The organism is Paracoccus sp. M683 (assembly GCF_007096355.1).
GTDB lineage: Bacteria > Pseudomonadota > Alphaproteobacteria > Rhodobacterales > Rhodobacteraceae > Paracoccus.
The window spans coordinates 1-57,230 of record NZ_VKDF01000017.1 but is presented as its reverse complement, the minus strand read 5'-3'; the positions used below and the strand labels follow the sequence as shown (position 1 = coordinate 57,230).

Sequence of the window (57,230 nt, the reverse complement as noted above, 5' to 3'; positions counted from 1 at the left end):
ATTCAGCGAATGGCTTCCCGGCAGGTCGAATCGCTCGACCTTGCCTTCGCAGACATGGGAGAAATAGTCTTTTACCACCTCTTCGCTGAGAGCCGACCGGATAAAAGGCAGGTAGTCTGGCTTGCGCGCCAGGATACCGATATTGGCGACATCCCCCTTGTCGCCCGACCGTCCCCAGGCCAGATCGACGAGGCGCACCTTGACCGCGTCCGGACCGGGCTCGCGGCTATCTGCAGGCGGTGCGGCAGGCGGATCAAGATGGACTGGCTTGGTGGCCACGGTGAAGGGCACATCGCTGCCGTCGACCTCGACTGCGACGGGGGTGTCGGCCTTGTCCTGCAGGAACGAGAACAGCCGCACCACCGGCTGCACCTTGGGCCGCCCGGCAAAGAACCCGGTCAGCCCCTGCGCGGTCGAGATGGCCATCGGTGCGATCTCGCCAGCGAAGATGTTGAGCGCGGCGCGGTCGTCATGGATCGCGCCGATCTTGAGCACAACTTCGCGCGTCTGGGCGCGGGCGTTCGCGCCATAGGCGGCCTCGGCGCCCAACACTTCGACGTTGACCTGCCGGAAATCGCCCAGGTTGCGGTTGCGGAGAATCCGGCGGCAGCGGGTCAGGATCGCCTCGGCCACGCGTTCGGCCTTGGCGGGTGCGTCAATCGCGGCTAGTGTCAGGGTGGAAACAGCGCGCCAGCCATCGGCATGGGTCGCCGACACCTTGTAGCTTCCGGTACGCCCGAGACCCTTGCCGCCTTTGACCAACACCCGATCCGTCCCGACCTGGTCCAGCGTGACCTGCGACCAGTCGCAGATCACGTCGGGCAGAAGGTAAGCGCGCGGATCGCCGATTTCATAGAGCATCTGCTCTCCGACCGACCCGGGCACGACCAGCCCGCCCGTGTCTGGTGTTTTGGTCATGACAAAACTGCCGTCTTCGGAGACCTCGACAATGGGCATCCCCATGTCGTCCCAGCCCGAAACGTCCTGCCAGTCCGTGAAATTGCCGCCGGTCCCTTGGGGGCCGCACTCGATCAAATGGCCCGCCAACGATCCCTGGCTGAGCTTGTCCCAATCATCGTCGCCCCAGCCGAATTCATGCATCAGGGGCCCAAGCGCCACCGCGCTGTCGGCGCAGCGCCCGGTGATCACGATGTCGGCCCCGGCATCCAGCGCCGCCGCGATTGGGCGGGCGCCCAGATAGGCGTTCATGCTCCAGATATCGTCGGGAAACGCGACGCCCGAGAACATCTCCGTCTGACCACCGGCGCGGATATCGTCGGCCCGCGCCGACAAATCATCGCCCAGCACAACACCGATGGACACATCTATCCCGGCCTCGGCGGCGACTTTAGCCAGCGTATCGCGGCAGCCACGCGGGTTCACACCCCCGGCGTTGGCAACGACCTTGATCCCCTTGGCCTTGATTTCCGGCAACCAGGGCGCCAGCGCCGTAACGAAATCCGGCGCATAACCCGCATCGGGCGACTTGGCGCGGGCTCGCGCCATCAGCGACATCGTCACTTCGGCCAGATAGTCGAACACCAGATAGTCGATCTCGCCTTTGGAGACCAGTTGACCGATCGCTTCAGGCGTATCGCCCCAGAATCCCGATGCGCATCCGATGCGCAGTTTTCGATCCGACATGTGCGTTTTCCTCCCACTTGATCAGCGGCCTTGAAATATTTTCTAACATATGTTTGATTTTGGTCAACACTGCAGATAGCTACTTTTGGGAGGATGAAGAAATGACAACTCAGAGTGAGGCTATCGCGGCTGATCTGGCGGCCATCAGGGCAAATTATTCGCTGACCGATGAGCAGCGCCAGATCGTCGATCACGTGGCGCGGGTGTCCCGCGAGGTTCTTCACCCGCTACAGGCACGCATGGACCAAGAAGATTGGTGGCCTGACGATCTTTTCAAGCAGATGGGCGAACTTGGCCTTCTGGGAATCACGGCCCCGGAGGCTTTGGGCGGATCGGGCCAGAACGAGTTTACCCAGGCGCTGGTGTCGGAGGTGATTTCGAAGTGGAACCCCGCCGTCGGCCTGTCGCATGGCGCGCATGACAACCTGTGTCTGAACAACCTGCTGCGCAACGGCTCCGAAGCGCAGGTGAAAAAATATGTGCCGGGGTTGTGTTCGGGTGACCTGGTCGGGGGGCTAGGGCTGACCGAGCCCGGCGCGGGATCCGATGCGCTTGGCTCCATGGCCACCACCGCTCGTCGTGATGGCGACGACTATGTCATCAACGGCTCGAAAATCTACATCACCAACGGACCGATTGCCGATGTGATCCTGCTCTATGCCAAGACCGACAAATCCAAAGGCGCCAAGGGCATTTCCGCCTTCATCATCGAAACCGACAATCCCGGCTTCAAAGTGGCGCAGAAACTGGACAAGATGGGCTTTCGCGGCTCGCCTACAGGCGAGCTGGTATTCGAGGACTGTCGCGTTCCGGCCTCGGCCATGCTGGGGGTCGAAAACTCCGGCGTTGCAGTGGTGATGAGCGGGCTTGATCTAGAACGAGCGATGGTCGCTTCGGTCTGCGTCGGCATGGCCGAACGCGCGCTTGAACTGGGTCTGGAATACGCGAAGATGCGCGAACAGTTCGGCAAGCCGATCGCCAGTTTCCAGATGATGCAGTCGAAACTGGCAGAGATCTACACCGAGGTCGAAACCGCTCGGGCCTTCAGTTATCGGGCCTTGGCGGCCTGTGTCGGCTTGCCGAAGGGTGCAGGGGGTCGCGGTGAGATCCACAAGCTGACCGCGGCCGCCTGCCTTTACGCGGGAGAGGCCTTCAACAAGGCCGTCACCGAAGCCTGCCACATCCACGGCGGCTCGGGCTACATGCAGGACACCGAGATCAACCGGCTGTTCCGCGCCAACAAGCTGCTGGAGATCGGCGCGGGCACCAGCGAAGTGCGCAAGATCATCATCGCCGAAGAACTTTTGCGCGCCTGAGGGGGGACGAGACCATGAATAAGCAACTGCGCAACGACATCAATCTTCCGACACATTTCATGACAGACGAACAGCAGGCATTGGCCGATCAGGCCGGAAAGTTCTTCTTTTCCGAGTTCCACCACCTGAACGCGGAGATGGACGACACCGACGACCTGCCGCCTTCGGTCTTTCCCAAGCTGGGCGAAATGGGCTATCTCGGCCTCAACGTTCCGCCGGAATTCGGCGGCGCGGGGCTCGACTTCACCTCGGCCTGCATCATCACCGAACAGCTGTCGCGCGCCTCGGCGGCCATCGGGTTGACCCATGTCGCGCATGACAACCTGTGCGTCAACAACATCTACCGAAACGCCAATGACGATCTGCGCCGCAAGTATCTGCCCGGCCTGTGCAACGGCACCCTGGTGGGTGCGCTGGGCCTGACCGAACCGGGCGCCGGGTCGGACGCGCTCGGCTCGATGAGGACCACGGCGAAGAAGGATGGCGATGACTATATCCTGAACGGCACCAAGATATACATCACCAACGGACCGATTGCCGACTTGGTGCTGGTCTATGCCAAGACCTCGCCCGAAAAGGGCGCCAAGGGCATTTCCGCCTTCATCGTCGAAACCGACACGCCCGGCTTCAAGGTGGCGCAGAAGCTCAACAAGATGGGTTTTCGCGGCTCGCCCACTGGCGAGCTGGTGTTCGAGGATTGCCGGGTGCCTGCGAAGAACATGGTTGGCAAGCTGGACGGCGGCGTTGCGGTGACAATGTCGGGGCTGGACCTGGAGCGCGCCATCGTCTGCTTCAATGCCCTGGGGATTGCGCAGCGGGCGCTGGATATTTCCATCGATTACGCCAAGACGCGGCAGCAGTTCGGCAAGCCGATCGCCAGTTTCCAGATGGTGCAGGCGATGCTGGCCGACATGTATACCCAGATCGAGGCGGCGCGCAGCCTGTCGCTGAAGACGGTCGCCATGTGCGAGGGGCTGGAAGAGGGCGAAGGCGGACGCGGCGAGATCCACAAGCTGACCGCTGCGGCGATCTTCAAGACCGCCGCGGCGACGTCCTTCGTGCTGGACAAGGCGGTGCAGATCCACGGGGGTTCGGGCTACATGCGTGATACCGAAGTGAACCGCCTCTACCGCACCGGACGTGTGCTGGAGGTCGGCGCGGGCACCCAGGAGGTGCGCAAGCTGATCATCGCCGGCGAACTGCTGAAAAACTGAGGGGGCAGAACATGAGCGAAGAAGAAGCACGGCGTTACGCGCCGGATCTCATGGCGGGCCAGGTGGCTCTGGTCACCGGATCCGGCTCGGGGATGGGCCGGGCCACGGCCCTGGAAATGGCTTCCTGCGGGGCCAGGCTGGCACTGTTCGCGCGCCGCGAAGAGCCGCTGCAGGAGACCGCCGAGATGATCCGCGCGGCGGGTGGCGAGGCCCTTGTCGTGCCCGGCGACACCCGTGACGCGAATAGTATCGAAATAGCGATGGAGCGCATCAAGGACCATTACGGGCGGCTTGATGTTCTGGTGAACAACGCGGGCGGCCAGTATATAGCTGCCGCGCGCGACATCACCAACAAGGGCTTCGAGGCCGTGATCCGCAACAACCTGATCGGATCGTGGCAGATGACACGCGCCGTGGCCGATCATTTCATGTACGAGAACGGCGGCTCCATCGTCTTTGTCACCGCCATTTCAGCGCGCACCGCGCTCACCGGTTTCACCCATACCGTCGCCGCCCGCGCGGGCGTGACGGGCATGATGAAAACGTTGGCCGCCGAATGGGGCGAATACGGGATCCGGCTGAACTGCGTCGCGCCGGGAACGATCAAGACAGAGGCGCTTGGCCGCTATCCTATTCCGCCGGAACGCTGGAAGGAGCTTAACCGCTCGGTCCTGAACCGGATGGGCGCGGCGGAGGACATCGCCGGGACGATCATTTTCCTCGCATCCAGATTGGGGAATTTCATGACCGGCGAAGACATCTATGTAGACGGCGGGGAAACCTTGCACATGGGTCACGATGCCCGTGACATGATAAACCCTGATATGTTCGAGAAACGCGCACGAGGAGATGGAAGAAATGAGTAACCCTCCCGTCCTTCTGAATATCTCCGATAGGATCGCCACGGTTACGTTGAACGATCCAGAACGTCGTAATCCGATCACCGGCAACGAGATGATCGCGTCCCTTCTTGAGATATTCGCGAAAGTTCAGGCGGACCCGCAAGTTAGCGTCATGATCCTGACCGGCGCGGATCCGGCCTTTTGCGCCGGCGGCGACATCAAGGAAATGAATGACCCCGACAGTATCTTTCGCAAGGAACCGCTTGCGGCAGCGCAGAGCTATGTCGATGGGGTGCAGCGGTTGCCTTTGGCGCTGTACAACCTCGATGTTCCGACCATAGCAGCGGTCAACGGCGCGGCGGTCGGCGCGGGATGCGACCTGACGATGATGTGCGATATGCGCATCGCCTCGGACAAGGCGCGGTTCGGCGAAGTCTTTTTGAACCTCGGAATCATCCCGGGCGATGCGGGCAGCTGGTTCATGCTGCGCCGTCTGGGCCATCAGAAAGCTGCCGATCTGACCTTCTCGGGCCGCATGATCGATGCCGCCGAGGCCCTGGAAATGGGAATGGTGCTGGAGGTCGTGCCGCATGACCAGTTGATGGACCGCGCCCTCGATCGCGCCGCCGTCATCGCATCGAAGCCGCCGCGCGCGGTGCGGATCGCAAAGCGTCTGATGCGCAATGCCGAACGAATGGATCTACCAGATTTCCTGAATTCCGCGGCGGCCTATCAGGCGCTCATGCATCAGACTGAAGACCACCACGAGGCGGTTGCTGCCTATATCGAAAAAAGAAAACCGAGCTTCACGGGTCGCTAAAGGAAGATCGCATGTCCGGTATAGCTCAGAAAAAAATCGAGCAGATCGCCCAGATGTGGAATGAGCGCGGCAACGGTTTGATTACCCATATGGCGCTCGAGATTGAGGAGGTTTCGACCCAAGGCGTGCAAGTTCGAATGCCGTTCAACCCCGAGTTCTGCGTGGATAGGGAACAAACACTACTTCATGGTGGTATCCTGACCGCTCTTCTGGACAGTGTGTTCGGTCTTGCGAACTTTGTGGCCATCGAGGGTGTCAGCACGATGGCAACGCTTGACCTCAGGGTTGATTACCTGCGGCCTGCTCGATCGCGCGCGGACGTTATCGTTCGCGCGCATTGTTTTCGAAAAACCCGCCATATTGCCTTCGATTCGGGCAGTATCTGGTTTGATGGCCATGAGAATGCGGAAATTGCACGTGGAGTCGCATCATTCGCATTGACCCGTGGAGACTCCAGCCTGTTTGACGCGTTGGAAAAAGGAGATCCATCGTGATCAACTTGCAAGCCGTCAATGCAAATGTATCCCGCGTGCCGTTCTTCCGTTTTCTCAACTTTGAGGTTCAGAGCGTGGACAGCTGCCACGCCGAAACCGAGATGACCTTTGTAGAACGCCACATCGGAAACCCAGTCATGGACTACTACCATGGCGGGATCATCGCGAGCTTCATGGAAGCGACCGCCGCTATCGCAGTTCATCCCGATTTCGCGGACGTTCCGGCAAAGCCGATCAATCTGACCGTCGATTACCTCCGACCTGGCGTGAAGGGATCGCTTTATGCCCGTGCTAATGTTACCCGCAAGGGCAAGCGGATGGCGAGCGTCAGCGTTACCACATGGCAGACGGACCGGGAAAAGACGGTTGCGGAAGGGCTGTACCACTTCCTTCTGGTTTGATCGCAATGGCTGCGCTCATCAGGCTCGCGCGACGTTCTCCCTGTCGCAGATCCCTTCAAGAAGCAGCGTGATGAGCATGCCAGAGAACTCAGACAATGAAAGATACCCCGAGCTTCCCTCCTTGTTGGGATCAAACCATTCCACCGTCCAGTTCAAGGCGCCCAACATCACCTGGCGCAGAGGGACAATCTTGATGTCAGGTCTTATGGCATCGGCCTCTTGCGCTTCGCGAAGAACCCTGTCCCAGAGATGCCCATACTCATGACGAATACCCTTGTGTCTCTTCCTTAAATGATTGGGCAGCATCCCATAGCTTCTGATGTTCGCAGACGTGAATTCGCTTGCCTTGAAGAGAAAATGTAAATGCGTCCAAATCGCAGTTGCGATCCTAGCATGATGGTCGATTGGCGCATGAAATTCTTGGACTGCTGCGGTGACCCCAGATAGCAAATCGCTCAAGCCGGCGTTCAGAACCTCGTCCACTATCGCGTCTTTGGATTTGAAATGGTAATAGACGCTGCCCGCCTTCATATCCGCTTCATCCGCGATCTGTCTTAGCGTGGTCGCCTTGTACCCTTTGTCTCTAAGAACGCGCGCCGCGGCCCTCAGGATTTCGGCGCGGGTTTTTGCGGCCTTGCCGATGGTGTCTTGCTCTTCAACAGAAGCGGCTACGTCGCCCGCCTTCTGGCCGTCTACGTCAGCCCGGTGACTGGGACACATACCGTCAAGTATCAGTTTGCTCATACGTTCTGCGAGGATATGAACCGGATACTGATCCACTTTATACCATTCGACGGTCCAGTTCATGGCGCTCAATATGAACTGCCGGATCGCCGTAACGGAAATGTCGTTTCTCAAGATGCCATAGTCTTTGGCATCCTGCAGAAAGCTGTTCCATACCCCGGCATAGGAGGCACGCAACTCACGGTGTGGGGCGCGCGCTTCATCCGACAGCATCGGATAGTTCCGGATATTGGCGGAAGTGAAGTCGCTGTCGGTCAGAAGATAGGTCAGGTGGGTTTCGATAAGCAAAGCGAAGGTCTTGCGAAATTCTTCGGGGCGCTGCTTCGTCGCGCGGACGATTTCGCAGACCTTCTCGTAAAGCTGCCGCACACCAAGTTCGAGAACCTCGCTCAAAATCTGGTCCTTGGATTGGAAATGATAGTAGATGCTTCCGGCTTCTATCCCTGATCCATGGGCAATGTCGCGCATCGTCGTCGCGTAAAAGCCATCGTGCCGAAAAAGTCGGGCAGCCGTAGCGAGGACGTCCCCCCGCGTCCTTTCGGACTTGCTCAGGTCATCTTCGATTTTATCGACCACATCGAGTCCTCGCATCATCCGCGATCGATACTTGTCGCCCATAAGGATGTCCATTGCAATAAATCTAACAGGCGTTAGAATGTATGAAAGGACACCTCGAATCAAGTTCTTTGCGAAGGTGTTAGCGGCAGAGGAGGACATCCATATGCGAGGATTAAATGGAAAACGTGTCATCGTGACGGGTGGCGGCAGCGGAATCGGGCGCGCGGTGTGCGAACGTTTCGGCGAAGAAGGTGCCGAGGTTGCGATCTTCGATATGAATGAAGGCGGCGCGCAGGAAACGGCCCGTCTGATCCAGAGCGGCGGAGGAAAAGCCCAAGCTTACAAGGTGGACATCACCGACCGGGCTGAGGTGGACAAGGCTGTGGCCGCGTTCGAGGCTGGTGGTCCGATCGACGTGCTGGTGAACAACGCCGGCTGGGATGTGATAAAACCGTTCCTCGACAGCGATGCGGATCTGTGGAAAAAGGTCATCGACATCAACCTTTATGGTCCGCTGAACATGCACCACGCGGTGTTGCCCGGCATGGTCAATAACGGCGGGGGCCGCGTGGTCAACATCGCCTCCGACGCCGGCCGTGTCGGGTCTTCGGGCGAAGCCGTTTATTCGGCTTGCAAGGGCGGCATCATCTCGTTCACCAAAACCGTGGCGCGGGAACTGGCGCGCAAGGGCATTCAGTTGAACGCTGTCGCCCCCGGCCCGACCGATACGCCGCTGTTTGCTCAGGTTGCCGAGGGCGAGGCCGGTCAAAAGATCGCCGAGGGTCTCAAGCGGGCGATTCCGATGAAGCGTCTGGCGCAGCCGACGGATTATCCTGGCATCATCTGCTTCCTGTCGTCCGACGACGCCGGTTTCATCACCGGCCAGGTGATCTCGGTTTCCGGCGGCTTGTCGATGCACGGTTGACCGTGGGCGGGAGTGCCTGTCACAAGGTATTGCCGTCACGCCGTGTCCAGGGTTACCTCCCCGACTGGCCGCGCCAAATGCGCGGCCCTTTTTCCTTGTAGAAAGGTGGCGGATGTTTCAGCCAGACACTGACATTCAGCGATTGAGCACGCTGACCGCTTTTCTGAAAGACTGCGGCATTGACAGTTACGAGGATCTTGTCCGCCGCGCCATTGAGGAGCCGGATTGGTTCTGGGGCCGGATCATTGACCATGCCGGTATACGGTTCGGCAAGCCGCACACGGTGCTGCGGGATATTTCCGATGGGCCTGAATCGATCAGATGGGCCGTCGGAGCCACTCTGAATCTGACAGAAACCTGTCTCGACGCACGAATTCACGAAGGTCTTGGCGAAAAAACTGCGATCGACTGGGTCGGCGAAGACGGAAGCCGCCGCCGATGGACCTATTCCGAACTTGTCGCCGAAGCCGCCCGCGTCGCCTCGGCCCTTGACGCGCGCGGGGTGCAGCCTGGTCAGGCGGTGGGCATCTACATGCCGATGATCCCCGAAATCGAGGCTGCGCTGCTGGGTATTGCCCGGCTGGGCGCGGTCGCGGTGCCGCTGTTTTCCGGCTTTGCGCCTCATGCGATCATATCGCGCCTGAAGGATGCGGGTGCCGTGGCGGTGCTGACGGCGGATGCCTCACCCAGACGCGGCAAGCCGGTCTGGATGGAGGCGGTGCTGGCCGAAGCCCTGACCGAGGTGCCTTCCGTTCATACCGTGTTCAGCCTGCGGCGGTTCGGCGGCGCGGTGGCCGATCCGGCCCGCGATCTCGACTGGACCGAAGCTTTGGGCGCCGCCGACCCGGATTTCGCAGCGGTTGCCGTCAAGGCCGAGGACCCTTTCCTCATCGCCTATACCTCGGGCACGACAGGCCGGCCCAAGGGCGTTGTGCATACCCATCTCGGGGTGCAGGCCAAGGCAACGGCGGATATCCTGCTGTGCCTCGACATGAAACGCGATGACCGCCACCTGTGGATGACCGACATGGGCTGGGTGATGGGGCCGCTCACCCTGCTATCGGTGCTGCTGTCCGGCGCCACGCTGGTGCTGGCCGAGGGCGCGCCCTCTATCCCCGGCGATCCCTTCAGGCTGTTGCGCATTGCGTCCGAGATGCAGGTGACCCACATCGGCGTTGCCCCCACGCTGGTGCGGCAATTCATGACGCAAAGCCCCGAGCCACTTTTGGCCTATGACTTGGCACGCCTGCGCATCGTCGCCTCGACCGGCGAGCCCTGGACGGAAGAGGCCTGGCTCTGGCAACTCGACCATATCTGCCGACGCCGCGCTGTGCCGCTGAACATTTCCGGTGGAACCGAACTGTTCGGCGCGATCCTGACCTCAACTGTGCTGCACGAAATCAAGCAGGGCGGTTTTTCGGCCCAGGCCCTGGGTGTGGGCGCGCGCGTACTGCGCGAGGATGGCCACGAGGCCGCGCCGGGCGAGGTGGGCGAACTGGTCGTGACCCAGCCGCCTCTGGGGCTGACCCCGGCGATCTGGGACGACCGCGAGCGGTATCTCGAAACCTACTGGTCCACCTATCCCGGCATCTGGCGGCACGGCGACTGGGTGCGCCGCGACCCTGACGGCACCTGGTATATCCTCGGCCGCTCGGACGACACGCTGAACATCGCCGGTAAACGCATCGGCCCGCCCGAGATCGAGGCGGCGCTGACCGGGACCGGCGAGGTGGTGGACGCCGCCGCCATCGCCGCGCCCGACGATATCAAGGGGGTGGCCGTGGTCTGTATCTGCGTCGCGGCGCCGGGGGTGTCGCCCAATGCGACGCTTGTCGAACGGCTCAAGGACCGGGTGGGCGAGGTCGTGTCGAAACCCTTCCGCCCGCGCGAGATCCATTTCGTCGAGGCATTGCCCAAGACCCGCACCATGAAGACGATGCGCCGGATCGTGCGCGCGGCCTTCCTTGGCGAGAATCCGGGCGATCTGTCGTCGATCAGCAACCCGAAAACGATCCAGCCCATTGCAGACCTGCGAAAGGATAAGACATGATCACCGTTTTCGGAGCCACCGGCACCACCGGCGCCCCCCTTGTCGACACGCTTCTGACCAAGGGCGCGACCGTGCGCGCTGTCACCAGCAACCCCGCAAGTCTGGACGCTCTGAAGGCCAAGGGATGCGAGGCCGTCGTCGCGAGTTTCACCGATCCCGCCGCGCTGGCGCGGGCCTGTAACGGGGCAGAAAAGATATACCTGGTCACGCCTGCCCATCTGGACATGCGCCAGTGGAAGGCGAACGTGATCGAGGCCGCCAAGGCCTCGGGCGTGCGCCATGTCGTTCTGGCCACCGGGCTGGGTGCGTCGCCCAAGGCGGGGCTGACTTTTGGAAAGTGGCACTCCGAAACCCAGGAGCTGCTGAAGCAGGGCGGGCTTGACTGGACGTTCGTCCAGCCGACCTATTTCATGCAGAACCTGTTCTGGCAGACCAGCAACATTGCCAAGAACGGGGTGTACCACGATGATCTGGGTGGCCCTGTAGCCTGGATCGACGCCCGCGACATCGCGGATGTCGCCGCCGAGACATTGACCGCCCCGGGATTTGAGGGCAAGTGTCTTGGGCTGACCGGCCCCGAAGCGCTAACCGGCGATGACATCGCGGCCCTTTTGTCCGAAGTGACAGGGCGAAATGTCACCTGTGCCCCCCTGTCGGCCGAGGATGCGAAAGCGGCCATGGTGGCTGGCGGGATGCAGGATGAGGTCGCCGGAGCCATGGTCGAACTGGCCTCCATAGCGCCTAAGGGCTACCTTGCCGGCATCGAGACAACGGTCAGCGACGTGTTGGGCCGCCCGGCCCGTCGATTTACCGACTTCATCGCTGAGAACCGGGATGCGTTCGTCCAGTGACCTGGCGGCGGCGCCGCTTTATCTTGAAATGGCGCCGCCCCTGAACGCAGCGTCCCAGATCAACCATCTTTTTGTGTTCCGCGATATGGGTGTACTGAGCGGACGTGGAAGCGGGCGGTTCGCGACCGACCTCTTTACCCTTTCGATAACGTGCGACGACAGCGGCGGGGCGCGCGGATCGATGGCACCACCGCGCCCGGGTTTCACGCCCCGCCTAATGCCATTCCATGGTGTCGTGGCCGGGCTACGGCTGTCGTCAAGACCGGAGCGTTTGCCCGAGGCCGAGGAAATGAAACCGTTGGCTTCAGCTCTGGCGCGCGTTCAGCAGAGCGACGAGGCGCTGCCGTTGTTGGTCACTATGCTCGACGAACTTGCAAAGTGTCTGCGTTTTGCCGCGTCACCCGGGCTGTGCAGTGCCCGGACGGAACGACGTAAGGTCCGAGAGGAAACCAGCGTGTCACGACGGCGACTCGCTGCCTCACGGCGCTTTCGGAGGTTGCTTGGACAACTCGCGACGCAGACCGTGTCCCTGACAGATCTGGCGCTGGATGCCGGATATTACGATCAACCTCATATGTCCGCCGCCTGCCGTGCCTTTGCAGGAAAACCACCCCGCGCACTTCGCTTACAGGCGGCACAGTGCGGTTTTGGCCGTTCGCTACAAGATGCGCGCCTCAAGGATCGGCTAATCTTGGTCATCAATGAATGAAATTCAGGAGGGCAGCACGCCATGACGCCATTCGAACCGAAAAATCCTGCCTATGACGCACGCGTACGCGACAGTTTCAATCGACAGAATGTGATGCGCACGCTTGGGATCAGGATTGCCGATCTTACCCCCGGACATATCGTCCTAGAGATGGCCCACAGTGCTGATTTCACCCAACAGCATGGGTTTCTGCATGCCGGAGTCGTTTCGACCGCGCTCGACAGTGCGTGCGGCTATGCCGGTTTTTCGCTGATGCCCGCCGATGCCGCGGTGTTGACGGTGGAATTCAAGATCAACCTGCTCAACCCGGCGGACGGCGAACGGTTTCGCTTCGTTGCCGACGTGGTGAAACCGGGAAGGAACCTGACCATCTGCGAGGCACGCGCCTATGCCACCAAGGGAGGACAGGAAAAGCTGGTCGCGACGATGACCGCGACGCTGATGGCGCTGGTGGGGCGGACGGGCGTGGCGGGGTGAGGGCCGGGCACCGGGCGAGGGTCAGGCCTTCAACCGGGCTTCGAGGGCATGCCGCTGGACCTTTCCGCTGGTCGATCTGGGGAAATCGTCGAATGCGATGAAAAGCAGCTCGCGCGGGCGTTTGTAGCCTGCCAGACTTTCGCGGCACAAATTCATCAGCGCATCCGCATCCGGTCGGTCATTGCCGCAGGCGACAAAGGCCACCGGGGCTTCGCCCCGTTTCGCGTCGAACGCCCGCACCACCGCCGCTTCGACAACAGACGGATGCGCCAGAAGCACGCGCTCGATTTCCGCCGGATAGACGTTCTCGCCGCCGGTCTTGATCAGGTATTTCACCCTGTCCACAAAGTCGATCGTGCCATCGGGATTGCGCCGGAACAGATCGCCCATGTGGAAGAACCCGTTGCGAAAGTCTCGGGCATTGGTGGCGTTGGCGTTCCAGTAGCCAGAGAACAGCGTCGGGCCGCGCATCGCCATTTCACCGGGCGTTCCGTCGGGAACGTCGCGGTCTTCAGGGTCAACCAGCCGGACCTCGCAGAATGCGCTGATCCGTTTGGACAGTTTTTCGGGTATGACACCGGGCGCGATCAGACCCGCGGTGCCAGGCGGCAAGCCGGTTTCGGTCGCCCCGAAGGAATTCAGGAAGGGCGTATCCAGAAGGCTGGTCAACTCCGCGATCTGATGTGGAGGCACCAGATCAGCCATCGCGCCGCAGACCTTGATCCCTTTCACCGGCAGCGGGTTGGCGCGCCGCTCGGCGATGAAGGCATCCAACGCGCCCGGCATCATCACGAACCAGCCGATACTGTGGCGTGACAGCGCCTCATTGATGACGGCAGGTTGCAACCCGTCCACCATCACCACCGTGCCGCCGCGCAAGATCGTCGCCAGCGCATGATCGGTGGACGCCATGTGAAACATGGGCGCCCAGGCGATGAAGCCCTCGCCGGGATCGAGCGCCAGTTGCGCCGCGAGGACCATGGATCTAGCGATATGGGCGCGGTGGCTGATCAGCGCCCCCTTGGGTCGGCCTGTCGTCCCCGATGTGTAAAGGATCGTCAGCCCGGCCTCGGGATCCTCCACCAGGGTTCCGGTGCGCGGATCTGGTTTGGCCCCAGCGATGGCCGCGTCCAGATCCGGCCCGATCTCCATGCATCGGGTAGCGGAGACCGCATGATACGCGCCGCGCAGGCCGGGTTCGACCAGCGCCAGAACCGGCTCGACCAGGTCGATGCAATGCCGCAGTTCATTCGGCGCAAGCCGCCAGTTCAGGCAGGCGACGATTGCGCCGATCCCCGCAGCGGCCAGTTCGGTTTCAAGATATTCCGCCCGGTTGTGGGACAGGATCGCGATCCTGTCTCCGGGCGTGACGCCTCTCGCCAGAAAGACGGCGGCCAGACGATCAACCCGCTCCAGCAACTCGGCGTAGGTCTGCCGTTTGCGACCGTCCTCGACGGCAAGAACCCTGGCACTGTCCTGCGCGCGGCTTCGAAAGATCGAATACAGATCGGTGCGTCCTGCGCGAAAAACCTCTGGCTGCATCGCATCCTCCCCTCATGCCAATTCAAAGACCCTGCGCCAAACGCACCCCTTCATCAATGGCGCGCAGCGCGTCAAGCTCCGCCGCCTCTTTTGCCCCGCCGATCATCGTGACGGTGACTCCGCGCCCGGCGAGGGCCTCGGCCAGCGCCCGCTCTGGCTCCTGCCCGGTGCACAGCACGATTGTATCGGCGGCGATGACCTTTGGCTTTCCGTCCATGAGGATATGCAGCCCCGCGTCGTCGATACGGTCATAGACCACGCCGCCCATGGCCTCGACCCCGTGTTTGCGCAGCGCGTTGCGCAGGATCCAGCCCGTGGAGACGCCAAGCCCTGCCCCCGGTTTCGAGGTTTTTCGCTGAAGCATGACCACCTTGCGACGCGAAGGTTTCGGTGCCAGCGGATCGCCCGCAAGACCGCCCGACGCGGCGAATGTCGGGTCTACGCCCCATGTCTCGCAGAATGCGTTGGTGCTGTGGACCTCTGCCGATCCGGTCACGAGGAATTCGGCCACGTCATGGCCGATGCCGCCTGCCCCCATCACCACGACGTTGTCACCCGCAGCACGTTCGCCGGACAGGATCTCGGCATAGGTGGCAACGCTCGGATGGTCCACGCCCGGCAGATCGGGAATGCGCGGCGTGACCCCTGTGGCGATCACTACATGGTCGAAACCGGTCAGATCATCCAGACCGGCCCGCTGCCCCAGGCGCAGCGTGACGCCGTGTTTGTGCATCTGGCCGGAATAATAGCGCAGGGTTTCGTCGAACTCGTCCTTGCCCGGCGCCGCACGCGCCAGGTTCAATTGACCGCCCAGCCTGTCATGGGCTTCGAACAAGGTGACGACATGGCCCAGCCGTGCCGCCTCGGCCGCCGTGGCCATGCCCGCGGCGCCGCCGCCGACAACCGCCACCTTCCGGGGTGAATCTGTCGGCGTGTCCCGGAATTCGGTTTCGCGGCCTGCCCGAGGGTTGACCAGACAGCTCACCGGCCGGTCGGAAAAGATAAAATCCAGACAGGCTTGGTTGCAGGCGATGCAGGTGTTAATCTCGTCCGCGCGGCCCTCGCGCACCTTCTTGACGAAATGCGGGTCGGCCAGAAAGGGCCGGGCCATCGAGATCATGTCTGCCTCGCCAGAGGCAAGGATGTCCTCGGCCATTGCGGGCGTGTTGATCCGGTTCGAGGCGACCACAGGAATGGACACTGCGGCCTTCACATTGGCCGCCGCCTGCCGCCAGGCACCTCGCGGAACCGGATAAGCAATCGTCGGCACGCGCGCTTCGTGCCAACCGATGCCGGTGTTCAGAATATCCGCCCCCGCCGCCTCGATCTTGCGCGCCAGTGCCGCAATTTCATCGGCAGGCGCGCCGCCCTCGACCAGATCAGCCGCCGAAATTCGGTAGATGACAAGGAAATCCGGCCCGCATTGGTCTCGCACGGCGCGCACGATCTCGACCGGAAAGCGATGTCGGTTCTCGGCGCTGCCGCCCCAGTCGTCTTCACGCTTGTTGGTATGCGTGACAGTGAATTCGTTGATGAGGTATCCTTCGGAACCCATGATCTCGACGCCATCGAACCCCGCGGCCTGGGCGTTGGCTGCGGCTTTGGCGAAATCTGCAATGGTGCGGCGAATATCGGCGTCGGTCATCTCACGCGGGATGAAACGGTTGATCGGCGCGCGAATCGGTGATGGCGCCACGCAGCCCTCGATTTTTGCGTAGCGTCCGGCATGAAGCAACTGCGCGCAGAACAGGCTGCCTTCGGCTTGGACCGCCTCGCAGATCGGACGCAGGTGCATGGCCTCGTCCGGGTCGTCGATTCGCGGACCTTCCGGATCGAACAGCCCCTCGGCATTGGGAGAAAACCCTCCGGTGACCAGAATCGCCGCCTCCCCCCGGGCCCGTTCAGCGTAGAACGCGATCTGTTTGGAAATGCCATCGGGCTCGGTTTCCAGCCGTGTGTGCATCGACCCCATGATGATCCGGTTTCGCACCATGTGTGTGCCTGCGCGGATGGGCGAAAGCAGGTTTCCGAAGCTTTCCCTTTGCGTGTTTCCCATTGTGAACATCCTCCTCAAATCTTTGCTTGAACTATATTCTAACATTCGTTAGATTTTTGGGAAGAGTATATTTCGGTCACGGGGAGGAGCGCCGATGCAATTCCAGCCAACAGAGGATCAAAAGGCGTTTCGCGAAACCGCCAAGCGATTCGCCACTGAAAAACTGGCGCCCAGCTATCAGGAGCGCGCAAGCGGCCACACGTTTGACCGAGCGCTGATCCGCGACATGGGCGCGCTTGGACTAATTGGTGCCGATCTGCCGGAGGAATTCGGCGGACTTGGCGAAAGTTCGGTTACTTCCGGGCTGATCGTCGAGGAAATCGCCTATGCCGATTTCAACGCAAGCTATGTTCAGCTCCTCGGCTCTCTCATGGGGGGGATGGTGGCCAAGCATGCTTCCCAGGAGATCGCTTCGGAATGGGTGCCCAAGGTAGTCTCGGGGGAGGCCGTCATTGGCTTGGGCCTGACCGAACCGCGCGGCGGTTCGGACGCGGCGAACCTGATCCTCAAGGCCACGAAGTCCGGCAACGGCTGGCGGCTGAACGGCGAGAAGACCTCGATGAGCTTTGCATCCCAAGCCGATGCGGCGGTAGTCTTTGCGCGTACCGGCGATCCGGACGGAGGCTCACGCGGGGTCAGCGCGTTTTTTGTCGATCTGAACCAGGAGGGCATCAAGCGTACCCATTTCGACGACATCGGCACCAAGCCGGTCGGACGCGGATCAGTGTTTTTCGACGATGTGTTTGTGCCGGCCGAAAGCATGATGGCCGAACAGGACCGCGCTTTCGGCACGATCATGGCGGGGTTCGACTATTCCCGCGCGCTGATAGGACTGGAATGCCTGGGCGCGGCACAGGCATCGGTGGACGAAACCTGGGCCTATGTCCGGGAACGCGAGGCGTTCGGCGCCCCCATCGTGCAATATCAGGGCGTCAGCTTCCCGCTGGCAGAGGCCGAGACGCAACTTACCATGATGCGGCAGCTTTGTTATTATACGCTGGATCTGCGCGACCGCGGCCTGCCCCATACCTCCGAGGCGGCGATGTGCAAGTGGTATCTGCCCAAGACCGCCTGCGAGATCATTCACCAGTGTCTGATCCTGCACGGGCATTACGGATACACCACCGACCTGCCCCATCATCAGCGTTACAACGACGTGCTCGGTCTGCAGATTGGCGACGGCACCGCGCAGATCCAGAAGCTGGTGATTGCCCGCGAGAAGGTCGGGCGGCTGGCGCTGCAGTATGACAAGAAGGCGAAGGGAGTAGCGAAATGAGCGCTCCCGTCGCCGTAACCATCGAAGGTAGCGTCGGCATCATCGAGCTGGCTCGACCAGAGAAGTTCAATTGCTTGTCGCTCAAGGTGCATGAATGCATTTCGAACGCGCGCGCCAGGTTCGAGGCCGAACGGAATGTTCGGTCGATCCTGATCCGGGCACAGGGCAAACATTTTTGCACCGGAGCCGATCTGACTGAGGTGAAGGGCAAACTGAACGATCCCGCCGCGCTGGACCATTTCATCGCCTTTGGCATGAACAACCTGCGCGCACTCGAATCCTCCTCCCTCCCTGTCGTAGTGGCAGTGCAGGGCTTGTGTTTGGCCGGCGGGGTCGAACTAATGCTAGCATGTGACGTGTGTTTCGGAGCCGAGACGGCGCAGTTCGGCGATCAACATGCGCAATTTGGTCTGATACCCGGCTGGGGCGGTTCGCAGCGTCTGACGCGGCTGATGGGACAACGCCGGGCGCTTGACTTGATGTTTTCGGCTCGCTGGCTGAAGGCCGAGGAGGCCAAAGAGGCGGGTTTGGTCAATTACATCGTGCCGGATGCGGATCTGCACAAGTCCGCGCTGGAATACTGCCAAAAGATCGCGACCCGGTCGCGTCCCGGTATCGCCGAGATGAAGCGGCTGGCACGGGAAGGTGCGGACTTGGGCATCGACCAGCAAATGCGGCTGGAGCGTGACGCCGCCGTGCGCGCGTTGCCCAGTGATGACGTGGCCGAGGGGCTCGACGCATTCGAGAACCGGCGCGCCCCCGAATTCAAGACTTGAGGAAAACATGGAATTCACTTTGAACGACGAACAACGCCAGATCTACGAATACGGCGGTCAGTTGGCGCAAGAATTCGACAACGATTATTGGCTGCGGCATGCCCGGAAACATGAATTTCCCAGGGACATGTTCCAAAAGATTGCCGATGACGGCTTTCTGGGCATCATGGTTCCCGAAGAATACGGCGGTGCCGGGCTTGGCATGACCGAGATGGCCCTGTTCATGGAAGGCACGGCCAATCACGGCATTCCGCTGCTGATGATGGTGGTCGGCCCGACCATGTCGCTGGCCCATATCGCCAGCCACGGCACCGAGTTCCACAAGAAAGAGCTGCTTCCAGCCGCCTGCCGGGGCGAAATCCAGTTCTGTTTCGCGATCACCGAACCGGGGGCCGGGTCGAACACGATGAAGTCCACCACGCTGGCCAAGCGCCGGGGCAACCGGTTCAGCCTGACGGGGGAAAAGACCTTCATCACCGGGGCCGATGTGTCCGACTATTGCCTGGTTGTGGCGCGGACCAAGCCGCACACCGAGGTCAGCCGCAAGACCGACGGGTTCACCCTTTTTGCCGTGGACCTGAAAAAGAAGGGCGTCGCGCAACAACGGGTGAAGATCTCCATCCCCTTGCCCGAAGAACAGTGGACCCTGTTTTTCGACGAGGTGGATCTGGGTCCCGAGGACGTGGTCGGCGAAGTGGACGAAGGGTTTTCCATCCTGTTCGACAGCCTCAACCCCGAGCGCATCATCCTGGCCGCACTATGCTGCGGCATCGGCCGCTTCGCCCTGAACAAAGGTGTGGCCTATGCGTCCGAACGCAATGTCTTCGGTCAACCCATCGGGGCGCACCAGGGTGTGCAGCACCCGATGGCCAAGGCCTACACCGCCATTGAAATGGCCAGCCTGATGACCCGTCGCGCCGCGTGGGAGTTCGACAACAAGCTGCCCGCGGGGGCCTCGTCGAACATGGCCAAATACTTCGCCGCCGAAGCCGGGATCGAAGCGGTGGACGCCGCACTGCAGGCGCATGGCGGATCGGGTTTCACCGAGGATACCGGACTCTACGAGATGTATCCGCTGGTGCGCCTGTTGCGTACGGCACCCGTGAACCGCGAGCTGTGCCTGAGCTTCATCGGCGAAAAGGTCATGGGTCTGCCGCGGTCCTATTGATCGCCCGGCCGGGAATGGAGGATAATATGCAATTTAGAATGCGCTTCCGGCGGGAGGATGCCGCCGACAAGGTAAACGATCACTTCTGGCACCCAGTCGAGGGCACGCCGCTCGAGGAGGTGCGCCGCATTCAGGAAGAGCGGCTGCGCGATCAAATGGCCTATCTCAAGGTGAACTCGACCTTCTATCAGGAGAAGTTCGCCGAGGCCGGTGTGGAATTCGGCGATATCCGCACCATCGAAGATCTGCAAAAGCTGCCCTACACATACAAGACCGAGATTCGCGAAAGCCTCGCGGCAGAGCCGCCCTTCGGCAAGCACCGCGCCGCGCCGATGGCCGACATCATCCAGATGCAGGCCTCGTCGGGGACAACCGGCAGCCCCGCATATGTGGCCCTGACCGAATCCGACGCCGAGATGTGGCACGAGATGACGGCGCGCTGTTTCTTTGCCAACGGCGTGCGGCCCGGCGACATGGTGCTGCATGCGTTTTCGCTGGCCAAGGGCTTTGTCGGCGGCATCCCGGTGATGCAGGGACTGCAATACATGGGTGCGATCGACGTGCCGGTGGGGGCGGATGGCGGCGCGGAAAGGCTGCTGCGCGCTTGTGCGGACACGCGCCCGCGCTGTATCGTCGGCGCACCTAACTTCGTTCTGCAACTGGCTGAAAAGGCTCCGGAAGTGCTTGGCTGCAAGGCCAGCGAGCTGGGCGTCGAGCGGGTGATCGTGGGCGGCGAACCGGGCGGCGGCATCCCGGCGATCCGCGCCAAGATCGAAGCGGCCTGGGGTGCCAAATGCACCGAGATGCTGGGGGGCACCGATCTGGGCGTGACCTATTGGGCCGAATGCGACGCGCAATCGGGCATGCATATGGTCAACATGGACTACATCATCACCGAACTGCTCAATCCCGAAAGTGGCGAGATCATTCCTTGGAAAAAAGGCGCCGAGGGCGAGATGATCTATACCGCGATCGGCCGGCGGGCAAGCCCGCTGGTGCGGTTCCGGTCGGGCGATTATATTGAGGTCATCGACACCGAGTGCTCCTGCGGCCGCACCGGCCCCAAGATCCGTTGCACCGGTCGGACCGACGACATGCTGATTGTGCGCGGGGCCAATGTGTTTCCTTCGGCGATCAACAGCGTGATCACAGAAATGGTGCCCGAAACCAATGGTGTCATGCGGATCGTGGCAGATTTCGAAGGCCACACTACTCAGGGCGCGCTGAAAGTGATCGTCGAACGCGGTCCCGGTCGCGATCCATCTGATGACAACGCCCTCAAGAATAAGATTGAGCAGCGCTTGCGCGATGCCCTCGTTTTCAGGGCCGACATTCGCCTGGTCGCGCCGGATACGTTTGAAAAACCCGGCGCAGCTAAGGTCGCCTTTGTCCTCAGAAAGTACCCGGACCTGCCATGACGAAAATGAAATCCCTTCTCGACACCGGGTCCGACGACTTCCGGAAAAACGATGCGCTTTACCGGGAAAAGGTCGGCGAACTGCATGCGCTTCGGCTGCTACAACGCGTCGGCGGCCCGGAAAATGCGCGGGAACGGCATGTCAGCAAAGGCAAGATCTTGCCGCGCGAACGGGTCGAGCGGCTGATCGATCCGGGAACGCCCTTTCTTGAAATCGGAGAACTCGCCGGGCTGAACAAATATGAAGGCGTGCCACCCGGTGCAGGGATCATCACCGGCATCGGCGTGATCGAGGGACGTCAGTGCATGATAATCGCCAATGACGCTACCGTGAAGGGCGGCACCTATTTCGGCATGACCTGCCGCAAACACGTCCGGGCGCAGAAAATCGCCTGGAAAAACCGTCTTCCGGTGATCACCCTGGTCGATTCCGGCGGGGCGTTTCTGCCGGAGCAGGCGAGTATCTTTCCCGATGAGGGGCAGTTCGGCTCAATCTTCCATCAACAGATCGGCATGTCGGGCGATGGCGTACCGCAGATCGCCGTGGTCATGGGGCCCTGCACCGCGGGCGGCGCCTATATCCCGGCGCTTTGCGACGAGGTGGTGATCGTGCGCGGTCAGGGCTTCATGTATCTGGGCGGGCCAGAATTGACCTTTGCTGCGACCGGCGAAAAGGTCGATGCCGAAACGTTGGGCGGCGGTAAGATGCATTCGTCCGTTTCCGGCGTGACAGACCATCTTGCCGAGGATGACGCGCACGCGATGGCCATCACCCGCGAAATCGTCAGCCACCTGGGCGAAAAACCGCAGCCGCGCAAGACGCCGACGTCGCCGCGCCCCCCTGCCTATCCGGTCGAGGAGATCTATGGCGTCGTCAGCCGAGACCCAAGGGTGCCGACCGACAACCGCGAGATTGTTGCGCGCCTTGTCGATGACAGCGATTTTCACGAGTTCAAGCCGCTTTTCGGCGACACCCTCATGACCGGCTGGGGCCGAATCCATGGCCACGAGGTCGGCATCCTGGCCAACACCGGCGTGCTCTTTGTCGAGGCCGCGCTGAAGGCTACGCATTTCATCAATCTCTGCGTCCAGCGCGATATCCCGCTGCTGTTCCTCGCGGATGTGAACGGCTTCATGGTAGGCCGCGACGTCGAGCAGATGGGCATTGCCAAGGCGGGCGCCAAGATGATCACCGCCATGTCTTCGGCGCGGGTGCCGAAGTTCACCATCATCACCGGCGGCTCTTACGGGGCGGGTTACCTGGCCATGCTTGGCCGCCCGTTCCAGCCGGACGCGATGTTCGCCTGGCCCACGGGCCGGTCCGCGATCATGGGGCCGGAACAGGCCGCCAGCGTGCTAGCGCAGGTGCGCGCCCAGATCAACGAACGCGAAGGCAAGAAATGGACACCCGAGGAGGAGGAAACCTTCAAGGCACCAATCCGCAAGGAATACGAGGATTTCCAGGGGGCCTACAATTTCGCCTCCAACCTCTGGATCGACAGCGTGATCGAGCCTGCCGAGACCCGGGACGTCATGGCGCTGATGCTGGACATCGCTTCGCGCAGGCCCAAGGTCGAAACGCATTTCGGCGTGTTCAGGATGTGAGGCGCAAACCATGAAAATCAAAACGCTTCTTATCGCCAATCGCGGCGAAATCGCCTGCCGAATCGCACGCACCGCGCGGGCCAGCGGCATCACCCCTGTTGGCGTGCATTCGCAGGCCGACGCCAACGCCCTTCACGTCCGTGAGATCGGCAAATCTGTCTGCATCGGTGCCGGTCCCGCATCCGAGAGCTATCTGAAGATCGACGCAGTCATCGCCGCCGCCAGATCCGTCGGCGCCGATGCGATCCATCCCGGTTACGGCTTTCTGGCAGAGAACGCAGATTTCGCCCGCGCGGTCGAAGCCGCAGGCATGATCTTCATGGGGCCGACACCGGACACGCTGGAACGCTTCGGCGACAAGGCCAGCGCCAAGGATGCGGCGGTTGCTGCCGGCATTCCGGTTGTCTCGGGCGCCCAGGGCGCGCGCTCCAACCCGCAGGAAATCGCACAGGAAGTGCGCAAGATGGGCCTACCGGTGCTGCTCAAGGCGGTCGGCGGCGGCGGCGGGCGCGGGCAGCGGCTCGTGACGGTTGAAGCCACGCTTGTGGAGGACATCGAGGGCGCGCTGCGCGAAGCAAAGTCCACCTTTGGCTCCGAGGGCCTTCTGCTGGAACGCTTCCTGCCCGAGGCACGCCATGTCGAGGTGCAGATCGCGGGCGACGGCAAGGGCCATGTGCTGCACCTGTTCGAGCGCGACTGCACGCTTCAGCGCCGCCACCAGAAGGTCATCGAAGAGGCCCCGGCTTGGGGCTTGCCTCGCGCGCTTCTTGACGAGATCGCGCATGACGCGGTGCGCCTGGGCGAAACGCTCAATTATCGCGGCCTGGGCACGGTCGAATTTCTGGTCGCGGGGGACGAGTATTTCTTTCTGGAGGTGAACCCGCGCATCCAGGTGGAACACCCCGTCACAGAGGCGATCACCGGGCTGGACCTGGTCGCGTTGCACCTGCGCATTGCCGAGGGCGCGGGCTTGGGGCTTGTTCAGGAGGATCTGCGGATCAACGGCCACGCCGTCGAGGCGCGGCTTTATGCCGAAGACCCGGCCATGCAATTCGCCCCCTCGACGGGCACGCTGACCACGCTCAGCCTGCCCGGCGGCCTGCGGATCGACAGCGGTGTCGAAGAAGGCGACGCGGTGACGCCCTATTACGACCCGATGATCGCTAAGCTGATCGTTCACGCGCCCGACCGGGAAACCGCCTTGGCGCGGCTGGCGACGGCGCTGGACCATATCGCGGTGGAGGGCGTGGAAACTAACCGTGCCTTTCTGACGGCGCTAGCGCGAAACCCCGAATTCGGGCAGATGCAGGTTCATACGCGCTGGATCGACGGCCAGCTTGACGCGCTGACACAGCCGCCCCCCCTTACCCGCCCCGAGCGGTGGAAGGCGGCAGCCGCGATTCTGTTCGTGGCAACGTCGCGCCGCGATGCGGACGTGGATCCCTGGAGCAACCGCGATACCTTCACCGGCTGGCGGCTTGGCCTGGGTGGAGATGCGGTTGAGGCGGGACAGCGCGTGACGCTCACCGATTCCGCCGGTGCATCGGAGGAATTGCGCGTCGGCCCTGTCAAACCGGGTGACAAATACACCGTTATTTTGGAAAACGGCGATGCTACCATGTTGACCGCGCGTGAAATCACGCCGGGTCGATGGCGCCTGAGCGAGGGCGATACCGTCCTTTTGATCGACGCGCGGCTCCACGCCGGGGTGATTGAGATGGACACGCCCGAAGGTCGGCTGATCTTTCGCCCGGCCACGCCGCTGGCCTTTGCCGGCGGCGATGCGGCAGCGGATCGCGCCGTGGTCTCGCCGCTAACCGGCATGATCGTCGAGATCAAGGTGACCGACGGTCAACCCGTCGCCGCAGGCGACGTGATCGCGGTCATGGAATCAATGAAACTTGAAATCTCGATCCGCGCTGCCGCAGCCGGTACCGCCAGCAAGATATCCGTCTCGAATGGTGACATGGTCAATCGCGGCCAGGTCATCGCCGAGATACTGCCATCCGAGGAGCAATGAGATGAGCGACTTTCCCAAATTCGTCGAATTTCGTGAGGAAGGCCCGCGCGAGGGCTTTCAGATCGAAAAGAAGATCTATCCGATCGAACAGCGGATCGAACTGATCGATATGCTCAGCGACACCGGTCTGAAGCGCATTCAGGTCGGCAGCTTTGTCAGCCCGAAATACGTGCCGCAGATGGCGGACACCGGGGAGTTGTTCCAGCGTATCAAGCGCAAGCCGGGTGTGAATTACACGTCACTATGGCTGAACGACAAAGGGTTTCGCAAGGCCCTGACGGCGCATGAGGTCGATATCGACCCGCGCCTGCTGTTATATCCTTCCGAGGCGTTTGCCCAATCGAACAACAATTGTTCCTCCGCGGAAATGCGGGAAAAACAACGCGACTGGGTTCGTCTTTACAAGGAAGAGGGATATACGATCGACGCGGCCTATGTGATGACGGCCTTCGGCTGCAACCTCGAAGGCCCCATCCCGCAAGAGCGCATCTTGGACGATTTCCGCTTCGTTCTTCAGCTGTGCGAAGAAGAGGACATCCCCGTACCGATCCTTGTGATCGCCGATACAATGGGCTGGGGCAACCCCGAGGCTCTCAAACGAATGATCGGCGCGCTGCGGGAACTGGCACCCAGTGCCCGCATCGGGATGCATATTCATGACACGCGCGGGCTTGGCATCGCCAATCTCCATGCCGCCCTGTCGATGGGCGTGGACATGTTCGAAAGTTCGGTCGCCGGTCTTGGCGGCTGTCCTTTCGCGGGCCACGGCCACGCCCGCGCCGCAGGAAATGTCTGCACTGAGGATGCGGTGTTCCTGTGCCACGAGCTTGGCATCGAAACCGGCATTGATCTGGACAAGCTGATCGCAGCGGCGGTCAAGGCGGAAGAGATCATCGGCGTGCCTCTCATGGGCCGGGTCATGCATACCGGCGGGCTCGACAAGTACCGCAAGGCAAACTGAGGAGGGATGAAGATGGCGAAGGCGCTTGACGGAAAAGTGGTTCTGGTCACCGGCGCGGGTGGCGGTATCGGCCGCGATATCGCGCTGATGGCGGCGTCCGAAGGGGCGGCGGTGGTAGTCAATGATCTGGGGGCGTCCCTGAAAGGCACCGGCCAGACCGAAAGCGCCGCTCAGGCCGTCGTCGCAGAGATCAAAGCCGCCGGAGGTGATGCGATCGCCGATGGCGGTTCGGTCACCGACCCCGAGGCCGCGCGTGCGATGATCGAGGCCGGTGTCAAGGAATTCGGTCGCATTGACGCGGTGGTCAACAACGCAGGCATCCTGCGCGACGGGTTTTTCCACAAGATGACATACGAGGATTTCGATGCGGTGGTGAAGGTCCATCTTTATGGTGCCTTCAATACCAGCCGCGCTGCCGCCGATTATTTCCGCGAACAGGAAGGCGGCGCTCTGGTTCACATGACCTCGACCTCGGGTCTGATCGGCAATCTGGCGCAGGCCAATTATGCGTCTGCCAAATTGGGCATCGCCGCCTTGTCGAAATCGATTGCGCTCGACCTGAAGCGGTGGAACGTGCGGTCGAACTGCATCGCGCCCTTCGCCTGGAGCCGGATGATCTCGTCTATCAAGACAGACACCCCGGAACAGGTGGCGCGGGTCGAGAAAATCAAGCAGATGACCCCTGCAAAAGTTGCGCCGATGGCCTGTTTCCTGATGAGCGACCGCGCGGCTGACGTGTCCGGACAAGTCTTTGCGGTTCGCAAGAACGAGATCTTCCTGTTCAACCAGCCCCGCCCGGTGCGGTCGGTTCATTCCGGCGAGGGCTGGACAGCGGACGAAATCGCCGAGCGCGCCATGCCCACGCTCAGATCGCAGTTCACACCGCTCGAAGTGTCGGCGGACGTCTTTTCGTGGGATCCGGTCTGATGGGAAAACGTAAGGAAAAGATTAGCTCGAACATCGCCTGGAGCACGCCGGAAAAGATCTGCGTGCGGGGCCTTGATCTGCCGAACGAGATCCTGGGCCACATGAACCTGGGCGATCTCGCCTTTCTGCAACTGACGGGCCGCAAGGCCACGCCAGAGGAAAGCCGGGTCTTCAACGCCATCATCATCACCCTGGTAGAACATGGCATCACGCCCTCGGCGCTGGCCGCGCGCATGACATATATGGGCGCACCGGAATCGCTTCAGGCGGCGGTGGCGGCGGGACTGTGCGGGCTGGGCACGGTCTTTGTTGGCTCGATGGAGGGCGCCTCAAAAATGCTCTACGAGGCGCTGCCGCAGGACAGGCGCGGCACCGGCGCCGACCTGGATGCCATAGCGCTGGAAACGGTTGAGAAGTTCCACGCCCGCAAGGCCATCGTGCCGGGGCTGGGCCACCCGGTTCACAAGCCGGTCGATCCGCGCACACCGCGCCTGTTCCAGATCGCAGCCGAGAACGGCAGATCCGGTCAATACATCAAGTTGATCCAGAAAATTCAGGGCGTGGCCGAGGCGAAATCGGGCAAGATGCTGCCGATCAACGCTACCGGTGCCATAGGCGCGATCTGCTGCGAATTCGGCTTTCCGTGGAAGATCGTGCGCGGCTTTGGCGTGATGGCGCGGGCCATCGGGCTGGTCGGCCATATCCTTGAGGAAAGCGAAAACCCAATTTCTTATGAGCTGTGGCAGCGTGCCGAGCAGGAAATCCTTGAAACCTCGGGACCGGGAGCGAAATAAGCGATGCAGACATCAGCCCCCGACACCCATGGCGACCTGCGCGATGCCCTGCGCGCGCTTTGTGCACAGTTCCCGCCGCAATATCATCGAAAGTTCGGCGAGAACGAAACCTACCCCGAGGAATTTGTCGATGCGCTGACCCGCGAGGGCTGGCTCGCCGCGATGATCCCCGAGGAATACGGCGGATCGGGCCTGGGTCTGACCGAAGCCTCGATCATCATGGAAGAGGTGAACCGCTGCGGCGGCAACGCGGGCCACTGCCATGGGCAGATGTATAACATGGGCACGCTTCTGCGGCACGGCTCGGACGAGCAGAAGCAGAAATACCTGCCCGCCATCGCCAGCGGCGCGCTCCGCCTGCAGTCCATGGCCGTGACCGAGCCGACGACCGGGACCGACACCACCAAGCTCAAGACTACAGCGGTCAGGAAGGGCGACCGCTATGTGATCAACGGCCAGAAGGTCTGGATCAGCCGCATTCAACATTCGGACCTGATGATCCTGCTGGCCCGCACCACACCGTTGAAAGATGTCAAGAAGAAGTCCCAGGGCCTGTCGATCTTCATGGTTGATCTGAAAGAGGCCATTGGCAATGGCATGGAGGTGCGCCCCATCGCCAACATGCCGGGCCACGAAACCAATGAAGTGTTCTTCGACAACCTGGAGATTCCCGCCGAGAACCTGATCGGAACCGAAGGCCGCGGATTTTACCACATTCTTGACGGGCTCAACGCCGAGCGCACGCTGATCGCCGGGGAATGTATCGGGGACGGATACTGGTTTGTGGACAAGGCCCGCGCCTATGCCGGCGAGCGTATTGTCTTCGATCGCCCGATCGGTCAGAATCAGGGCGTGCAGTTTCCTATCGCCAAGGCCTATGTGAACGTCGAGGCCGCCAACCTGATGCGCTTCGAGGCCGCAAGACGCTTTGACGCCGGGCAGGATTGCGGGGCACAGGCGAACATGGCAAAACTACTGGCCGCCGATGCCAGCTGGGAAGCGGCAAATGCCTGCATCCAGACTCATGGCGGCTTCGGCTTTGCGCGCGAATACGATGTCGAGCGCAAGTTCCGCGAGGCCCGACTGTATCAGGTGGCCCCGATCTCGACCAACCTCATCCTGTCCTATGTCGGCGAGCATATCCTGGGTATGCCGCGGTCGTTCTGAGGCCAGGGACCATGAATGAGATCGACCTTGACGCGCTGGCACCCTGGCTAGGACGCACTGAAACCAAAGAAGACGTCCTGACGCACGGTCTGATCGACAAATTCCGTGCCACGTTCGGTCCGCATCTTTGGGGCGGAGCAGGTGATGCCCCAGCTTGCCAATTTCCCGGCCCCAAAAATGGGCACCCCCACAGGCTTCCATCGCCACGACGCAAGAGGGCAGCTGGCTGAAAAACTCTAGCACTTGAGCCCGCCGCAACTTCTTGCGCAGAACGGCTCGTCCTACGCCGTCGGCTCCATGCACCTGGAACACATTCTTCGCCAGATCGAGCCCGACCGTGATAATCTCCGACATGACCGCTCCCCTTTGTGGATCGTTGCAGACCCACCCTGGCACATCTGATGCCGTCGGGGGGCGGTCACATCATCAGAGTCGATCTGCCCGGAAAATCAGCGCGGTCCGGGTCCGCGCCTCATCCGTCCTTGTCGTTGACGATCAGATCGGCATTCTCCGGCAACTCCGGCACCACGCTCACCGCGTCGGCGCGGATCCTGGAATGCGACTTGAAGGCCTCGGCAGCGGCGATGATTGCGGCCGAGGCATCGGCACCGTCTTCCAGCACAAGCGAGATGCGGATCATGTCGCGTTCGTTCTCGCGCGTTACCACGGCCTGCGCGGCCTTCACGCCGGGCGAGCCGATGACGACCTCCTCGATCACGCGCGGATAAACGAAAATCTCGCGCACTTTGACCGCTGCGCCGACTCGGCCCTGCAGTGCGGAAATCCGGCTGACGGTGCCATCAGCGTTGCTCCCTAGCGCAAAAGCGCTGTCTCCGGTGCCAAACCGAATCATCGGCCAGGTGGCATCGCGCGCGGTCACAACAACCTCACCCGGTTCCCCGTGAGCGACCTGTTCTCCACTGACCGGATCGCAGATCTGCACAACGCGGTCGGGATGAACCACATAGCCATCGCCGCCATCCTCATAGCCGACAAGGCCCAGATCCGCAGTGGCATAGGCAGCCCAGGTCGTCACGCCATAGTCTGCCTCGATCCGGCGGCGCTTGGCCATCCAGTCGCCCATCTCACCACCGAGGAAGGCCGTTTTCACCTTCCAGGCGTCGCGGCCATAGGTTTCGATCACCTTGTCCGCCAGCGTCAGGAAAAACGCGGTGGATGCGCAGATCGAAGTGACGCCGGTTTCGACGATGATCTGCGCCTGAAGCTCGGTATTGCCGACGCCGCCGGGAATTACGGTGGCCCCGGCGGCCTGTGCCGCTTCGTCGAACAAAAGCCCCGCCGGCACGAGGTGATACATCCAGGTGTTCAGAATGATGTCGCCCGCACCCACGCTGGCCGATCTGAATAGAAGGTCCAAGCCGTGGCCACCGCCGCCCGAAAGCGACGGCTCGAAGATCGGGCCGGGCGACACGTAGATCCGGCCGACATCCTTTAGATCGGCAGCGAGAAACCCGCCGAAGGGCGGATTGGCGCGCTGGAGCTTGAGAAGCTCTTCCTTCTTCATCACCGGCAGCCGTGACAGATCTGCCAAGGACCTGACGGCCGCCGGATCGAATCCGGCAGCCGCAAATCGTGATTTCAGCCCAGATGCCCTTTCGGCTGCGGCGGCATAGGCTTGAGCTATGTCCTTGTAGATGTCTTCAGACATGATCATGCCTCCCTCTTCAGTCGTGGCTTAAAGCGGGCAGTCCTTGCGGAAGTTCGGCGCGCGCTTCTCGCGATGCGACAGTACCCCTTCCTTGACGTCTTCGCCCATGAACCCGAGCATTTCAAGCGCAGTCGAGGCATCGAAGATCGGGCCAGCCTGGCGCAGCCAGTTGTTCAGCGAATATTTGGTCCAGCGGATCGCGCTTTGCGAGCCGTTGGCGAGCTCGACGGCCGTATCCAAAGCGATTTGCTGCAACTCGTCATCTTCGACGCACATTGACACTAGGCCGATGCGCTCGGCCTCTTCGCCCGAAACCGGCTTACAAGTCATCAAATAGTATTTCGCCTTGGCCATCGAGGTCAGCAATGGCCAGATGATTGCCGCGACATCGCCAGCGGCAACGCCCAGACGCGGGTGACCATCGACGATCTTGGCCTTCTTACCGGCGATCGAGATGTCGGCTAGGATAGCCACCACAAGGCCGGCACCGGCGGCAGGGCCGTTGATGGCGGAAATAATCGGCTTGTTACAGTTGATGATGTTGTAGACGAGGTCTTTGGCCTCTTTCCACGTCTTCATGATCTCGTACGAATTGCCGATCATGTTTTCGATCAGGCTGAAATCGCCGCCGGCCGAGAATGCCTTGCCCGCGCCGGTGACTATGACCGCATTGATGTCGGGGTCACGATCGATATCGATCCACATATCTGTCATCTGAGTGTGGGTTTCCGCATCTACGGAATTGAAAGTCTCAGGGCGGTCGAACGTGATGCGCAGGACGCGATCAGCCGGGTAGTCGAATCTCATCTTGTGATATTTTGCGTAACGATCGGACATGGTTCTTTTCCTCCTCAGGGTATTAGGTTCAGTCAGGCAATCCGAGAACGGCCTTGGACAGGATGTTTCGCTGGATCTCGTTCGACCCTCCATAGATCGTCGTCGGTCTGGCCTTGTAGAAACTCGCAAGGACATCGACGCTTACATTGCCGACCTGAAGCGGGCCGACGGTGCCGCCATCGGGTCCGGCTGCCTCGATCATCAGCTCGGTGATGCGCTGAAAGCACTCGGTCACCCAGATCTTGAGCATCGAGACATCGGCGCCCAGCGTTTCGCCGCGCTTCAGTTGGTCGGCGAAACGGGAGTAAAGCGCCGCGTGATCCTCGACATCAAGCGCGGCTTGCGCAAAGCGGTCGCGGAACACTGGATCGTCAAAAGCGCCACGGCCCCGTGCGAAGCTCTCAAGCTGCCCCAACGCGTTCTGGGCCAGGCTGGGCGAGCCGATGAAGATGCGCTCGAAGCTCAGGAGCGCCTTGGCCATGGTCCAGCCCTTGTTCAACTCGCCCACGAGGTTTTCGCGGGGTGTACGGGCATTGTCGAAGAAAACCTCGCAAAATTCCGTTTCCCCCGAAAGCGTGGTGATCGTGCGCACCTCGACACCGGGTTGATCCATCGACGCAAGGACAAAGCTGATTCCCTGTTGTTTTTTGGGCGCGTCCGGATCGGTGCGGACCAGCATGAAGATGTGCGTGGCGTCATGCGCCATCGTGGTCCAGATCTTCTGTCCGTTTATGACAAAGTCGTCGCCGTCAATCTCTGCGCGTGTGCGCAGGTTGGCCAGATCGGACCCGGCACCGGGTTCCGAATACCCCTGGCACCAGATGTCTTCGCAACTGAGGATTCGCGGCAGCCAATAGTTTTTTTGTTTCTGAGTGCCGAACTTGATGATCAGGGGGCCGACCATCTGCACACCCATGTCTCGACCACGATTGACACCCCAGCGCTGCTGCTCTTCGTAGAAGATCAGCAGCTTGGCGGCATTCAGCCCCATACCGCCGTATTCCGCGGGCCAGGCCGGCGCAACCCATCCCTTGGTGTGCAGCTTGCGATGCCAATGTTCAATCTCGGCGAACTTGGGGCGGTGCGGCAGATGGCGCAGCTCTTCGGGGTACTCGGCCTCGAGGAACCCGCGCACCTCTTTGCGGAATTCCGCATCGCTCATTGCGTTCCAGTCGGTCATTGTGCGGCCCCCTCTTCTTCGCGCGCGTCAAACCAGATCCGACGGTGATAGGCGTCGTCGCCCAGCCAGGCCGACAGCACCAGCGCCCGGTTCAGATAAAGCCCGATATCGAATTCATCGGTGTAGCCGACCGCGCCGTGCAGCTGGATGGCGTCGCGGGTGACTTTCCTGGCGGCCGTGACCGCCCGTGCCTTGGCCCGGCTGGCCAGACGTGCGCGGATACTTGCGTCCGTTTCGCCATCCATCCGCATCAGAACTTCGCGCACTGCGGCCTGCGCGACCTCGCACATCACGTTCAGGTCGACGGCGCGGTGCTGGATGACCTGGAAGGATCCGATCGGCTTGTTGAACTGCTCGCGCGTCTTGATGTAGTCGAGCGTAATCTCGAAGGCGCGCTGGCTCAGGCCGACAAGCTCGGCTGCGGCAAGCGCCGTTGCGTCGGCCACAGCCTCGGACAGCGCTCCCTGAACCGCGGCACCGCAGGCCAGCTCCGCAGCCGGCGTTCCTGAAAAGGAAAGCTCGCCCAAGGAACTGCCATCGGCCTGCGCCCGCCTGGTCGTAACAAGCCCATCCGCGCTGGCCTCGGCCAGAACTAGAACCGGGCCACCATCTGCTTCGGCTACAACAAGGAAATCCTGCGTTCCTCCCGCGCCAACCACCCAGGCCTTGCCGCCGGTCAGCTTTCCGTCCGCATACCGGCAAGTCGCATCAGCGGAAGCGCCGCCCGGACCACGTTCCTGCCAGGCAACCGCCAGCGATGCCTCGCCGCCGACAAGCTGTTCCAGCTTCGGATGCTCCGGGCAAAGGCGGCGCAGAAGGCCTAGGCCAAGACCAATCGTCGCCACGACCGGTTCCGGGGCGATCACGCGGCCGACCTCTTCGGCGATAACGCCACCGGCAGCCAGGCCCATGCCAAGCCCCCCCTGTTCTTCGGGCACGGCCACGCCAAAAACACCGGCTTCGCCCAATTCCCGGACCATATCCGGGTCAAATTCGCCCCCGGCATCGCGGAGCTTTCGCGACCGTCCACTTCCGCCCGCGCGGTCAAACAGCGTGCGCGCGCTTTCGCGCAGCAGGCGAAGGTCTTCTTCTTGTTCGCTGGATTGCATATCAACCTGTGTCATTTCGTTTTCGCTTCATCATCAATGGGACGTCAGCTGAAAGAACCACCTCGCCCTTGGGGTTCCTGACGCTGAGCGTATAGTGCAAGACACCTCGATCGGGCTTGCTTTTGGACGGCGTGACCGAGTTGATAGTCATTTCGATATCGAGGGGTTCATCCGGGCGGACAGGCAGCAGCCAGCGCAGATTCTCGAAGCCCATGCCGCCGATATTGGCCACATTGACCATCAATTCCGTCACGACAGGTTTGAACACCTCAAGCGCGGTCTGAAATCCCGAGGCGATCAGGCTGCCATGTATCGCGGTCGCATAGTCTTCGTCGGTGTGCAGCCGCTGCGGGTCCCACTCCTGGGCAAAGGCCTTTATGGACTGTGCGCTCATCGGGGCGCTGCGAAAGTGAAAGACTTGGCCCGACTCGAAATCGTCAAGATATTTCAAGCGGCCCCCTCCTTTGCGAAACCGGAATCATACCCGCTCGAATCTTTGGAGATTCTCACCCGGTTGAACTCTTCCAGTTTCGGGTAGGTTTCCTTGAAGGCCGTCAGGAATTCCGTCATCGGCGCATCGACATGAAGACCCCGGTCGTTCACATATTCCATGTGGCGCTGGTCCTTCTCGTCGAATTCGTGGAAAAGAGCATCGTGATAGCCGTCAAAAACCAGAGGCTTGACCCCGAATCTTTCACACAGCTCTATGTTGAAAGCGGGTGTGACCTTATAGGATTCACCACCCAGCCACAGTTGAACATAACCGTGATAGATAAAGAGATCGGTCCCCATCAGCTCCTGCAGCTTGGGAGTATTCAGGTGGTTGCGCACATCCGCGAATCCCAAAGCGGCGGGGATACCGACGGCGCGCAGACAGGCCGCAAGTAGGATTGCCTTGGGGACGCAGAAGGCTGCCTCCGCCCCGGCGATCCGGCTGGCACGATAAGAATCTTCATCCAGCGCAAAACAATACGGGTCGTAACGGATATCGTCGCGAACCGCTTCGAACAGGCGGATCGCCTTATCTCGATTGGTCGCGTCCACAGGAAGATCGCGCAAAGCCGATGTGATGAAACCCTGCACTTCGAGGCTGTCGCTCTCGACAAAGTGCGCGGGCAAGACAAAGCGCGCAGCTTCTGTCGGCAGGTCGTCGTGGGGTTGGGCCAATGGACCTCTCCATTTTTTTCTAACAAATGTTAGATTACAATCTGAAAACCTGCGGGTCAACGAATTTCATTGTGTTTTTCGCAAGTCCTGGCCAAAGCGGGTATTATCTTCCCCCAATGCCGCAGCACGTCCGGCCGAACTCGCCGCAGAACGGAATTCCGGAGCAATTGGCAGCGGCAGCGCCGGTACCTCCCGACCAGAAATGTTCAGCTTTCGCTCGAATACGCCTCGCGCGATAAAATGCGGATCGGCCGCAGCTTCGGCGGGCGTTTTCACGACGGAACAACAACAGTCCGCAGCGGCCAGCAAAGACTCCCAATGGGTCGAGGGATGGTCGCCCAGACGACGCGCCACTTCCGCAACACTGGCATTGGGGTCGGACCAGTCATCACGAAGCTCCTGCGGCAGGCCGATGACATCGCAGAACAACTGCCAGAACTTTTCCTCGATCGCCCCGACGGCGATCTGACGGCCGTCCGCCGCGGTATAGAGACGATAGCGCGCTAGGCCGCCGGTCAGACGGCTGCTGCCGCTTGCGATGTCATTGCCGGCGATCACGCCATCTGCTTGGGCCCAGTAGGCAAAGGCAAACGCCCCCTCGGACATGGCGATATCCAGATGCGTTCCCTGACCGCTTGCCTGCCGCGCAATCAGGGCCAGCAGGATATTGACCACCGCCGGATAGGTTCCGCCCCCGATATCAGCGACCAACCCGAAGGGCATGGTTGGCTGCTGATCCGGTCCCCGGCTCAGCGACAGAATCCCCGCATCGCCCACATAATTGAGATCGTGCCCGGCAGTCGAAGCCTTCGGGCCGGTCTGTCCATAACCGGTGATCGAACAATAGATGAGACCGGGATTGATCTCGCGCACGGCCTCGTATCCCAGACCGAGCCGGTCCATCACTCCGGGGCGAAATTGCTCTACCAGAACATCGGCCTTTTCAAGCAAAGGGCGCAGAACATTCATTGCGCCCTTTGACTTGAGGTCGATTGCCACCGACCGCTTGCCGTGATTCAAAACAGCGAAGCCAATGCTCTCCCCGTCTATTTTCGGCGCGGTCAGGCGTGCGTCCTCACCCGTGCCCGGACGCTCGAACTTGATAACTTCGGCCCCGGCTTCGGATAACATGAGCGTGGCCATCGGGCCGGGAAGAAGGGTGCTGAAATCCAGCACCAAGATATCCTTGAGCGGCTGTGTCATCCTCCCTCCCTCACGCGAAACGCGCAGCCCCATTGTTTAGAACCACCACGTCGCGGGCCGGGATCGAAGCGCGGAACCGGGCCTCGCCACCCTCTTCCCAGATCTCAAACCGCACGGTCTCGCCGGGATAGACCGGGGCGGAAAACCGCACGTCCAGCCCGACAAGCCGGGCGGCGTCATAATCGAGCAGCGATTTGAGGATCGCCCGCGCCGCCAGACCATAGGTCGCAAGGCCGTGCAGGATCGGGCGGTCGAACCCGACCGAACGCGCCACATCCGGGTCGGCATGAAGCGGGTTCATGTCACCGCTAAGGCGGTAAACCAGCGCCTGGCGCGGTAGTGTTTCGATATCGCAGACATGATCGGGCGCGCGGTCGGGCAAGGCCGCTGGGGCCGGGCCGGGCCTGTTTTCGCCACCGAACCCACCATCGCCACGGCAGAAGGCCGACATCGCCACGCGAGCCAGCTTTTCGCCGCTATCGGCATTGATGATGTCGCGGCTCTGGTAGATGACGGCACCTTTGCCCTCGCCCTTGTCGGAAATAAAGTCGATCCGGCTGCGGCCGATGATGTTGCCGTTCACCGGCAGCGGCTTGTAGATGTCTAGCCATTGTTCACCATGCAGCACCTTCTGCCAGTTCACGCCGGTCTTGGGGTCGCGCAGCCAGAAGCCCGGGTACCCCATCGTGACCGCCATTGAGGGAACCGCCCTCAGCCCAGCTTCATAGACAAAGGCCAACTCTTTCCTGTCGGTCGGATCCTCGCCAAACCCGAGGCCGAGCGCATAAAGGATCGTATCCCGATCGGTCAGTGTTTGCTCGATCTCTTCGAAGTCCCAGTTCGATAGCGCGTCGAAATCCAATGGCATGATCTTTCCTCCCTGGTTTGTTCTTAGAGGGTGTTTTGCGAACCCAAGATTGCCGTGACCTGACTGGACAGCACACCGCCGTTCCCATGGGCCAGCGCCAGGTCGACATCCCTCAACTGAATGCCGGGCGCATCGCCACGGATCTGCCGCGCCGCCTCGATCACGGTGAAAATGCCATACATGCCGGGGTGCACACAGGACAGACCCCCACCATTGGTATTCACCGGCAAGACCCCGCCCGGCGCGATGCGCCCGCCCTCGACAAAGGCGCCGCCCTCGCCCTTGGCACAAAAGCCGAGATCTTCCAGAAACAGGATCGTATTGATGGTGAACGCATCGTACAGCTCGACCACCTGAATGTCAGCGGGCGACACGCCAGCCGCGTCAAAGGCGCGTGCGCCCGACTCGCGAGCGGCGGTCACGGTGAAATCCTTCATCTGCGATATTTGCCGGTGCGAGCTTTCCGCCGCGCTGCCCAAAACGTAAACCGGGGCCTTCGGGAAGTCCTTGGCGCGGTCGGCGCGCACCATCACGATCGCCCCGCCGCCATCGGTGACAAGACAACAATCGCGCACCGTCAACGGATCGGCCACCATACGCGCGCCCAAAACATCCTCAAGACTCAGCGGGCCGCGCTCGAATGCCTCAGGGTTGTGCTGCGCCCAAGCCCGCGCGGCCACCGCCACATCGGCCAGCTGTTCGCGGGTGGTGCCAAATTCATGCATGTGCCGTGCCGCCGCCATCGCATATGCGGAAATCGGATAGCGCGGATTATACGGCGCCTCATAGGCGGGCGGGCGCGATGCCGTCACAAGCCTGCCCGACGCGGTGCGCTGGTTGGAGCCATAAACGATCAGCGCCACATCACACAGGCCGGCCTCCAGCGCCATTGTGGCGGAGGTCAAGTAATTCACGAAGGACGAACCGCCCGTCATGGTGCCGTCGATGAACCTGGGCTGAATACCCAGATATTCGGCCGCCATCAGCGCCGGCATGCTGTCTTCCATCATGGTGCAGAACAGACCGTCCACATCAGACAGCTTCAGCCCCGCATCGCCAAGCGCCGCAAGCGCGGATTGCGCCATGACATCATAGGCCGTAAGCCCATGCGCCTCGCCAAAACCCGCGTGCCCGGTTCCCACAATGGCGGATTTTCCCCGAAGTTTGGGTGTCATGGCCTATACCTCCGCCGGTTTGAACAACACGGCCGGTTGCCCCTCGGCCCCGCCCACGAAGGCGGTCACGACCATGTCGATGACAATGTCACGGGGGGCAATGCCCTCGACTCGGCTCATCATCCGAACGCCTTCCTCCAGTTCCACCACGCACACGTTATAGTCGCCGCCGCGCTCGAGCTTCTGACGCACGACAGTGGTAGTATGGACCCGGCCCTTACCGCTGGCGGGATGCCAAGAGATCGCGGTCCCATGGCAGTGCGGACACAAGACCCTTGGAAAGAAATGATAGGCTCCGCAATCATCGCATCTGGGCAGCACGATCTCTCCGTTTGTCAGCGCGCGTTGGAATATCTGGTCTGGTCCTGTGGCGTCCGGCACCGGCATTCTCCTCAAATGGCCCATTCCTGGTTAATCGTATTGATAATGTTTCTAACATCTGTTAGATTCTGTCACGCTCCTAGGATCACGTGAGAGAACGCCATGTCAAGTTCAAATTCAGCGCCCCTTTCCGGCAAGCTCGTCATCGCGCTCGAACAGGCGGTGGCGGCGCCTTTTTGCTCTTCGCGGCTTGCCGATGCCGGTGCGCGGGTGATCAAGGTCGAACGCAAGGGCGTGGGCGATTTCGCGCGCGCCTATGATACTGTTGCCAACGGCGAAAGCGCCTATTTTACATGGCTGAACCGGGGCAAGGAATCGGTCGCACTAGACATCAAAGCAGCAGAAGATCGCGATATCCTGCTGAAAATGCTGGAAAACGCGGATGTGTTCATCCAAAATCTTTTGCCGGGCGCCCTTGCAAAGCTGGGTCTGGATTCGACGACCTTGCGAGAGAAGTTCCCGCGGCTTGTGACCTGCGATATCACCGGATACGGTGAAGACGGCCCGATGCGCAACGCCAAGGCTTATGACCTTCTGGTGCAATGCGAAAGCGGCCTGGCATCGGTGACCGGCACGCCGGACGGTCCGGGGCGGGTTGGCGTGTCGGTCTGCGACATCGCCACGGGCATGACAGCTCATGCCGGGATCTGCGAAGCGCTGATCGGGCGTGAGCGCTCCGGCACAGGCAGCGGCGTTTCGGTGGCCATGTTCGACGTGATGGCCGACTGGATGTCGGTTCCGCTGCTCTATCACGACTATCTTTCCAAACCGACGCCCCGCGTCGGTCTTAACCACACGATGATCTGCCCCTACGGCGCCTATGAGTGCAGGGACGGCCAGCTTATCGTGATAGCCGTACAGCACAGCGGTGAGTGGGTGAGCTTTTGCGACAACATCCTTGGGGATACCGCCCTAGCAACCGATCCACGTTTTCACGACAACTCGACGCGGCTGCTGAACAAGCCCGCGCTCGAAGCGCTCATCAAGGCCGTGTTCGCCTCTCATGACCGCGCCGGGATGCTAAAGCGGCTTGACGCGGCGGGCATTGCATACGGGGCGGTGAACGATGTGGCGTCCCTGTCCGACCACCCCCAACTCGACCGGTCCGTCATCAGCACGCCATCTGGCGAAATCAACGTCCCTGCGCCCCCGATCCGGCGCAGCGTCGGAGAGACGACACTTGGCCCTTGCCCGGCTTTCGACGCAGACGGCAAAGCCATCCGCACCGAGTTCGACCCTCGTCATAAAACAGGATACGCGCGTAAATGACCGCTGCGCAGAAACCCGCGATCCTTGATGGCGTGAAGATTGTCGATCTTACTTCTGTGGTTTTCGGGCCTTTGGCCACGCAAATGCTGGGCGATCTGGGGGCCGATGTGATCAAGGTGGAAAGCCCCGAGGGAGATCTTTTGCGCCAGGTCCAGCCGTCCCGCAACAAGCTGATGGGTGCCGCCTTTCTGGGTGCAAACCGCAACAAACGCAGCGTCATTCTAGACCTCAAGACGCCAAATGATCGCGATCGGCTGCGCAAGCTGCTGGCCGATGCCGATGTGATGATCTCCAGCATCCGGCCCGCGGCGCTTGCCAGATTGTCCCTTGACCCCGAAACGTTGCGCCGCGAGAATCCGAAACTGATTACGGTATCCGCCACCGGCTTTGGGCAGGACGGGCCCTATGCGGCCAAACCTGCCTTCGACGACATCGTCCAATCGGTCTCGGGGATGGCCAGCTTGGCATCATTGCGCGATCCCGAAGCTGCGCCGGCCTATGCCCCGACGATCCTTGCCGACAAGCTTGGCGGCGTCACTGCGGCCTATGCTGTCATGGCCGCCTTGTTCCATCGTGAGCGCACGGGCGTGCCCCAGCATGTCGAAGTGCCGATGTTTGAAACGCTGACGTCGTTCCTGCTGACCGAACATATGGATGGTGCCACATTCGAGGACAACCCGCAAGATTTCGGCTATGCCCGCATGCTTGTCCCTCATCGCCGCCCGGTTCAGACTTCGGACGGGTTTATCACTATTCTGCCCTACACCAACGTACAATGGGCACGCTTTTTCAAGGCAGTCGGGCGGGATGACATGCTCGGCCACTTGTGGGTGACCGACATGGACACCCGCAGCCGCAACATAGGCGCGGTTTACGATATGGTGGCGCAGCTCGCGCTGACACGGACCACAAAAGAATGGCTTGCCCTGATGGAGCAGGCCGATATTCCCGCCATGCCAGTCCGAAACCTGTCAGATCTGCCCAGCGACCCCCATCTTGCCGCCACCGGTTTCTTTCAGCAGATTGCTCATCCAACGGAAGGTGCCATTTGGACAACACGCCCGCCGGTTCGATTTTCGGCAACCCCGGCGCGACACGACCACCGGCCAGCCCCTCGGTTGGGCGAGCACAGCGAAGAGATCTTGGGCCCGGCCGAAGAGTAACCCCACCCGGACCGATCAGACATCCAGCGAACGAGCGATCAGTTCGTTCATGATTTCGTTGGTGCCGCCATAGATCATCTGCACCCGGCTGTCGGCGTAAAGACGCGCGATCGGGAATTCCATCATGTAACCGTATCCGCCATGCAGTTGCAGACATTCATGCATGACTTCGTTCTGCGTCTGACTGCCCCACCATTTCGCCATTGACGCGGTGGCAGCATCAAGCTCGCCAGCCTCTATTCGGGCAATGCCGTCATTGACGAAGCTACGCAGCAGTTCGGCTTTGGTCTTGCATTCCGCCAGTTTGAACCGGGTGTTCTGGAAATCCATGATCCGCTTGCCGAACGCCTTGCGATCCTGAACGTATTTTACGGTCTCATCGATCGCGAAGTCGATGAAACCAAGCGCGGTGATTCCGACATCAATCGCTCCCAGGGCAATTGCTTCATCAGCTGATAGAACCCCTGCCCTTCCTCAGTACCTAGCAGGTTGGCTGTGGGCACGCGGACATCCTCAAAAAACAGCTCGGCCGTGTCAGAGCCCTTCATGCCAAGCTTCTTTAGGTTCCTCCCACGCCGGAATCCTTCTGCTTCCTTGGCCTCCAGAACGATCAGCGACACACCCTTGGCCCCTGCGCTTCTGTCCGTCTTGGCCACCACTACGACTATGTCGGCGGTATGACCGTTGGTTATGAAAATCTTCGACCCGTTGATCTTGTAGTGATTGCCGTCTCGTTCTGCATAGGTCTGAACGCTCTGAAGGTCCGAGCCGGTGCCCGGTTCTGTCATGGCGATAGCGGCGACGCTTTCGCCGCTAATCAACCGCGGCAGCCACTTTTTCTTTTGCCCTTCACTGCCGTAGGTGTTCAGATAGTGAATTACGATGCTCTGGATGCCGTAACCCCAGCCGGTATCTCCGGTGCGCCCTTGTTCATAGACAGTGATCGCGTCAAACCCAATACCGCCCCCGAATCCACCATACTCCTCCGCAATGGATCCGCCCATGACGCCCTGCTCGCCGACGACCTTCCAGAACTCTCTGTCGACGATGCCTTGTGACGCCCATTTGTCGACATTTGGCGCCATCTCGGCATCAAAAAGTTTGCGGGTACTCTCCGCGAACATCTTGTGTTCATCGGAAACCCAGTTTGGGGAGTTCTTGATCAGAGACATGTTTTTTCCTACAAAGGCGACTTGATCTGTTGAAATCTATCAGGTGTCTTGTCTTGAAAATGAGGAGGAACAGGTTCAAGCGATTCGTCAGATTAAGCAAATATCCTCCCAAGAGCCGGTTCCCCTACTGGTTGCTCCCGTTCATGATAAGCTCCGCGCAAGGCGGACCTTTCAAACGCTGTGCGCCCCGAATCAACTGAGTTTCTCGATCAATTCCGGCACCGCGGTGAAAAGATCCGCGACAAGGCCATAATCGGCAACCTGGAAGATCGGGGCTTCTTCGTCCTTGTTGATGGCGACGATGATCTTGCTGTCCTTCATGCCGGCAAGGTGCTGGATCGCACCCGAGATGCCGACCGCGACATAAAGATCGGGGGCAACGACCTTGCCTGTCTGTCCGACCTGCCAGTCGTTGGGCGCGTAGCCCGAGTCAACGGCGGCACGGGATGCACCGACGGCGGCACCCAGCTTGTCGGCCAGTTTCTCGATCAGGGCGAAGTCAGCTTCCGAGCCGACGCCGCGCCCGCCCGACACAACCACGCCTGCGCTGGTCAGTTCGGGGCGGTCCGAGGCGGCCACCTTGTCTTCGACCCATTCGGACAGGCCGGGGTTGTCGCCCGTGGCAATCGCCTCAACCGAGGCAGAGCCGCCCATCGGGGCCAGATCGAAGGTCGAGGTGCGGATCGTCATGACCTTGACGCTGTCAGTAGATTTCACGGTCTGGATCGCGTTGCCCGCATAGATCGGACGCTCAAACGTGTCTGCATCGACCACGCCCACGACATCGGACAGGATCATCACGTCCAGCAGAGCGGCGACGCGCGGCATGATGTTTTTCGCATCCGTCGTGGAGGGGGCCACGATATGCGAATACTCCGAGGCCATGCTGGCGATCAGCGCGGCGACGGGTTCAGCCAGACGGTGCCCATAGAGCGCGTCTTCGGCGACAAGCACCTTGGAGACGCCTGCAATCTTGGCCGCCTCATCCGCGGCGGCCTTGGCCGATGCGCCGGTGCAGAGCACGGTCACTTCGCCCAATTGCTTGGCCGCAGTGACGGCCTTGGCGGTGGCGTCCAGCGCCAGCGTGCCGTCGGTTACTTCACCAATCAGAAGAACAGCCATTATACAGCCCCCACTTCCTTGAGTTTCGCCACAAGCTCATCGACCGAGCCCACCTTGATGCCTGCCGCGCGCGCTGCGGGTTCCGTGGTCTTGACCACAGTCAGGCGCGGGGTGACATCGACGCCGTAATCGGCGGCGGTCTTTTCATCGAGTTGCTTTTTCTTGGCCTTCATGATGTTCGGCAGCGATGCATAGCGCGGCTCGTTCAGGCGCAGATCGGCGGTGACGATGGTGGGCAGTTTCACCTTGATCGTCTGCAGGCCGCCATCCACTTCGCGCGTGACCAGCGCATGATCGCCCTGAATGTCCAGATGCGAGGCGAAGGCCGCCTGTGACCAGCCCAGCAGAGCGGACAGCATCTGACCGGTTGCGTTCATGTCATTGTCGATGGCCTGTTTGCCCGCAATCACCAGACCGGGGTTTTCCTCGGCGATGACGGCTTTCAGGATCTTGGCCACGGCCAGCGGTTCGATGTCGTTGTGAACATCGTCCGTAGCCACGACCAGAATGGCGCGGTCGGCGCCCATGGCCAGCGCGGTCCGCAGGGTTTCCTGCGCTTGCTTGACGCCGATGGAAACCACCACGACCTCATCAGCCTTTCCCGCTTCCTTCAACCGGATCGCCTCTTCCACCGCGATCTCGTCGAAAGGGTTCATGGACATTTTGACATTGGCGAGATCGACACCGCTTCCGTCCGCCTTGACGCGAACCTTCACGTTGTAGTCGATCACACGTTTGACAGGCACGAGTACCTTCATTGGCGTGGTCTCCCTTGAGTTCTTCGATATGGTTTCGACCGACTTATCGGTCCGTGAATTGTGGTTTGCGCTTCTCCGAAAACGCGTTCATAGCTTCGGGAAAGTCATGCGCGCACAGCAGAACACTTTGGCAGTCACGCTCGATGTCCAGAGCCTCAAGATAACTACATTCCGCCGACGCGCGCATCACACGCTTGGCGGTTTGAACGCCGAACATCGGATGCTGTGCAATCTCGCGCGCGATCTCAAGCGCGCGGGCCTCGACCTGTCCGGCCGGCACACATTCCTCGACGACGCGCAGGTCGCGGGCGGTGCGCCCGTCGATCTCGCGCCCCGTGAGAACAAGCGTCCGCGCCACGCCCGCGCCGGCGCGTTGCTGAAGAAGCCAGCTCGACCCGGTGTCAGGGCAGCCGCCGACACGGGCAAAAACCTCGCACAGCCGGGCATCTTCGGCCGCTACGACGATATCCGCCGACAGGGCCAGGCTCAGGCCGGCACCGAAGGCGACACCGCAGACGGCGGAGATCAGGGGTTTCCGAAAGAGATACGCGGCGCGCCCGCCATCATGAACCTTGTCCACCATTTCCGATGTGGCTCTCGCGCCTTTGGCAATCTCAGACTGAAAGCCGACCAGATCCCCACCGCTGCTGAAATAATCGCCACCGGTCATGACAACTGCGCGTAGCGTGTCGTCCCGCTCCGCCTGCCGCAGGCATGCTACGAGATCCTCGACAAACCCGATGCTGTAGGGGTTACGTTTCCCGGGCTGGGTAAAGCGTAGGATGCCGATAGGGCCGTCCCGGTCTAGGCGCATCAACTCGGTCATGCCAATCTCCTTCAGGTTCCGGTCCACACCGGGGCGCGCTTTTCGGCGAATGCTCTGGGGCCCTCGATTGCGTCATTGCTGGCGTAAACGACCTCGTGCAGGCGCTTACCTTCTTCCAGACCGCCTGCGCAGCCCAGATCCATGGTGGCGCGAACGCCGCCTTTGGCGGCGATCACGGAAAGCGGCGCGCCCCCGGCAATCCGCTTGGCGAGATCCAACGCCCGCGCGCGCACCGCGTCCGGCGTATCCTCGAGATAATTGGTGAACCCGTAATCATGCAGACGCTCAATCGGCATCAGATCGCCGGTCAGAAGGATTTCCATGAGAATGGGTTGCGGCAGCATCGACAGCGCCGGCGCCGCCCAAGGCGACCCCCGGCCAATCTTTACCTCTGTAACACCAACCTTTGTTCCCTTGAGGCCGACGCGCAGGTCGCAATTGAGGGTCAGCATCATGCCCCCCGCCATCAGCGATCCGGTCATCGCGGCGATGATCGGCTTCTTGCAGGCGCGCATGGTTTCATGAAACGGGTCACGCATTTTCGTCAGAATATCGACCCCTTCATCACGCGCTATCTGCGAAGCTTCCTTCAAATCCAGCCCGGCACTGAAGACACCGCAATCGGTCGAGGTAAGTATCGCCACGCGGACGGTGTCATCCGCTCCGATTTTCTTCCAAGCATCTGTCAGCCCGTTCGTTGCGTCCACAGACAACGCGTTCTTGCGTTCGGGCCGATTGATACAGACGGTCGCGATTCCGTCTTCAATTGTAAGCTTGATCGGGCTCATGGTTTCCACTTCGTTTCTCCAGCATCGTTTTAACTTGAACACGCGGTTGTTGCTCCCCCGCGACATGATCGCCACGGGGGAGCTGCCATCTATTCGACAGTGAACTTCGCCGAGCTTTCCTTGATCACTTCCCACACCACATCGATGTAGTCCGCGCTCCAGTCGGTCAAAGGAACCCAGTTTGCCCCGTCCCATTGTTCAATGCGTGTCTTGCCACCGCCACCGTGATCCTGGGGCGTTACGGTCACAGGGGCCATCAAGCCATTGGCGTCGAAGTTTTCTATCGCCTCGTAGCCCGATTTCATGCTCTCGGGCGTCAACGGCCAACCGTTCTCCTGGATCGCAAGCCGAGCAGCTTCGAAACCCGTCGTATAGACCGCAAGGCCGAGATTGTAGTATACGTCACGAACCAGGCTTTCCGGCCCACTTCCCTTTCCGTTTGCATAGTAGGTGTCGAGCATCGTCTTGACGATCGGCACGTCTTGCCCGCCGGCCACGTTAGTCCCGCGCAAGACACCTTTTGCCTCTTCCGCGCCGATGTTATTTATATCGACCTCGTTCATCCAGTTCACCGACAAGTAGCGGTCGATTGGGAAACCGTTACGACGCATTTCCTTGGACGCAACAACATGCCCACCGGCCAATAGCCAGCTGATCACATAGTCAGGCTTGTCTCGGCGAATCTTGCTCCATGCGCCGGACTGATCCGACCCCGGCAGCGGAACCGGATAGAGCTCCAGTTGGAAGCCTTCCTTCTCGGCAAGCGTCTTAAGAATCTCGATCGGCTCCTGCCCGAAAGGATAGTCCAGATAGATGAAGCCGATCTTGGCATCGCTCAGATCGCCCCCCATTTGGCCCTTGATGAAGGCAACATCGTTCGCCGCCTGCTGCCAATAGGTCGGACCGACAGGGAAGACCCATCCGAAAACCTCGCCGTCGACTGCGTCACCACGGCCGACGAAAGATTGCATCAAAATGTTGCCATCCTTCATGGCACGCGGCAAAGCCGCGTTCGTGACCGGCGTAGACAGGAAGTTGTAGATAAAAACGCCCTCACGCTTCAGCTGCTCATAGCATTCCACGCCCCGCTGCGGCTCATTGCCGTGATCGCGCACGATGATTTCAACCGGGTGCCCCTCGATGCCACCGTTTTCATTGGTGTACATCGCAAGATCTTGGGCCGCCTGTGCGACCTGTGGCGTAATGAATGCGTATGACTTGCTGAGGTCAAAGCAGAGGCCGAACTTGATCGGCTCATTTTCCTGAGCTGATGCCATCGCCCCGCTGGTTGCCAACGCAGCGGCGATGGCAATAGTCCATACTTTCCGTTTGGTTTTCATGTTTCTCTCTCCCGTTGTTGAACGCAGGGCTCATAGTTCCAATACTGATTCTCAGCCCCACGCATTTTGCGTTCAGTTGCCATTCTTCATTCCCCGTACTTCGAAGAACTTTCCCTAACGACGTCCCAAACAACTTCTCCGTACGCCGCGATCCAGTCAGTCTGCGGAACCCAGGTTTCGCCATCCCACATCTCGATACGCGTCTTGCCGCCGCCGCCGTGATCCTCGGCTGTGACCGTGATTGGTGCCATCAGACCGTTGGCGTCGTAGTTTTCCAGCGACTCTAGGCCCTTTTTATAGGATTCCGCCGTGATCGGCATCCCCTCCAGGTCTGCGGCCCTGCGGGCAGCCTCGAAGATGATCGAATACATCGCCAGACCTGTGTTGTAATAGACGTCCTGCGTGTTCACGAGCGGACCGGAGCCCTCTCCCTCGTCATAAAGTTTATTGATGATCTCCAGACGCAGGGGCACGTCCTGACCACCCACGACATTTGTGCCGCGCTTGAGCCCGGTGGCGGCCTCGGCGCCAATATTGGCGATGTCGACTTCATTCAGCCAGTTTACGGAAATATACTTGTCCATCGGAATGCGATTGCGTTGCATTTCCTTCGAAGCGACGACATGCGCACCACCAAGCATCCATGAGATCACATGGTCGGGATTGTCACGACGCATCTTCGACCATGCACCGGATTGATCGCTGCCCGGCAGCGGCACGGGGTAAAGCAGTAGTTCGAAACCCTCTTTCTGCGACAGCGTTTTCAGAATCTCGATCGGCTCCTGCCCGAACGGGTAGTCGAAATAAATGTAGCCGATCTTGACGTCCGAGAGATCGTCGTCATGTAGCTGTTTGATATATCCGATATCGTTTGCCATCTGCCCCCAATATGTCGGGCCGACGGGATAGACCCATTCGAAAACGGTTCCATCCACCGCATCGCCCCGACCCACCAGTGACTGCATCAGAATCCGCCCATCTTCCATAGCGCGTGGCAGGATCGCCAAAGATACAGGCGTCGACAGCGTGTCGAAGACAAAAACCCCTTCCCGGCTCAGCCTGGAATAACACTCGATGCCGCGCTGTGGCTCGTTTCCGTGATCACGAACGATAACCTCTACCGGCTCTCCACCGATACCACCCTGCATGTTGATCAGCTTCGCCACATCCATCGCCGCCTGCGACACCTGAGGCGTGGCGAAAGTATAGGCCTTGCTAAGATCATAACAAACCCCGACCTTGAATGGCTCCGCCAGAGCCAGTGTTCCGGCCATCTAGCTCCCCATCATAGAAAAAACAGCTAGTGTCTTGGTAAGTTTCTTCATCTTTTCCTCCCTGAACAATCTCTGTCTAGTGACTTAACTCAGCCAACGCTTGCGTCGGCTGTAATGTTTGACATTGTGAAAGTTGGTACCTTCTCCGCCGCCAAGGTAGAATTCCTGGATGTCCGAGTTGGATTTGAGCGCCTCGGCTGTACCATGCATGACCACGCGGCCGTTTTCGATCAGATAACCTTCCGAAACGATTTCCAGCGCGGCCAAGGCATTCTGTTCAACCAAAAGCACCGACAAACCCTCCTCGCGGTTGATTTTTTGAAGGATGCCGAAAATTTCAGCCACCAAGAATGGCGCTAGCCCAAGACTCGGCTCATCGAGCATCAGAAGACTCGGTTGGGTCACAAGAGCTCGGCCAATGGCAAGCATTTGCTGTTCGCCGCCCGACAGATAACCCGCCTGCGAATTACGGCGCTCGGCAAGCCTGGGAAAATAGTCGTATATTTTATCCTTTTGCACACTCAATTCAGATCTGGACATTCCCATCGGTGCGGCCGCAGTCAGGTTCTCGTCTGGAGTCAGATGCTCGAAAACGCGCCGTCCTTCGATGACGTGACAGATGCCCATTTCGACACGTTTCTGCGCCAGCATCTCTGTGATGTCGGTCCCGTCAAACTTTATCTCACCCCGGCTGATATGGCCGCGTTCTGCCTTCAGAAGACCACTGATCGCCTTCAATGTTGTGCTTTTTCCGGCTCCGTTGGAGCCCAGAAGCGCGACCATTCCGCCCTTCGGCACCTGAACAGAAACGCCTTTGATCGCCAGCATTACGTTGTCGTACAGCACCTCGATGCTATTCATCGACAGAATGGACTGGCCTTGGGCTTTCTCTTGCATCGGCATTCCTCTTTACTTTCTGAGCTGATCGAAGGGCCAGGTCATAAGATAGTCTCTGATATTGCCGTAGAGTTTTCCGAGACCTAGCGGTTCGATCATGAGAATGATGACGATCAACGCGCCGTAGACCGCATTGGGGATATGAGCGAGCGTTTCCACATTGACCTGCATGCCGAGCTCTTCGCTCGCTGTCACGACGAGCCCGTTCACCAGCCCCGGCACGAGCAGGATCAACGCAACTCCGAAATAGGACCCGATGATGCTGCCAAGTCCGCCTACGATCACCATCGCCAATACCTGGATTGATACGTTTACCGAAAACTGTTCGGGTGCGGCCAGAAAGTAGAAGGTCGCGACCAGCAGGGCCCCGCTGACACCGGCAATGAAAGACGATGCCGCGAAGGCTAGGATCTTGTAGTAGAAGCTGTTTACGCCGAGGATCGCCGCAGCAAAATCCTTCTCACGCACTGCGACAAGTGCACGTCCCAGCCCAGTGCGCTTGAGGTTTAGCATGAAGATTGTGACCAAGACGCACCAGCCAAGTGCGACATAATAATAGCCGGCATCAGAGGTGATCTGCTGTCCTAACAGCGCCAAAGTTGGAGCCTGAAGTGATGAGTGTGACCCGCCGGAAATCGTTGGGGAGTGGGTCAATACCCAGTCCATCACGAATTGCATCGCGAGGGTCGTGAGCGCGAGATAAAGACCTTTGACCCGCAATGCAGCAAAGGCGAACAGACTGCCGATCACTGATGCCGCCAACCCACCAATGATCAAGGCGATTTCCCAAGGCACCCCGAGCCGCACGGTATGTATGGCCGAATAGGCACCAACGGCCATTACTGCGGCATATCCGAGATGGAGCTGTCCGGCCCAGCCTGTCACCAAGTTCAGTCCTAAAGCGGCGGCGGTCCAGATCAGCCAAGGCAAAATGTAACTGTTAAGGTAAAGTGACGGTAGGATAAACGGTGCCGCAAGTCCGATCAACAGAAGGAACACCGCCAAGTTCCGGTCTGCCGGAACTTTGAACATGCGGCTGTCCGAGATCAAGCTGGAGTGGTAGACACCCGAGAGTCGATAGAACATTTTACACCCTTTCGATGTCGTGACGGCCGAACAGTCCGTGCGGACGGATCATGACCGTAAGAATCAGGACCGCGGCGACGATGAGTTCGCGGCTGCCGCCTCCGACAAGCGGATCAAGAAATTCCGCACCGACATTTTCGATTACGCCCAGAATGATACCAGCAACGATCGCGCCTAATATGCTGTCGAGACCACCCAGAACAGCGACAGTCAGACCCTTGAGAAGCAGAAGCGACAGTGCCTGATCGACACCCTGGATTTCGCCCCAAATGACACCTGCCGCCACAGCCACCACAGAAGCGAGGGCCCAGGACAGCCCGACACCGCGCTCGACCGAAATTCCGACAGACCATGATGCCATGTAATCATCCGCGATCGCCCGCAATTTGATCCCGGTCCGGGTTCGAAAGAACACAATGAAAGCGACGAACAGGGCAAGCGCAACGCCGGCGCCGACCAGATGGATGCGGCTGATGAAGATGTCGCCCAGGAGCAATGGTTCATAGCTGACACCGAGTTCCATCGAACGCGACGTCCCACCCGAGATTGCAAGCGTTGTGCCCCGCAGGAAGATGTCGAGGCCAAGTGTCAGCATCAGGATCATGACGACCGGACGGCCCGCGAGACGCCGAAGCGCCACCCTTTCAATGCCAAACCCCAGACCGAACATGACGACCGCAGCAAGCGGAATAGCTAGCCATAACGGCATTCCCAGATCGCGCGCTAGGGCAAGAACCACATAAGCCCCGACCATTGTCAGCCCGCCCTGCGCCAGATTGGGCACCGAGGATGCCTTATAGACCAGGACCAGGCCGATGGCAAAAAGTGAATACAACAGACCCGTCAGGGCACCGTTGATCGCAAGCTCTGATAAAAAAACCCAATCCATTTAAACCTCCCTTATGGGAAGGTTTCTTTCAACCTTCCCCATTTCTCCGGTCTCGTAAGCCACCTGGGCACTCACATGGACCTCGGCTGAACCGTCGTAGAGTGCCGCGATAACGTCGGCATAGCGTTCCTCTACGACCTTGCGACGCAATTTTCGGGTTCGAGTGATCTCGCCGTCGTCCGGGTCAAATTCCTTTGGAAGGCAGACAAAGCGCTTCAGGTGCAGTGGCTCGGTGACGGCCTTGTTTACCCGTTCGAAAGCCGGGCGTATTAGCGCCGCGACTTCGTCGCGCTGAGACAAATCTGAATAGGACACATATGGCACACCGTTCACCTCGGCCCAATGACCGACAGCTTCAAAATCCACGCAGATCATCGCAGTCAGCTCATTCCGCCCCGCTCCGACAACGGCCGCATCCTTGATATACGGACTGAATTTCAGCCGGTTCTCTATATAGTTAGGCACGTAGCGTTCACCGCCCGCCGTATGCATGACCTCGGAGACGCGCCCCAGAACCACAAGCTGGCCATTATCCTCCAGATAGCCGGCGTCACCGGTATGCAACCACCCGCTCACCAAGGCTTCAGCGCTCGCCTCCGGTTTGTTGAAGTAGCCATCAAACACGCTTTCCGAGCGCAAGAGAATTTCGCCGCTCGCATCGATCTTCACCTCGACACCGGGCGCGGGTTTACCGACGGTATGCAGGCGCACTTCGTTAGGGGCTTGCATCGCGGTGATCGCACTGTTCTCCGTCTGGCCGTAGAACTGGCGCAGCTTGATCCCGAGGGCGCGATAGAACACGAAGGTGTCTTCGCCAATTGCCTCGCCACCGGTAAACGCACTCCTCAGGCGACTCATGCCGAATTGATCCTTGATTGGACCGAAAATGAGCGCCTCCCCCAGAAAACGGCCCAGTGGTTCCAACGCACCGCCACTGTGGCCGTTCAGCTTGCGCGTCTCGGCGGCAATCGCCCGGTCCATGAAGAAGTGGTAAAACCACTTTTTCAACGGGGTTGAGTTCTCCATGCCGACTTGGATCGTAGTTAACATTTGGTCCCAGCTCCTGGGTGCCGCCAAATAAAAGGTCGGTGCGATTTCCCGCATGTCCCGCACGACCGTTTCCTGCCTCTCCGGTACGTTCACTGTGAACCGGAACATCAGCGCCGCCGCCACCGTGATGGCATAATCGCCGACCCAGGCCATCGGGAGATATGCGAGGATGTCCTCATCCTCTCCGTACACTCCCGCCGCGTGGCCGTTGCGAGCTGCGGCAAGAACGTTTTTTTGGCTCAGTACGACACCCTTCGGTTTGCCCGTGGTTCCCGACGAATGCAGGAAGATTGCCGGGTCCTCGGGTTTTGCTCTGTTCAGAAGTTCATCGCGGCGGTGTGGATCCAAGTTGAGATAATCCAGTCCGACTTTAATCAGGTGATCCCATGACATTAGTCCATCGTCTTCATAGGATCCCAAGCCGCGTGTTTCATCGTATATAACATGAGCTATGCCACTCGCGCTCGCACTCCGTAGCTCGAGGAGTTTGTCCACCTGCTCCTGATCTTCTGCTATGGCTGCTACGATCTCGACCTCGCTCAGGAAATGCTGAAGCTCTTCGATCGTTGCGCCAGGATAAGCCGGCATTGCATAAGCCCCGAGTAGCGAAATCGCGAGCATGCCTCCATATAGCCGCGCACGGTTGTCGCCCAGAATGAGCACAGCCTTGCCGGGCTTTACGCCGATCTTCTCAAGCCCGGCAGCGCAGGCCAGTACTTCTTCGGCGTACTCTGCCCAGGTGGTTTCTTTCCAGATTCCACGCTCCTTTTCGCGAATAGCAATATTCGACCCGTAGCTTGACGCGTTCCGTGCCAGCAATGCCCCGATCGTTTCGCTGGCGGAAAACTGCGATTTTGCTGCTTCAACCATGCGATCCTCCAATATATGCCTCGATAACCCTAGGATCTTTTACAACATCCTTCGGGATACCGCTGGCGATCATTTCGCCGTAGTTGAGTGCCAGCACCCGATCACAAATACCGATGATGACGTCCATATGATGTTCGATAAGCAGGACACTAACGCCGCGTTCATCCCGCGCGTCCAGAATGAAGCGGGACATATACCCCTTCTCCTCCTGGTTCATACCCGCCATCGGCTCGTCAAGGATCAACATCTGCGGCTCTGCCACCAGGGCCCGCGCAAGTTCGACCCGCTTTTTCAGCCCGATCGGAAGGCCGTCGACCAGTTCGTACCGGATGCTCTCGAGCTGCAGGAACTCGATCACCTCCTCGACGATTTTGCGGTTCTGGACTTCTTCAGGGCGGGCCGCCCACCAATAGAACGCCGTGCGGAAAACTCCTGGGTGCATATGAATGTGCCGGCCGAGCAGGATATTATCGAGAACGCTCATCCCATTGAAGAGCGCGAGGTTCTGAAACGTCCGGGCCACACCGAGCTTTGCAACCTTGTGGGGTGCCGTGCCGGTGATGTTCTTTCCGGCCAACCGGACAGTCCCCTCGTTTGGCGGGTAGAACCCGGTGATTGCATTGGTAAGCGTCGTCTTGCCACTGCCATTCGGCCCAACAAGGCCGAAGATTTCCCCTCGCTGGATGACAAGATCGACACCGGTGACAGCAACGATACCGCCAAAACGGCGTTCGATCCCTGTGCATTCCAGTATCGGCTTATTACTTAGTGTCGTCATATGGCCCCCGTTTTCCCCCAGGCAATGCACGTATCAAGATATCCGGAAGTAATCCGGTCGACCTGTGGGCCAGGGATCTCCCCACAACTGCTGCCCACCGTCGATATTCAGAACTTCACCGGTTACGAATTTCCCCGAATTTGCCGCCATATAAACAACGCCTTCGGCGACATCCCATTCGTCGCCGGCGTGGCGCATCGGATTTGAGTCCTGGAAGGTGGCCGCGCCGTCTTCGGGATAGTTGTGAAAGCCGTTGCTTTCACAACATCCGGGCGCCACGCAGTTCACGCGAATCCCATGCGGCGCCCACTCTACCGCGACCGATTTTGACAAGTATATCACCCCTGCTCGCGCCGCACAGGTATGCGCGATGCCCGGCATGCCGCGCCAGATGTCGGCCACGATATTCACGATGGAACCGGGTCGCTTTTGCTCGACCCAGTGTCGTGCGGTGGATTGCATCATCCACCAGGTCCCGTTGAGGTTGGTGTCGATGACCGCGTTCCAGCCCTTCGGAGAAAAGTCCAACGCTGCTTGGGGAAACTGACCCCCGGCATTGTTCACCAGAACGTCAATCGATCCGAATTCACGGTTGACCTCGCCAACGAAGTCCTCGACCTGGCCAGGATCCCGGATCGTCATAGGCTTGGCAAACACCATGCCACCAAAAGTTTCGAGAAATTCCTTCGCCGTGGCCAGCTTTACCGCGTCGCGTCCATTGATCGCAAGATTGGCACCCAACCTAGCGAACAGCACCGCAATGGAAAGACCCAAGCCACCGCCGGCGCCCGTCACAGCAACGGTTTTACCCGCAAACAAGTCGCTTGCATACACGGTTGCGCGTGACGCCAAGCCTCCTCGCGAAGACCCGTACTGCGTCTTAGTCATGACGCCTCCTCCCTGTGTCCCGTTCGGGTTCGTTGCGGATAATCTAACGCGTGTTAGAAAACTATGCAAGACAAGAATGCGCTTTGCTATAGTGATCACCTCTCGTCAGTAAGACTTTGGAAGCCCCAACGCTTTTTCGGCGATGAACGACAAAAGCATCTGTGGTGTCACGGGGACGATGCGGAAAAGTAGTGCCTCTCTTACCAGACGCTCCACATGATATTCCTTGGCGTATCCAAACCCGCCAAAGGTAATCTGCGCTGCTTCAGTCGCCTCGACCGCGGCATCTGCGGCCAGTAGCTTGGCAGCGTTGGCTTCCACTCCGCACGCCTCTCCCGAATCATAGAGGGCGGCGGCATGCATCACCATGAGATTGGCAGCTTCCACCCGTGCCCATGCCATTGCCAGCGGATGCTGGATGCCCTGATTCTGGCCGATCGGCCGCCCAAAGACCACACGCTCGTTGGCGTATTGCGCGGCGCGCACCAATGCATTGCGTGCGATGCCGATGCATTCGCCGGCAACGAGGATGCGTTCCGGGTTCAGCCCATGCAGAATCTGTCGGAAACCCTTGCCCTCTTCCCCAATCAAGTCTTCGGCCGGGATTGGCAGTCCGTCGATGAACATCTCATTCGAGTCAACGGCTTTCCGGCCCATTTTTTCGATTTCGCGAACATCCACGAAATTGCGGTCCAGATCCGTATAGAACAGGCTCAAACCCTCGGTCGGGTTAGTCACGTCTTCAAGCCGTGTCGTTCTGGCCAGAAGCAACATCTTGTGGGCCACCTGCGCGGTCGAAATCCAGACCTTTTGACCATGAACGACGTACCTGTCCCCCTGTCGCACAGCTATGGTTTTAAGCTTGGTGGTATCCAGCCCGGTCGTCGGCTCGGTTACAGCGAAACAAGCTTTTTGATCGCCGGCGATCAGAGGGGGCAGCATGCGAGCGCGCTGTTCATCGGTTCCGAACTTGACCACCGGGTTGAGCCCGAAAATGTTCATGTGGATGGCCGAGGCCCCGCTGGCGCCAGCCCCCGATTCGGCAATCGCCTGCATCATGATGGTCGCTTCGGTGATCCCCAGACCAGCACCGCCTACGTCTTCCGGCATGGCAATGCCAAGCCAGCCACCATCTGCCATCGCCCTGTGCAAATCATGAGGGAAACCCCCGTTCCGATCCCGGTCCAGCCAGTAGTCGTCATCAAACTGCACACATACACGCAGGATCTGATCTCGAATTTCCTTTTGTTCACCCGTCATTCGAAATGTCATTGTGTCTCGCTCCCATCCACACCTACAAACCCTGCCTCACACAGGACAGTGATCCGGTCATCTTCATATCCAAGATTGCGCAGAATGCTTCGGCTGTCCGCGCCCGGCGGCCGCCCTAGCCAGCGCAACTCACCGGGGGTGGCGCTGAGATGCGGGATAGGTCCAATCACCTGCGTCTGCTCGCCCTCAACCGATACGATGTCGCCGCGATGACGTATCTGCTCATTCGTCATGATCTCCTCGACGCTCAGCACACGAGAGGCAACCGCATCATAGCGGGCAAACTCCGCCTCGACTTCCGCAAGCGTGTGTTGCGTGACGAAATCATTTATGGCGTCGAAGACCACGGCCATATGCTGCGACATCTCGTCGAGTGTAGCGAACCGCGGATCATCGGCCAGCGCATCTCCGCCGACCGCCCGCAACAGGCGTTGCGCTGTTTCTGCGCTGCCAGCCGAAACGGTCACCCACACCCCATCAGAGGTTCGGAACATGCCCCCCGGCGCAAAATCCATCGGCTGGCGCAGCCCGTTGCGCCGCGGCGAGAGGTTCGCGCCCGTCAATGCGGGCACGGGATAGTCCATCAGTCGAAGCAGCGCCTCGAACACCGCAAGATCGACGACCTGACCACGCGCAATCCCTTTTTCCCGGGCAAACAGCGCGATCATGATCCCCAAAGCACCCATCAACCCTGTCGTGCTGTCGGCCGCTGGAAATCCGGGGTGCATCGGTGGCCCGTCCGCAAAACCAGTCAGATGGGCTAGACCACTCAACGCCTCTGCCGCGCGCCCGAAAGCGGGCACGTCCCGCATCGGGCCGTCCTGACCGTAACCCGAAACGCGCAGAATAACTAAATCCGGGTTCCACTTATGCAGGGTTTCAGGCCCTACACCCGCACGTTCAAGCACGCCTGGCCTGAAATTTTCAACAAGTACGTCGGCGCTTTCAACCAGTCTGCGCAGGATGTCCCGTCCTTCGCCCGACTTCCAGTCGAGGCTCAGAATTTTTTTGTTGCGGCCCAGAGTTTTCCACCAAACGCCAACTCCGTCCCCGGCCTTTGGTCCGAGATCGCGCATCATGTCCGTCCGGTTGGGTGCCTCAATCTTGATGACGTCTGCCCCAAAATCAGAAAGCAGCGAGGTCGAGAGTGGTCCAGCAATAACATGACCGAGCTCGATGATTTTCAGCTGATGAAGTGGGGAGGTCATATGATCTCTTCGCTAATAATCTAACAGATGTTAGATTATTAGCGAAGATGCGGACCAAGTTCAAGCCGCAATTGCGATTCCAATGGCTCGGGAAAGGGCTCTGATGATGTAACCGCCCCCCGACGGCATCGATGTGCCATGGTGGGATCGTCACAATCCATTAGGGAGGCGGTCATGTCGGAGATTACTACAATCGGCCTGGATCTGGCAAAGAATGTGTTCCAGCTTCATGGTGCC

General features: G+C 60.2%; 51 protein-coding genes and 2 pseudogenes (1 of these 53 running past the window's edge). 23 read left to right on the top strand and 30 right to left on the bottom strand.

Going from position 1 to position 57,230, the window contains the following annotated elements; translation table 11 throughout:
• On the bottom strand, positions 1-1,644 hold the 5' portion of the coding sequence (locus FNJ84_RS19420; RefSeq protein WP_073068727.1) for an acyclic terpene utilization AtuA family protein. The gene continues 171 nt to the left of window position 1, outside the view; 1,644 of the gene's 1,815 nt are visible here — the first part of the coding sequence; its start codon is at positions 1,642-1,644; the stop codon falls past the left edge of the window.
• 17 nt (positions 1,645-1,661) lie between these two features.
• On the opposite strand from FNJ84_RS19420, the gene FNJ84_RS19415 reads away from it, so the two are divergent.
• From FNJ84_RS19415 to FNJ84_RS19390, 6 genes are read left to right on the top strand one after another with little or no spacing between them, the layout of a single operon-like run.
• The gene (locus FNJ84_RS19415) at positions 1,662-2,960 is read left to right on the top strand and encodes an acyl-CoA dehydrogenase family protein (protein WP_255471310.1); all 1,299 of its coding nucleotides are present in this window, start codon (positions 1,662-1,664) and stop codon (positions 2,958-2,960) included.
• A gap of 14 nt (positions 2,961-2,974) precedes the next feature.
• Positions 2,975-4,174: an acyl-CoA dehydrogenase family protein gene (locus tag FNJ84_RS19410; protein WP_143794853.1), complete on the top strand. Its 1,200-nt coding sequence runs from the start codon at positions 2,975-2,977 to the stop codon at positions 4,172-4,174.
• 11 nt (positions 4,175-4,185) lie between these two features.
• Complete coding sequence (locus tag FNJ84_RS19405) at positions 4,186-5,040, top strand: SDR family NAD(P)-dependent oxidoreductase (RefSeq protein WP_073068731.1); 855 nt, start codon at positions 4,186-4,188, stop codon at positions 5,038-5,040.
• Positions 5,033-5,836 carry an enoyl-CoA hydratase-related protein gene (locus FNJ84_RS19400; RefSeq protein ID WP_143794863.1) on the top strand — a complete coding sequence of 268 codons (804 nt, stop codon included), beginning with the start codon at positions 5,033-5,035 and terminating at the stop codon, positions 5,834-5,836. Before FNJ84_RS19405 ends, FNJ84_RS19400 begins: the two co-directional genes overlap by 8 nt.
• A gap of 11 nt (positions 5,837-5,847) precedes the next feature.
• Complete coding sequence (locus FNJ84_RS19395) at positions 5,848-6,330, top strand: PaaI family thioesterase (RefSeq protein WP_143794852.1); 483 nt, start codon at positions 5,848-5,850, stop codon at positions 6,328-6,330.
• Positions 6,327-6,731 (top strand): PaaI family thioesterase, encoded by a 405-nt coding sequence (locus FNJ84_RS19390; protein ID WP_255471308.1) that lies wholly within the window; start codon positions 6,327-6,329, stop codon positions 6,729-6,731. Before FNJ84_RS19395 ends, FNJ84_RS19390 begins: the two co-directional genes overlap by 4 nt.
• Positions 6,732-6,749: 18 nt before the next feature.
• Here FNJ84_RS19390 and FNJ84_RS19385 read toward each other — a convergent pair whose 3' ends face one another.
• A complete protein-coding gene (locus FNJ84_RS19385; RefSeq protein ID WP_143794851.1) occupies positions 6,750-8,105 on the bottom strand; it encodes a TetR/AcrR family transcriptional regulator in 1,356 nt (451 codons plus the stop codon).
• A gap of 91 nt (positions 8,106-8,196) precedes the next feature.
• On the opposite strand from FNJ84_RS19385, the gene FNJ84_RS19380 reads away from it, so the two are divergent.
• The 5 genes from FNJ84_RS19380 to FNJ84_RS19360 all read left to right on the top strand — a co-directional run bounded on the left by FNJ84_RS19380 (position 8,197) and on the right by FNJ84_RS19360 (position 13,045).
• A complete protein-coding gene (locus FNJ84_RS19380) occupies positions 8,197-8,958 on the top strand; it encodes a glucose 1-dehydrogenase (RefSeq protein WP_073068781.1) in 762 nt (253 codons plus the stop codon).
• 142 nt (positions 8,959-9,100) lie between these two features.
• The gene (locus FNJ84_RS19375; protein WP_255471307.1) at positions 9,101-11,008 is read left to right on the top strand and encodes an AMP-binding protein; all 1,908 of its coding nucleotides are present in this window, start codon (positions 9,101-9,103) and stop codon (positions 11,006-11,008) included.
• On the top strand, positions 11,005-11,859 hold the full coding sequence (locus FNJ84_RS19370) for an SDR family oxidoreductase (protein WP_073068759.1): 855 nt from the start codon (positions 11,005-11,007) through the stop codon (positions 11,857-11,859). The genes FNJ84_RS19375 and FNJ84_RS19370 overlap by 4 nt, the downstream gene beginning before the upstream one ends.
• Positions 11,843-12,568: a helix-turn-helix domain-containing protein gene (locus FNJ84_RS19365; protein WP_073068762.1), complete on the top strand. Its 726-nt coding sequence runs from the start codon at positions 11,843-11,845 to the stop codon at positions 12,566-12,568. The genes FNJ84_RS19370 and FNJ84_RS19365 overlap by 17 nt, the downstream gene beginning before the upstream one ends.
• Positions 12,569-12,589: 21 nt before the next feature.
• On the top strand, positions 12,590-13,045 hold the full coding sequence (locus FNJ84_RS19360; RefSeq protein ID WP_047998035.1) for a PaaI family thioesterase: 456 nt from the start codon (positions 12,590-12,592) through the stop codon (positions 13,043-13,045).
• A gap of 21 nt (positions 13,046-13,066) precedes the next feature.
• Here FNJ84_RS19360 and FNJ84_RS19355 read toward each other — a convergent pair whose 3' ends face one another.
• Together FNJ84_RS19355 and FNJ84_RS19350 are read right to left on the bottom strand one after the other, a co-directional pair.
• On the bottom strand, positions 13,067-14,587 hold the full coding sequence (locus FNJ84_RS19355; RefSeq protein ID WP_143794849.1) for a class I adenylate-forming enzyme family protein: 1,521 nt from the start codon (positions 14,585-14,587) through the stop codon (positions 13,067-13,069).
• A 22-nt stretch (positions 14,588-14,609) separates the two neighbouring features.
• Entirely contained in the window at positions 14,610-16,643 is a 2,034-nt protein-coding gene (locus tag FNJ84_RS19350; RefSeq protein WP_047998140.1) for an NADPH-dependent 2,4-dienoyl-CoA reductase, read from the bottom strand.
• Positions 16,644-16,737: 94 nt separating this feature from the next.
• Between FNJ84_RS19350 and FNJ84_RS19345 the strand changes: the two genes are divergently transcribed.
• From FNJ84_RS19345 to FNJ84_RS19300, 10 genes are read left to right on the top strand one after another with little or no spacing between them, the layout of a single operon-like run.
• Entirely contained in the window at positions 16,738-17,919 is a 1,182-nt protein-coding gene (locus FNJ84_RS19345) for an acyl-CoA dehydrogenase family protein (RefSeq protein ID WP_047998036.1), read from the top strand.
• Positions 17,916-18,695, top strand: a complete 780-nt coding sequence (locus FNJ84_RS19340) for an enoyl-CoA hydratase/isomerase family protein (RefSeq protein WP_143794848.1) — start codon at positions 17,916-17,918, stop codon at positions 18,693-18,695. The genes FNJ84_RS19345 and FNJ84_RS19340 overlap by 4 nt, the downstream gene beginning before the upstream one ends.
• 7 nt (positions 18,696-18,702) lie before the next feature.
• The gene (locus FNJ84_RS19335) at positions 18,703-19,863 is read left to right on the top strand and encodes an acyl-CoA dehydrogenase family protein (RefSeq protein WP_047998038.1); all 1,161 of its coding nucleotides are present in this window, start codon (positions 18,703-18,705) and stop codon (positions 19,861-19,863) included.
• 38 nt (positions 19,864-19,901) lie between these two features.
• Complete coding sequence (locus tag FNJ84_RS19330) at positions 19,902-21,281, top strand: phenylacetate--CoA ligase family protein (protein ID WP_255471305.1); 1,380 nt, start codon at positions 19,902-19,904, stop codon at positions 21,279-21,281.
• On the top strand, positions 21,278-22,885 hold the full coding sequence (locus FNJ84_RS19325; RefSeq protein WP_143794846.1) for an acyl-CoA carboxylase subunit beta: 1,608 nt from the start codon (positions 21,278-21,280) through the stop codon (positions 22,883-22,885). The genes FNJ84_RS19330 and FNJ84_RS19325 overlap by 4 nt, the downstream gene beginning before the upstream one ends.
• Positions 22,886-22,895: 10 nt before the next feature.
• Positions 22,896-24,905, top strand: coding sequence for a biotin carboxylase N-terminal domain-containing protein (locus FNJ84_RS19320; protein ID WP_073068770.1), 2,010 nt, complete (start codon positions 22,896-22,898; stop codon positions 24,903-24,905).
• A gap of 1 nt (position 24,906) precedes the next feature.
• Entirely contained in the window at positions 24,907-25,866 is a 960-nt protein-coding gene (locus FNJ84_RS19315) for a hydroxymethylglutaryl-CoA lyase (protein WP_073068772.1), read from the top strand.
• Between the two features lie 12 nt (positions 25,867-25,878).
• Complete coding sequence (locus tag FNJ84_RS19310; RefSeq protein ID WP_082135449.1) at positions 25,879-26,793, top strand: SDR family NAD(P)-dependent oxidoreductase; 915 nt, start codon at positions 25,879-25,881, stop codon at positions 26,791-26,793.
• Complete coding sequence (locus FNJ84_RS19305; RefSeq protein ID WP_143794845.1) at positions 26,793-27,587, top strand: citryl-CoA lyase; 795 nt, start codon at positions 26,793-26,795, stop codon at positions 27,585-27,587. The genes FNJ84_RS19310 and FNJ84_RS19305 overlap by 1 nt, the downstream gene beginning before the upstream one ends.
• Before the next feature lie 3 nt (positions 27,588-27,590).
• Complete coding sequence (locus tag FNJ84_RS19300; RefSeq protein ID WP_073068775.1) at positions 27,591-28,754, top strand: acyl-CoA dehydrogenase family protein; 1,164 nt, start codon at positions 27,591-27,593, stop codon at positions 28,752-28,754.
• A 144-nt stretch (positions 28,755-28,898) separates the two neighbouring features.
• Here FNJ84_RS19300 and FNJ84_RS19290 read toward each other — a convergent pair.
• The 11 genes and pseudogenes from FNJ84_RS19290 to FNJ84_RS19240 all read right to left on the bottom strand — a co-directional run.
• A pseudogene (locus tag FNJ84_RS19290) lies at positions 28,899-29,108 on the bottom strand (IS110 family transposase); the annotation flags it as partial.
• Positions 29,109-29,226: 118 nt separating this feature from the next.
• Positions 29,227-30,423 carry a phenylacetate--CoA ligase family protein gene (locus FNJ84_RS19285; protein WP_255471302.1) on the bottom strand — a complete coding sequence of 399 codons (1,197 nt, stop codon included), beginning with the start codon at positions 30,421-30,423 and terminating at the stop codon, positions 29,227-29,229.
• Positions 30,424-30,450: 27 nt separating this feature from the next.
• Positions 30,451-31,260, bottom strand: a complete 810-nt coding sequence (locus FNJ84_RS19280) for an enoyl-CoA hydratase/isomerase family protein (RefSeq protein ID WP_073068788.1) — start codon at positions 31,258-31,260, stop codon at positions 30,451-30,453.
• Positions 31,261-31,288: 28 nt separating this feature from the next.
• Entirely contained in the window at positions 31,289-32,440 is a 1,152-nt protein-coding gene (locus FNJ84_RS19275; protein WP_073068790.1) for an acyl-CoA dehydrogenase family protein, read from the bottom strand.
• On the bottom strand, positions 32,437-33,564 hold the full coding sequence (locus FNJ84_RS19270; RefSeq protein ID WP_255471301.1) for an acyl-CoA dehydrogenase family protein: 1,128 nt from the start codon (positions 33,562-33,564) through the stop codon (positions 32,437-32,439). Before FNJ84_RS19270 ends, FNJ84_RS19275 begins: the two co-directional genes overlap by 4 nt.
• On the bottom strand, positions 33,551-34,000 hold the full coding sequence (locus FNJ84_RS19265) for a MaoC family dehydratase (RefSeq protein ID WP_073068794.1): 450 nt from the start codon (positions 33,998-34,000) through the stop codon (positions 33,551-33,553). The genes FNJ84_RS19270 and FNJ84_RS19265 overlap by 14 nt, the downstream gene beginning before the upstream one ends.
• Complete coding sequence (locus FNJ84_RS19260; protein ID WP_073068796.1) at positions 33,997-34,716, bottom strand: transglutaminase family protein; 720 nt, start codon at positions 34,714-34,716, stop codon at positions 33,997-33,999. Before FNJ84_RS19260 ends, FNJ84_RS19265 begins: the two co-directional genes overlap by 4 nt.
• Before the next feature lie 66 nt (positions 34,717-34,782).
• Positions 34,783-35,919, bottom strand: coding sequence for a CaiB/BaiF CoA-transferase family protein (locus FNJ84_RS19255; protein WP_073068819.1), 1,137 nt, complete (start codon positions 35,917-35,919; stop codon positions 34,783-34,785).
• Positions 35,920-35,929: 10 nt separating this feature from the next.
• Positions 35,930-36,787, bottom strand: coding sequence for a MaoC/PaaZ C-terminal domain-containing protein (locus FNJ84_RS19250; protein ID WP_185968604.1), 858 nt, complete (start codon positions 36,785-36,787; stop codon positions 35,930-35,932).
• 23 nt (positions 36,788-36,810) lie between these two features.
• On the bottom strand, positions 36,811-37,962 hold the full coding sequence (locus tag FNJ84_RS19245) for a thiolase (protein WP_073068800.1): 1,152 nt from the start codon (positions 37,960-37,962) through the stop codon (positions 36,811-36,813).
• A gap of 3 nt (positions 37,963-37,965) precedes the next feature.
• Complete coding sequence (locus FNJ84_RS19240; RefSeq protein ID WP_073068820.1) at positions 37,966-38,349, bottom strand: Zn-ribbon domain-containing OB-fold protein; 384 nt, start codon at positions 38,347-38,349, stop codon at positions 37,966-37,968.
• Between the two features lie 96 nt (positions 38,350-38,445).
• Between FNJ84_RS19240 and FNJ84_RS19235 the strand changes: the two genes are divergently transcribed.
• Entirely contained in the window at positions 38,446-39,612 is a 1,167-nt protein-coding gene (locus FNJ84_RS19235) for a CaiB/BaiF CoA-transferase family protein (protein WP_073068803.1), read from the top strand.
• On the top strand, positions 39,609-40,775 hold the full coding sequence (locus tag FNJ84_RS19230) for a CaiB/BaiF CoA-transferase family protein (RefSeq protein ID WP_073068805.1): 1,167 nt from the start codon (positions 39,609-39,611) through the stop codon (positions 40,773-40,775). Before FNJ84_RS19235 ends, FNJ84_RS19230 begins: the two co-directional genes overlap by 4 nt.
• Before the next feature lie 15 nt (positions 40,776-40,790).
• Here FNJ84_RS19230 and FNJ84_RS19225 read toward each other — a convergent pair.
• The 15 genes and pseudogenes from FNJ84_RS19225 to FNJ84_RS19155 form a co-directional block, all read right to left on the bottom strand.
• A pseudogene (locus tag FNJ84_RS19225) lies at positions 40,791-41,947 on the bottom strand (acyl-CoA dehydrogenase family protein).
• Between the two features lie 192 nt (positions 41,948-42,139).
• Positions 42,140-43,069, bottom strand: a complete 930-nt coding sequence (locus tag FNJ84_RS19220) for an electron transfer flavoprotein subunit alpha/FixB family protein (protein ID WP_073068807.1) — start codon at positions 43,067-43,069, stop codon at positions 42,140-42,142.
• Positions 43,069-43,827, bottom strand: a complete 759-nt coding sequence (locus FNJ84_RS19215; RefSeq protein WP_073068809.1) for an electron transfer flavoprotein subunit beta/FixA family protein — start codon at positions 43,825-43,827, stop codon at positions 43,069-43,071. The genes FNJ84_RS19220 and FNJ84_RS19215 overlap by 1 nt, the downstream gene beginning before the upstream one ends.
• A 43-nt stretch (positions 43,828-43,870) precedes the next feature.
• Positions 43,871-44,653, bottom strand: a complete 783-nt coding sequence (locus FNJ84_RS19210; RefSeq protein WP_073068821.1) for an enoyl-CoA hydratase/isomerase family protein — start codon at positions 44,651-44,653, stop codon at positions 43,871-43,873.
• Between the two features lie 11 nt (positions 44,654-44,664).
• Positions 44,665-45,441 (bottom strand): enoyl-CoA hydratase/isomerase family protein, encoded by a 777-nt coding sequence (locus FNJ84_RS19205; RefSeq protein ID WP_073068810.1) that lies wholly within the window; start codon positions 45,439-45,441, stop codon positions 44,665-44,667.
• 89 nt (positions 45,442-45,530) lie between these two features.
• The gene (locus FNJ84_RS19200) at positions 45,531-46,781 is read right to left on the bottom strand and encodes an ABC transporter substrate-binding protein (RefSeq protein ID WP_143794843.1); all 1,251 of its coding nucleotides are present in this window, start codon (positions 46,779-46,781) and stop codon (positions 45,531-45,533) included.
• Positions 46,782-46,867: 86 nt separating this feature from the next.
• Complete coding sequence (locus tag FNJ84_RS19195) at positions 46,868-48,055, bottom strand: ABC transporter substrate-binding protein (protein ID WP_143794842.1); 1,188 nt, start codon at positions 48,053-48,055, stop codon at positions 46,868-46,870.
• A gap of 84 nt (positions 48,056-48,139) precedes the next feature.
• Entirely contained in the window at positions 48,140-48,952 is an 813-nt protein-coding gene (locus FNJ84_RS19190) for an ABC transporter ATP-binding protein (protein WP_073068822.1), read from the bottom strand.
• 12 nt (positions 48,953-48,964) lie between these two features.
• Positions 48,965-50,038: a branched-chain amino acid ABC transporter permease gene (locus FNJ84_RS19185; protein ID WP_143794841.1), complete on the bottom strand. Its 1,074-nt coding sequence runs from the start codon at positions 50,036-50,038 to the stop codon at positions 48,965-48,967.
• A 1-nt stretch (position 50,039) separates the two neighbouring features.
• Positions 50,040-50,927 (bottom strand): branched-chain amino acid ABC transporter permease, encoded by an 888-nt coding sequence (locus tag FNJ84_RS19180; protein ID WP_073068814.1) that lies wholly within the window; start codon positions 50,925-50,927, stop codon positions 50,040-50,042.
• The gene (locus FNJ84_RS19175) at positions 50,928-52,847 is read right to left on the bottom strand and encodes a long-chain fatty acid--CoA ligase (RefSeq protein ID WP_073068815.1); all 1,920 of its coding nucleotides are present in this window, start codon (positions 52,845-52,847) and stop codon (positions 50,928-50,930) included.
• The gene (locus FNJ84_RS19170; protein ID WP_143794840.1) at positions 52,840-53,625 is read right to left on the bottom strand and encodes an ABC transporter ATP-binding protein; all 786 of its coding nucleotides are present in this window, start codon (positions 53,623-53,625) and stop codon (positions 52,840-52,842) included. Before FNJ84_RS19170 ends, FNJ84_RS19175 begins: the two co-directional genes overlap by 8 nt.
• Before the next feature lie 33 nt (positions 53,626-53,658).
• Positions 53,659-54,513 carry an SDR family oxidoreductase gene (locus FNJ84_RS19165; RefSeq protein WP_073068816.1) on the bottom strand — a complete coding sequence of 285 codons (855 nt, stop codon included), beginning with the start codon at positions 54,511-54,513 and terminating at the stop codon, positions 53,659-53,661.
• Positions 54,514-54,618: 105 nt separating this feature from the next.
• Positions 54,619-55,773: an acyl-CoA dehydrogenase family protein gene (locus FNJ84_RS19160; protein WP_084732224.1), complete on the bottom strand. Its 1,155-nt coding sequence runs from the start codon at positions 55,771-55,773 to the stop codon at positions 54,619-54,621.
• Between the two features lie 8 nt (positions 55,774-55,781).
• On the bottom strand, positions 55,782-56,993 hold the full coding sequence (locus FNJ84_RS19155; RefSeq protein ID WP_073068818.1) for a CaiB/BaiF CoA-transferase family protein: 1,212 nt from the start codon (positions 56,991-56,993) through the stop codon (positions 55,782-55,784).
• Between the last annotated feature and the right edge of the window lie 237 nt (positions 56,994-57,230).

What these genes read in the sequence shown, in the direction of transcription:
- FNJ84_RS19365 (WP_073068762.1), top strand. Translation starts at nt 11,843, where the DNA reads ATGCGTTCGTCCAGTGACCTGGCGGCGGCGCCGCTTTATCTTGAAATG.
- FNJ84_RS19215 (WP_073068809.1), bottom strand. Translation starts at nt 43,827, where the DNA reads ATGAAGGTACTCGTGCCTGTCAAACGTGTGATCGACTACAACGTGAAG.
- FNJ84_RS19325 (WP_143794846.1), top strand. Translation starts at nt 21,278, where the DNA reads ATGACGAAAATGAAATCCCTTCTCGACACCGGGTCCGACGACTTCCGG.
- FNJ84_RS19250 (WP_185968604.1), bottom strand. Translation starts at nt 36,787, where the DNA reads ATGCCATTGGATTTCGACGCGCTATCGAACTGGGACTTCGAAGAGATC.
- FNJ84_RS19300 (WP_073068775.1), top strand. Translation starts at nt 27,591, where the DNA reads ATGCAGACATCAGCCCCCGACACCCATGGCGACCTGCGCGATGCCCTG.
- FNJ84_RS19355 (WP_143794849.1), bottom strand. Translation starts at nt 14,587, where the DNA reads ATGCAGCCAGAGGTTTTTCGCGCAGGACGCACCGATCTGTATTCGATC.
- FNJ84_RS19305 (WP_143794845.1), top strand. Translation starts at nt 26,793, where the DNA reads ATGGGAAAACGTAAGGAAAAGATTAGCTCGAACATCGCCTGGAGCACG.
- FNJ84_RS19280 (WP_073068788.1), bottom strand. Translation starts at nt 31,260, where the DNA reads ATGTCCGATCGTTACGCAAAATATCACAAGATGAGATTCGACTACCCG.
- FNJ84_RS19165 (WP_073068816.1), bottom strand. Translation starts at nt 54,513, where the DNA reads ATGACTAAGACGCAGTACGGGTCTTCGCGAGGAGGCTTGGCGTCACGC.
- FNJ84_RS19195 (WP_143794842.1), bottom strand. Translation starts at nt 48,055, where the DNA reads ATGGCCGGAACACTGGCTCTGGCGGAGCCATTCAAGGTCGGGGTTTGT.
- FNJ84_RS19220 (WP_073068807.1), bottom strand. Translation starts at nt 43,069, where the DNA reads ATGGCTGTTCTTCTGATTGGTGAAGTAACCGACGGCACGCTGGCGCTG.
- FNJ84_RS19235 (WP_073068803.1), top strand. Translation starts at nt 38,446, where the DNA reads ATGTCAAGTTCAAATTCAGCGCCCCTTTCCGGCAAGCTCGTCATCGCG.
- FNJ84_RS19210 (WP_073068821.1), bottom strand. Translation starts at nt 44,653, where the DNA reads ATGACCGAGTTGATGCGCCTAGACCGGGACGGCCCTATCGGCATCCTA.
- FNJ84_RS19155 (WP_073068818.1), bottom strand. Translation starts at nt 56,993, where the DNA reads ATGACCTCCCCACTTCATCAGCTGAAAATCATCGAGCTCGGTCATGTT.
- FNJ84_RS19270 (WP_255471301.1), bottom strand. Translation starts at nt 33,564, where the DNA reads ATGACACAGGTTGATATGCAATCCAGCGAACAAGAAGAAGACCTTCGC.
- FNJ84_RS19315 (WP_073068772.1), top strand. Translation starts at nt 24,907, where the DNA reads ATGAGCGACTTTCCCAAATTCGTCGAATTTCGTGAGGAAGGCCCGCGC.
- FNJ84_RS19180 (WP_073068814.1), bottom strand. Translation starts at nt 50,927, where the DNA reads ATGGATTGGGTTTTTTTATCAGAGCTTGCGATCAACGGTGCCCTGACG.
- FNJ84_RS19410 (WP_143794853.1), top strand. Translation starts at nt 2,975, where the DNA reads ATGAATAAGCAACTGCGCAACGACATCAATCTTCCGACACATTTCATG.
- FNJ84_RS19240 (WP_073068820.1), bottom strand. Translation starts at nt 38,349, where the DNA reads ATGCCGGTGCCGGACGCCACAGGACCAGACCAGATATTCCAACGCGCG.
- FNJ84_RS19200 (WP_143794843.1), bottom strand. Translation starts at nt 46,781, where the DNA reads ATGAAAACCAAACGGAAAGTATGGACTATTGCCATCGCCGCTGCGTTG.
- FNJ84_RS19310 (WP_082135449.1), top strand. Translation starts at nt 25,879, where the DNA reads ATGGCGAAGGCGCTTGACGGAAAAGTGGTTCTGGTCACCGGCGCGGGT.
- FNJ84_RS19360 (WP_047998035.1), top strand. Translation starts at nt 12,590, where the DNA reads ATGACGCCATTCGAACCGAAAAATCCTGCCTATGACGCACGCGTACGC.
- FNJ84_RS19345 (WP_047998036.1), top strand. Translation starts at nt 16,738, where the DNA reads ATGCAATTCCAGCCAACAGAGGATCAAAAGGCGTTTCGCGAAACCGCC.
- FNJ84_RS19160 (WP_084732224.1), bottom strand. Translation starts at nt 55,773, where the DNA reads ATGACGGGTGAACAAAAGGAAATTCGAGATCAGATCCTGCGTGTATGT.
- FNJ84_RS19205 (WP_073068810.1), bottom strand. Translation starts at nt 45,441, where the DNA reads ATGAGCCCGATCAAGCTTACAATTGAAGACGGAATCGCGACCGTCTGT.
- FNJ84_RS19350 (WP_047998140.1), bottom strand. Translation starts at nt 16,643, where the DNA reads ATGGGAAACACGCAAAGGGAAAGCTTCGGAAACCTGCTTTCGCCCATC.
- FNJ84_RS19320 (WP_073068770.1), top strand. Translation starts at nt 22,896, where the DNA reads ATGAAAATCAAAACGCTTCTTATCGCCAATCGCGGCGAAATCGCCTGC.
- FNJ84_RS19400 (WP_143794863.1), top strand. Translation starts at nt 5,033, where the DNA reads ATGAGTAACCCTCCCGTCCTTCTGAATATCTCCGATAGGATCGCCACG.
- FNJ84_RS19185 (WP_143794841.1), bottom strand. Translation starts at nt 50,038, where the DNA reads ATGTTCTATCGACTCTCGGGTGTCTACCACTCCAGCTTGATCTCGGAC.
- FNJ84_RS19275 (WP_073068790.1), bottom strand. Translation starts at nt 32,440, where the DNA reads ATGACCGACTGGAACGCAATGAGCGATGCGGAATTCCGCAAAGAGGTG.
- FNJ84_RS19245 (WP_073068800.1), bottom strand. Translation starts at nt 37,962, where the DNA reads ATGACACCCAAACTTCGGGGAAAATCCGCCATTGTGGGAACCGGGCAC.
- FNJ84_RS19335 (WP_047998038.1), top strand. Translation starts at nt 18,703, where the DNA reads ATGGAATTCACTTTGAACGACGAACAACGCCAGATCTACGAATACGGC.
- FNJ84_RS19385 (WP_143794851.1), bottom strand. Translation starts at nt 8,105, where the DNA reads ATGGACATCCTTATGGGCGACAAGTATCGATCGCGGATGATGCGAGGA.
- FNJ84_RS19255 (WP_073068819.1), bottom strand. Translation starts at nt 35,919, where the DNA reads ATGACACAGCCGCTCAAGGATATCTTGGTGCTGGATTTCAGCACCCTT.
- FNJ84_RS19170 (WP_143794840.1), bottom strand. Translation starts at nt 53,625, where the DNA reads ATGACGACACTAAGTAATAAGCCGATACTGGAATGCACAGGGATCGAA.
- FNJ84_RS19190 (WP_073068822.1), bottom strand. Translation starts at nt 48,952, where the DNA reads ATGCAAGAGAAAGCCCAAGGCCAGTCCATTCTGTCGATGAATAGCATC.
- FNJ84_RS19175 (WP_073068815.1), bottom strand. Translation starts at nt 52,847, where the DNA reads ATGGTTGAAGCAGCAAAATCGCAGTTTTCCGCCAGCGAAACGATCGGG.
- FNJ84_RS19230 (WP_073068805.1), top strand. Translation starts at nt 39,609, where the DNA reads ATGACCGCTGCGCAGAAACCCGCGATCCTTGATGGCGTGAAGATTGTC.
- FNJ84_RS19285 (WP_255471302.1), bottom strand. Translation starts at nt 30,423, where the DNA reads ATGTCTGAAGACATCTACAAGGACATAGCTCAAGCCTATGCCGCCGCA.
- FNJ84_RS19330 (WP_255471305.1), top strand. Translation starts at nt 19,902, where the DNA reads ATGCGCTTCCGGCGGGAGGATGCCGCCGACAAGGTAAACGATCACTTC.
- FNJ84_RS19370 (WP_073068759.1), top strand. Translation starts at nt 11,005, where the DNA reads ATGATCACCGTTTTCGGAGCCACCGGCACCACCGGCGCCCCCCTTGTC.
- FNJ84_RS19380 (WP_073068781.1), top strand. Translation starts at nt 8,197, where the DNA reads ATGCGAGGATTAAATGGAAAACGTGTCATCGTGACGGGTGGCGGCAGC.
- FNJ84_RS19340 (WP_143794848.1), top strand. Translation starts at nt 17,916, where the DNA reads ATGAGCGCTCCCGTCGCCGTAACCATCGAAGGTAGCGTCGGCATCATC.
- FNJ84_RS19395 (WP_143794852.1), top strand. Translation starts at nt 5,848, where the DNA reads ATGTCCGGTATAGCTCAGAAAAAAATCGAGCAGATCGCCCAGATGTGG.
- FNJ84_RS19405 (WP_073068731.1), top strand. Translation starts at nt 4,186, where the DNA reads ATGAGCGAAGAAGAAGCACGGCGTTACGCGCCGGATCTCATGGCGGGC.